The following is a 57,671-nucleotide window of genomic DNA, read 5'->3' on the forward strand; positions in this document are numbered from 1 at the left end:
AATAAAGCGCTTTTATGCGTTCATCTTGTGCTAAAATGAAACTATCTTGCGTATGAAAAGGGAGGTTTCATGATGTCCATCATCCTGGGAGAACAATTTAACTTGGCCTGTCGTCGTACATCCAACACTACGTTTCGCGAAGTGTTCCATGCTCATTCGCAGATGGAGATAACCTATATCCACGAAGGATATGGACAGTTGATAACCGAAGGGCAGGTTTTCTCCCTTGAACCTGGTATGCTCATGATTTTTAGACCCTTTCAATTGCACCACTTCCAGATTCAAGTATCCAGCCAGCGGCCGTTCATTCGAAACGTGCTTATGTTTGAGCTTGAACTATTGAAGGCACACTGGTCACATTTTACGGCGACTCACCGTTTCATACATGACCTGCTGGGAGAGCAATCTCCGATTCAGCCGATCCGACTTGCTGCCACTTCCCCACTCATTCAACGAATGGAACAATTCGATAAGACCTATTCAGAACTACTACCTCATGAAGCTGGGGAGGATACTTGTCTCTTTATACTTGATTCACTTACGCAACTTCGCTACTTATGGAAAGATGTCGTCATTCACGATTTAAAGGCCTCTGCCGCATCCAGTTCAGTCATCCTTCATCCTCATGCCCAAGCTGCCATGCAGTGGATAGAACAGCATTATTCAGAGCCTTTCCGTTTGGAGCATATCGCCGATACACTTCATCTATCTCCCTATCATCTGTCTCATGTCTTCAAAAAAGCGACCGGCACCACGATTGTTGCTTATGCTCAAGCTACCCGAGTTCGTCATGCCTGCGTATTGCTCACCCGTTCATCACTCAGCGTACCTGAGATTGGTCACCGTGTCGGCATGTCCAGCCCCTCCTACTTTTGCAAAGTATTTCGGAATGCCACTGGCACCACACCGCATCAGTATCGGCTGAAGGTGCAGGGGAGGAAGGAACAGGACACAACATAAAGAAGCGAAAGGAATTCGATTCCTCTCGCTCAATATTTTCTTACATATGTCCCAGCTTGTATTAACTTAGTTCGCCGTCAGCTTTATTTCAAGAGACATTGAACCAATGGAAGTAAGTTTATAATCGCCTGCCTGTAAATCTTTTGTATCGAATTCATAGGTTATGCCAGCCCCATCTTCAGGAACATTCAATTTATGTCCATGACCATCTGTTACTTCTTTATCATAATCAGTAGAAGTACCATAAGTATCTTTATAGACCATGTAGATGGTTTCGCCGCCATAATTCACTTTGAATTTAATAACCGTCCCCACCGGAACAGTAATCTGCCAATTCGTTGGATAATCTATAAACTCAGGACGTGTAAATGACTGGTATTTTCCAGATGCATACAGTTTATTTGTGTAGATACCATCAGTGGTCTCCACAGCATCTGCATGTAAGCGGATGTACGTAGCCTTACCATAGTTTTGTTTTGGCGTTATGCGTACACCGTTTTTTTCAATTACAACCTTATCCTCTACATCCAAGGGACGATAGTTCTTCTGGTCAGTACCTGTTGAGACCTCAACACTATCCCTCAACGTATTCATGTCCACTGCTTGAACAAGTCTGTTGAAGTAAACAAAATAAGATTCTTGATTAGTGGTCCATCCACCCGAAGATAAGATCATTCCCTTATTTTGAAGCTCCGTTCCCGGTCCATCCAGAATCATAATGTTTTTGATATACGAAGCGCGATTCTCCTTATCCACTACAAACACCTTGAAGTTACCAAAGCCAGTTGCTACCTCTCCCACCGGCAATTCAGTACGTGTATTTGCTTCAATGGCTACCCGGTATGCGATTTTTTGTTCAAGAGCTTCTGCAAGCATAACCGGATCTTTCTCATTGACTGTGTTTTTGGACACGTAAGCATATCCGCTACGCGGGCTATACATGTACACGACATCTGTAACCGGAACTGCATCCGATTCTACTCCTACAAAATAATAGGTCCCACCCTCGATACTTCCATACTCTCTACCAGGCAAAGGTGTTACAGGTGTCGTTCCTCCGCCATTCCCCGGATCGGGATTACTCGGAGAAGTGCTACCGCCGCCGCTCCCTGATGATGAACCTCCACTGGCGGACGGTGTAAATGTAATTGAAGGCGTAACAGAGGTTACTAGCATATTCGCTCCTCCAATCTCTACGGTTGTATCCGCAGGCACACCTTCACCCAATTTAACTTTGTTCGGTGCTTTATCCATTGTCACTCCAGTAGCATTAATTGTAGCCTGTTCTATTGTTCCAGTTCCCAACAACTTCACAGCTGCATTAAGAATAAACGATATAATTTTGGCTTCCTGAGTGGTCTCAATCGCAGTCCCTGCTGCAGAATCATTAACGTTCAGTTGATTAATCGTACCAGATGGAATTTGAATGTTAATGCTTTTGGCTACCACATTAACCGTTTCAAAATTACCTTTAAGGTATACTCTCGATTTTTCCGGCAGTGCCTCGGACAACGTCAGTTTGTCGATCTTTGCCCCCATGTCAGACTCGATGTTGGCCGAAGTTTGAACAGTGATTTCCTTAACCTGTGTTTTTCCAGTTGCAACCAAACGCACAGTCCCATCCTGTTTATTCACAATAACTGTCAACAAAACGGAATCTTCCAGATGGACGCTGTTTTCACCGCCACCATACACATATGTTTTCCCCTGTACAGTTACGTTATTAAGGAACACATCACCCTCACCGACAGCTTTGCTAATAATTAAGTCACCAGTAATATTCATATTCTGAAGTGTAATACCTGATGTACCAATTACTACGCTACCTGAAATCTCTTCCCTATTTTCTGTAGATCCATAGGTTCCTTCTTGTCCATACCAATTACCATATGTACTAAAAGCCCTGTCCAAAATCTGCACTGCCTCAGCTCTAGTAATTGCTTTTTTAGGCAAAAAATTTCCATCGCTATATCCAACAATTATCTTCTTTTCAGCCGCACCACTTATTGCTTCTTTACTCCAACTTTGAATGTCTTTATTATCGTTAAATGAGGGTTCTTCGCTTCCCTGCAGATTAAGTATACGCGAGATTGTAGTTGCTGCTTCTTGTCTTGTTAATGTACCTACAGGTTCAAAAGAACCATCTGTGTATCCTTGTAAATACCCTGCTTGTGTTGCTTTAGCGACATCTTTTGCGTACCAGTCTGATGGTTGCACATCTTTAAATATCGAATTCCCCTCTTCTTCATATTGGAAAATTCGATTAATCATAGTTACCCATTCGGCACGGGTAATTTCATCCTTTGGTAAAAACTTATCACTTTTATTCCCGTCTAATATTCCTCGACTTGTCCATTTTTCAATCACATCTTGAGCCCAATATCCTTTGATATCCTGAAAAGAACCTTTAGATACATTAGCTGATACATTCACAGCTGATGAACTATCGGCCGATACAGTATGTACTCCAGTAGCCATGCTGCTGAATAGCATTACCCCTGTTAAAAAAAGACTTCCCCACTTTCGCACGATTCAACTTCCTCTCTAGTAACATCTAATTCTATAGACCTACTACTTTAGTATTATAGATCTATGAAAAGAGTATCATATATGTTCAAAACTGACAATATTTCCACCTACTCAAATTCTCTCTCCAATGCTCCAATATTAATATGCCTAAGTCCTTCTGTTCTGCTGACAAACGTTCCTCATTAATGCTTTCATCCTTATCCACTACTATTGCTTCGTACTTCTTCATTTATGCATACACGGACTTGAACTCGGTAAACTCATAATAATTACTGTCCAAAAAGGGAAAGACAATGAAGAGGGAAACTGAAATCAGGGAAAAAAGAATGAGGAAACGCTTGAGGAAAAGAAAAAGACTGGGAAATGTGCGATTAGATACGCTGCATTTCTCCAGTCTTCGTGTGACTCTGGACAGTTATTTTTATTCAGGGACAATTATTTGGTGTGGGTTATATCATCGATTGAGACTAAAAACTCCGATTATAAACTATTTCTAAGGATTACATGAGGCTGGAAGCGAAGCTACAGACGGCGAAGGCCCATTTCAGCGAAGAAGAATTTGTTCAATATATGGACTTGCTGAAGCAAATGGGGCAAATGGCCGTGAAGTATGCCGATTCTCAAGGTAATATGCATCCAGAACAGTGGAGTACAGTGGAGCAAGAACGATATAGCATCATTGCAGCTGAACTGGAACCGTTTTTTGAGGAGCAAAAAATTAGTTAGAAAAGAGTCTACAGTAGCCACACAGACCATTATCACTTTAAAGAATAATGCTGTTAAAAAAAAGCTACGAAACCATCGCATATCTTTGTACTATTCGAATAGCTTTTGTTTCATTCAATTTTCTCCTCAAACAAGATAAAGATCTTTAAGTAAGACAACAACAAACACAAAAAGGCTACTACTAGTTGCAACCTTTTTGTGTATTAGGTATGAGTATTACGCAGTCCCATCAACTACCCTTCTGGGATTGGAGTCGTTTAATATCATCCAAGGATAATATATTTTCAAGATTAACGTTCACTTCTTTTGCAAATTCAAGAACATTGGTGATAAGTTTACTTCCTTCTTCCTTCCTAGACCAGAGAGGAGTACGTTGCTTACTTTGAATTTGTACAATCTCTTGAAGCACATTATCAGCGTCATAATTGTAGCGATATTCGCACTTCAATTTTTTATCCGAAAAATACTCCATATCATAAAATAAGACACTACACTCTATAAGACCAAATCTTTTTAACATCCGTACTTCGGTGTATCCTTCTTCATAAATGTTAGTAGTTAATTCAATAGGCGTAACTCCTGTATTCATATGACAGATTGTCAAACCAAGTGCGACAGTTCCTCTGTGAAAGATTCGTGAGCGGTTCGCCAACCCAAGCATTTTCGTGGTCTATGGTTAATTAAATTTAGTGAACCGGCGAGATCTTCATCCTCCACTTGAGCAAGATCGGTTCCTTTCGGGAAAAACTCTCGAAGTAAGCCATTCGCATTTTCATTGGAACCGCGTTGCCAAGACGAATATGGATCAGCAAAATAAACGTGCAGGTCATGGCTTGTTTCCAGATTGGCGTAACATGCAAACTCTTTTCCACGATCAGCCGTGGCTGTGAGAAAAGTACCTGTAGGATACTGTGAGATGGCTACACCAAGTGCAATTTCCATGGACAAAGCGGTGCGATCAGGCATGAGAATCGCGGTATATAGACGGGTTTTGCGTTCAATGAGCGTGGCTACGCATCCTTTACTTTTCCCACGACCCGAAACGACGGTATTCAGTTCCCAGTGCCCAAACGTTTCACGGGAACGAACCTCTTTGGGGCGATCCGAAATGGATCTGCCGATAGCGAATTTACCGCGAGTTTCTGTGGGCTTCTGACGCTTCCCTTTGTGCCGAAGGACCTGTAACGTGCCTCGAACCAGACGCCCAGCATAGAGCCAGCGATAGATGGTTTTAAAAGAGACCGACGGCAAGCCTTCGATGCGGAAACGTTCCGTGATTTGCTCCGGAGACCACGTTGCCTGTAGTTTATCCTCCAAGGAAATAGCGATGGCTTCGGACCATTTACCGGGTGAGATCGAAGCTTTACGACGCTCCTCATAAGCGCTCTGAGCCTGCTCTGCATGATAAGGTTGCGATGAAGTAGCACGATCCAATTCACGACAAATCGTCGAAGGATGCCTTCCTAATTCTTTTGCGATGGCTCTTGAACTTTGACCTTGCCGATGGAGGATTTCTAGCTTGCTACGCTCAATTATGCTAAGATGTGTGTAGCTCATGGTGGATTCTCCTTGTGTGAATGTGGTGTAGGAACCTTCATTCTACACGAATCCGGCCATGGGCCCTTTTTCATTTATTTCCAGTAGGTGTCGCACTTCATATTACAATCCGTCACTAATAAATAATATTAGCTCGGGCAATCTTTCCAAGATGATAAGCGCTAGGCTTAGGAGTGCGCTCCTGTGTCTGCCGGTCTACTTCAATTAACCCGAAACGCTTGGAGAATCCAAGCTGCCATTCAAAATTATCAAGTAGTGACCAATGCAAGTACCCCTTAACTGGAATCCCGTCAGCAATACATGCAGCTACACCCTTTAAAGCCCGATCAATAAAAGCAACACGGCGTGTATCATCATCTGTAGCAACACCATTCTCCGTTACGATAATCGGCTTGTTCTGATGTTTCGAAGCACAACGAATAACATTCTCTAGAGCTTCGGGATAGAATTCGTAACCCATCTGGGTACGCTCTCTATCAGCCGGTACAGGGATGAGACCATCCGGTCCGTAGATCTCACGTGAATAGTTCTGTAAGGCCAGGAAATCATCGCCCTCCATATAAGGAAGGAATTGTATAAATTCCTCATGTAATTCATGAGCAGCCTGTTCTTCTCCACCAGGGACGGACTGAAAATCAAAGAGCGACATGCTTAATCCGATTTTAGTGTTCGGACTAACCTGCCGGATAGCCGCCCTTGCCTCCACATGCGATTGGAAGATGATGTGCAGGCCTTTTTCGGAACGTGGTGACAGGAAGGTATGCACCTCCATGGGTGGTATACCAAATGCTTTGGACAATTCAGCATAGTAGTCCCGCATTTGTTCTTGAAAATCCATGTTCATGCCAAGTTGTCCTGCTGCAGATCCCCCCTGCTGATACTGCTTCATAACTTTTGCAATTCCAATAGAAATATTCGCCTCATTGATTGTACATACATAAGGAATTTGATCTCCTAATTGGCTCATGACATGAGCGCAATAACGTGCAAACCTTGCTGGTGTACCTTCAGCTTCCCAACCTCCGGCGCTAATAAGCCACTGCGGGGAGGTGAAATGATGAAGCGTTACGACTGGGGTTACATTCAAGTTGCTGCAAGTTCTTAATACATCCCGGTAATGTTCCATGGCTGCCTCATCGAATTGGCCTTCCTCCGGTTCAATCCGGGCCCACTCGATGGAAAAGCGATACGAATTGAGGCCAAGTGCGGCTAAACGTTCAATATCCTCTCTGTAGAGTCGATAATGATTTACTGCAATTCCTGATGGCTCCTTGTAGCTCGTGCCTTTCAGGTTTTCCATCACCCAGCTATCGCTATTTGTGTTATTACCTTCTACTTGGTGGGCGGCTGTTGAAGCCCCCCATAAAAATTTGTCTGGGAATTGATATTGCATGGTTAACTTTTTACTATTATCGCTCATAATATACCTCCTCGTGAATCTAATTGAGATAACTCTTCCCGCAACAGGCGGCTCCCGCCCATTGCTATGATCGTCCTTAGTGGGTAATGTCTCATATCAAACCCTCCCTATTTACAAACTTCAATTTTCGCAGTTTTTGTCGCACAGCCCTCAGCCTCAACCCTCATCTCAATACTTCCGGCCTCAGTAGGACGAATGACAGCCAAGACTCTTCCATCGTAGGTAAAGTGCGTAGAATTTACATAGCTTTCTTCATTTTTGGGATTCGCGCTCCCCAGACCCTGAAGGATTCCCGCACCATTTACGGTGACGGATACTTTCCGGTCGGCAAGGGGTTTCACCACTCCTTTATCATCCACGAGCGAAATCGTAACAAAAGCAAGGTCAGTATCATCTGCCTTAATTTGCGTGCGGTCAATCTCAAGCTGGACGTTCACTTCGCTCTCAGCCGAAACCAGGGTCATACGTCCGGTTTCCTTTCCATCCGAATAGGCGATTGCCACCACTTCGCCGTGTTGGTATACGGTATCAAACAATGCTTTAAAGTCATGCGCTTCACCAGCGTCTGCTTTACCAACTGATTTTCCATTGATCAACAATTCAACTTCCGTCGCGTCAGAGTATACCTCAACCTTAACAGGCTTACCCTCAAAGCCCTCCCAGCTCCAACTGGAAACGGCGTCACTCCAGCTCCAAGGCATCATTGTAGGCTGCTCACCGTAATGTGCAGGACGCTGAACGGCAATATAAGGCTCTTTGCGCAATCCGAAGACAATTTCACGATAATAAGAAACAGGAAGACGATGACCCGTAATGTCGATATCGCCACAATGTGCTGTCAGCCATGGAAATGCTCCGGACGCCCCAAGCCCTCGGCTGACCTCTCCATATTCAACCCTGCCAAGACCTGATTCCCCTAGATAATCCCATCCTGTCCAAGTGAAATCACCAATGACGTGTCCATTTTCTTGCACTAACTTCCAGTTATTGGCGATATCTTTAGGGAAGGTTTCACTTCCGCAGATCACCCGGTTCGGAAAAAATTCTTTATCAGGTACATAGCAATTGTCCGCATAGTTATATCCCGCGATATCCACCGCCGCAAAGGATTCAGCTGTTGCATTCTTAACAAATTCCAAACCTTGCACGTATTTAATCATATCGCCGGCAGAGGCCATGGCCGAATTGACATCACCTGAGGGTTGGCTGCTCATGACATCCTTCAATTTATCCATGACAGAAACAAAGCCGTTAATCGAGTTAATTACATATCTTGTGCTATCCATACGGCGAATCTTCTCTGCAAGCTTTCTGCCCCATGCCGCACCATTGGCACTCCCTGTCTCTTTGATCTCATTTCCAATGGAATACATGATCACACTCGGATGGTTAAAATCCTTATTCACCATAGCTTCGATATCCCGTTCCCACCATACAGGGAAATTCAAGGCATAATCGAAATCTGATTTCGTGTTCGTCCATATATCGAAGCTTTCATCCATGACCAGCATACCCAGACGGTCACATGCATCCAGCATGGCCTTACTCAAAGGCTGATGCGAGCTACGAATGGCATTGAATCCGGCTTCTTTCAAAATCTCAATGCGGCGTTCCTCAGCACGGCCGATCGTGGCTGCTCCAATCACACCATTGTCATGGTGGATACAAGCTCCGCGAAGCTTTACAATTTCTCCATTGATCGATAGACCTTGTTCAGCATTTAAAGAGAGAGAACGGATTCCAAATGTACTCATCTCCTCATCCAGAATGTTGTCCCCATCCATTACTCTGCTATTGCAGGTGTATAGATACGACGTCTCTACACTCCACAGCTTTGGCAGCTTTACCACCAGGCGCTGGCGCATTGTTGTAACTTCTCCCGCAAAAACAGTTAATGGGGAATGGTCAAAAGCTACTACGTTGCCCTCAGCATCCAGGATTTCCGTGGATATCCGGGTCGTTTGCGGATTCACACCCTCATTCTCTACAAACGTTGCCACGTTCACAATAGCATACCCGTTAGAAATTTCAGGTGTTGTAATTTGAAGGCCATCCACTTGGAAATGCACCAGATTCGCTACCATCATTTTTGTATCACGGTAGATCCCTGTTCCTGTATACCATCGTGAATCGTCACTGCTCTTGGTAACAACTTTAATCTCATTGTCTTCCCCATATTTCAGAAATCGATCTGCTTTGATATAGAAACTGGAATACCCGTAAGGATGCTGTCCTGCGAAGTCCCCGTTGATGTAAACCATGGCGTTCATATATACACCTTCGAATTCAATGGTGATTCTCTTCTCCTTATAGGTCTCGGGTACATGAAATTTCTTTACATAATCGTAAGTTCCATCAGGAAAATATCCCTTTTTGCCTCCACTCACGGCATTCTCACTTCTTAACTTAGAGATCATAGCATCATGGGGCAAAGTAACCTGCTCCGGCATTTGATCTGGAGCCATGTTAAAGAATCCACTATTCGGACCAACAGTCCAGCCCTCATTGAAAGAAACTCGAATCATATTTCACAACACCTTTCGTGATTATAAACTGCATAAATAGGTACTACTGTTATTTTAGAAAACAATAACAGAAAAATATTTCATTTGTGTACCTTATAATATATATTAGTACCACATTGAAAGCGGTTACAGATAAATCACAATATGCCATAACAATAGATAGCATTGCATATTTGTAACTTGGATTATAAGATTGTATTATCTTTTAAAAAGGGGTATCATCTATGATCGACATTAACGTATTCTGTGAAAATCTATATGCTTCTTCCTATATCCCTCTTTATTTGTATAATGATATGGAATTGACTGCGAGCTACCCGGAGCAGAATCTGAATACCTTACCACCCTCCTCTTACCTGTCCAAACTGTTGGAATCAGACAAGCCGGCAACCTATACTTTGACCCGGTTCTATTCCTATTACGGATGCCTCCGGTTGAAAGACAGTAACGCCTGTCTCGTCATCGGCCCTGTCAACGACTTCCCTTATTCTTCCGATTCACTGTTAGCCATGAGTAAGGAGTTTTCCATTGCAAAATCCGATATTGATGATTTTGCTGAGTTTTTCCGGAACATTCCTACACAGAATCTGGATAATTTCATTAAGACACTGATATTTCTCCATTACGCATTGAACCATACCCAGCTTACTAGACAAGAGGTTGAGCATGCGGCAGGTCACCAGACAGATAAGTCCATAGATCAGAAGTATACAGAGCGATCTTATGAGGCGAAAGAAGAAGGGCTCTTATATAACAACTATGCTATTGAACAAGAACTGGTCCGTTTCATTGAAACAGGAAATGTCGGAGGCTTAAAAAAAATTCCAAGCCGGGCCAGAAACTCAAAGTTTGGTACCATTGCTCATAACAATCTCAGACAATGGAAGAATACATTCATAGTAGCCGTCACACTATCCTCCCGTGCGGCCATAAAGGGCGGCCTCACACCCAGCCTTGCTTATCAGCTCTCCAATATATATATGCAGCAGGCGGAACGATTAACGGATGCGGAAGATGTGAAATCACTTTTAGCCCAAGTCCAGATGGATTATACGAACCGTGTTGCTAATTCTATCGTTCCCATCACGGCAGACAAAGTTCTCCATCAGGTCGTACAATATGTCCGTGAGAATACCAACAGGAATTTAACCGTTGCTGAAATAGCTGAGTATGTAGGCTTCAGCCGCCCTTCCCTTTCACGGAAAGTGAAAAAGGAGCTTGGCTTTGACCTGAGTACTTTTATTAAGAAATGCAAGTTAGAAGAGGCCAAGGACTTACTGGCATTTACGGATAAAAGTCTCAGTGAAATCAGTAATTATCTCAGCTTCTCAAGCCAAAGCCACTTCCAGAAATCGTTCAAAGATCAATATGGCATCCCGCCTCACGCTTACCGGAAGTCTGTGCATTAGAAAGTAGCAGCACAAAAAATAAGCCCATCAGGAGAAATGAGCTGCTATAGCACATTCTCCCTGCCGGGACGTTATAATATCAATCCTATTCGTTCTTTGCGTATTCCGAGAAGTTGTACCATTGCGTTATACATACGAATCACTTCTCCTTCTGAGCTGAGTATTTGATGTTCATTTGCTCTAATATTTCGTTGATAGGTTGGCCATCAAGCTCTGGAACAAAGGCCGTCATGATCGATATAGGCTGGATCATTAATGCAGAGTCGTTATTTCCAAGCTGTATCCCCGCTGCAGGCGCCTCTTCCTGGACTAAGCCGATTCGCACCATTCCTTCTACCATCTTGCCAAAGTTCGCTTCCCAAACGGTTTTACCAATCGGATGACGTATAAAGTCCTTTATAGGTGTGAACATTGTGTATTCCATTCCTTCGAGGTTCTCTTTCCCTTCGATATGCAATGTGGTTTCTTGTGCAATCGAATAAGAGGAATACCCAATTTGCACAGTGTATTCACCTGTTTCTACTGCCCAGTCTTGCGCAGCCGTGTTCCAATAAGCAAAATCCCGCTTACCCAGTGTAAAGGTCACCGTTTTCATTTCCCTTGGGTTCAGTTCAATTTTCTCAAAGCCCTTTAATTCACGTACCGGGCGGATGATCTCCCCTTTATGAGGTGCGATATATAACTGTACTACTTCTTTCCCTGTCATACTTCCAGTGTTCGTTACGTCAACCGAGACAGTTACCGTATCATCTTCCGTCATGTTTGTTGTACTAACCCTTAGGTTACTGTACGAAAAAGTCGTATAGGACAACCCATGACCGAATGGAAACAGCACGTCCATCTTTTTGCTCTCATAATAACGGTATCCAACAAACATCCGTTCACTGTAATCTACTACCCCATTTTCCCCCGGAAAAAATAGATAGGAAGGGTTGTCCTCCAGACGAACCGGGAACGATTCCGGTATCCGTCCAGAGGGATTCTCCTCACCAAACAACACCTGGACTGTTGCTTCGCCGACCGCCTGCCCCCGAGGTATACTTCGAGAATGGCTTTCGGTGCTTTAACCCATGGCATTTCCACAGGCGAGCCGTTGTGCAGCACAACAACAGTATTGGGCTGGGCAGCACTTACAGCAGCAATCAGTTCATTATGATTGTGTGGCATCCGCATGTCACCACGGTCGAAACCTTCCGATTCCATCGAATCCGGCAATCCGGCAAAGATTACAGCAACGTCTGCATCCTTGGCTGCAGCAACTGCTTCCTGGACTAGATTCGCATCCGGCTCCAAACTGTCCAAGTGATAACCTTGAGCATAGGTTAAGTTACCAGACATGAGTTGAGCAGCAGCATCGAAAGCATTTGTAACTTTATAACTGTTAATATGACTGGAACCACCGCCTTGATAGCGGGGCGCCTTGGCAAACGCACCTATAAATGCAATTTTTGCATTCTTCTTTAGCGGTAATACATTATTGTCGTTTTTCAAAAGCACCATTGATTCAGCTGAGATCTTACGCGCCAATGCATGGTCGCTGTCGTAATCAAAGGTAACATCTTCTTTACGGTTATCCATTGATTTAAAGACAAGCTCCAATAAATGAATGCAGGCTCTGTCCAGTTCACTTTCGGATAGCTCACCTTCCTGCACAGCCTTTACAATCTCCTGATCTGTTTTGGTAGCTGAAGGCATTGTAAGATCGGTTCCTGCGGCCACGGCTTTGACCCGGTTGTGCGTCGCTCCCCAATCACTGACAACAAGACCCTCAAATCCCCATTCCTCACGTAACAAATCGGTGAGGTATTGTTTGTTTTCTGTAGAGTACGTGCCGCCAATTTTATTATAAGAAGCCATAATGGTCCACGGCTGGGATTGCTTGACTACCCGTTCAAATGCCGGCAAATAGATCTCACGCATGGTACGCTCATCCATTTCAGAAGAAGCGTCCATGCGGCGGTACTCCTGATTGTTGGCGAAGAAATGCTTAAGGCTTGTGCCTACACCCTGGCTTTGAACACCATTTACAAATGCAGCACCAAGTTCTCCGGACAGCATAGGGTCTTCGCTGAAGTACTCAAAGTTACGGCCACAAAGCGGACTGCGTTTAATATTGATACCAGGTCCAAGCAGCACCTGCACATCCATCGCCTGAGCCTCTCTCCCTAAAGCCTCCCCATGCTACTCAGCAACGCTCGGTCAAAGCTGGCTGCAGTGGCACACCCTGCCGGGAAGCAGACTGCTGGCTTACTATTATTTGTACCAGGCTGATCATCAAACGTCCGTAGACCATGAGGTCCGTCACTTGTACGGATGGAAGGGATGTTTAACCGCTCTACCGCTTTTGTCAACCAATCGTCTTTTCCGGAACACAGTCCCGCTTTTTCTTCAAGCGTCAATGTACCGACCATTTTTTCGATATTCATTCTTTTACCTCCTGATTTATACTGTTTCCCGATACCTACACCAGTTCGAAAGCAACTTCCATTACATCAACTGAATTTGAGCCAATATATAGTTTGAACTCTCCGAGCTCTGCTTCGTATCTATGATTGCCTGTGTAGTAGATCAAATCTTGCTCCGAAATTTGGAATTCTACCCTTTGACTTTGACCCGGCTCCAGCCGGATAGAGCGGAAGTTTTTAAGTTCTTTGACCGGACGAACGGTGCTGCCGTATAGATCTTGAATATAAAGCTGTACAATTTCTTCACCGGCATAATGTCCCGTATTGGTTACTGTCACGCTCGCCTGAAGTACTTCTTTCCGGGTCATCTTTGGTAAGTCTATATGGAGATTCGAGTATTCAAATTTGGAATAACTAAGTCCGTATCCGAACGGGTATAACGGATCATTAGGACTATCAATATATTTTGAAATATATTTCTGATCCCGAGTTGCATTCGTCACTGGACGACCAGTTTTAAAATGATTGTAATACACCGGCACTTGTCCTACGTTCTGTGGAAAGCTCATTGTGAGTTTACCAGATGGATTGTAATCACCAAATAAAACGTCGGCTATGGCATGACCTGCCTGGGAACCCAAAAACCACGTTTCAACAATCGCATCCGTATGCTGTTCAAACCAATTAAGCGCAAGAGGCCTGCCGTTAGTTAATACCAGAACAACTGGCTTCCCTGTGGCTACAACCGCTTCAGCCAATTTCATCTGAACCGCCGGGAGTGTAATGTCCGTCCGCGAAGCTGCTTCTCCACTCATATCGCTGTGTTCCCCTAATGCGAGAACAATGACATCTGACTCCTTGGCCGCCATAATGGCTTCCTCGATACCGTTCTCAATATCTGCCTCTACATCGCATCCCTGCACGTACTTCAGCTGGCTCTTATCCAACCCTTTAGCCGATATCCCTTGTAATAAGGATATGGTCTCGTAAGCATATTGGGAGAATTGCCAAGGTCCAAGCAAATCTCTACTCGCACCAAAAGGTCCGATTACTGCAACCTTTTGTTCTCTTTTCAGAGGGAGCACTCCGTTATTTTTGAGCATGACAACCGATTTACGAGCTAATTCTCTACTCTTCTCCAAATGATCTGGATGAAAATGGAGTTGAGCTTCTTTCTCTGGCTGGATATAACGATAGGGATCATCCATAATTCCTATTTTATATTTGTAAGTTAGAATCCGACGAACAGCGTCATTAAGTTGTTCCTCTTTAATAGTACCAGCTTCTACCAGGCGAGGGAGCTCATCAGCATACGCTCTTGTGACCATCTCAATATCCATCGTAGCATTGATGGCCATAGCCGCCGCTTCTCTTTTATCCCGGGCTGCTCCATGAATCTGTATCTCTTCCACGGAACCATAATCCGAGATTAACATTCCCTCAAATCCAAGCTCTTCACGCAGCAACTCACGAAGCAAGAATGAATTCCCGGCCACAGGCACACCTTGATAAATATTGAAGGCATTCATCACTGAACCCGCCCCTGCCTCTATACCCGCTTGGAATGCTGGCAAATGGAAATTCCGGAGTGTTCCCTCGGATATGTCCACAGTATTGTAGTCACGTCCTCCTTCAGTCCCTCCGTAGCCAATAAAATGCTTCAGGCAAGCAATCAAGGTTTCGTCGCTAAACAAACTATCTCCTTGAAATCCCTCAACCTGAGCCTTAGCGATTTGAGCTCCAAGGTATGGATCTTCTCCCGCTCCTTCTACGACACGTCCCCAACGTGGATCCCTGGTCAAATCAACCATAGGTCCGTGATTATAGGTATTGCCAGAAGCAGTCGCTTCCTTTGCTGCAATGGAACAAGCATCTTTAATTAATTCCATGTCCCAACTGCATGACCATGCCAGCGGAACAGGAAAAATAGTCTGAAATCCATGGATAATATCCGCGTTGAAGAATAACGGAATTTTATGAGGAGACTGTTCTACCGCAATTTTCTGCAGCTCATATATACGCTTTAGATCAAATGCTCCAAGAATAGAGCCTGCTTTTCCTTCTGCAACTAATACTTCAGGTGGTGCAGATTCCACTTCGCCGCCAAAAGAGTGATTGGACGATAAACACTGGCTCATTTGCCCAATTTTATCTTCCAGAGACATCTTGCTTAGCAGCTTATCAACTTCTTCTTTTATCTCCGCATCTGTTCGGGGACTTAGATCCGTTTTACGGATCATTTCCGCTAGAGCTGCGAACTCTTCAGACAGAGCGGTTCCTCTACCTTTTTCACCAATCAGCTCAATTTCTTGACCCATCATATCTAATTTTCCGGTAAAAGAGTTTTCTTCAAAATATAAATCGAACGTAAGGATACCAGGCGCATATTTATTATGCCCCTTAGCAAAAAGATGATTTCCCTCTATAACCGTCTCATCTATCTCAACCATAGGGACGGGCTCAGACCAGACGCGGAGCTGCAATTCGTTCAGGTCCTCAATTTGAAAGATAAATTTCATATTAGCAAGTTCTGTTTCAATTTTACTGTTCCAAATTCCAATCATCACAATACCCCTCTCTGGGCTTATCTGATAATTCCAGACTTCTAGCCCTCATTTAAATATGCAAGAAATTGCTCCAGCTGTTCCTGCGGCATTGCTCTTTGGTTCTCAATAATTCTGAGCTTAATACTGTTCAGTAAAGATTCCATGTCCATTCCAAATGGCCCCTCAGACCCAGAGTCTCCGAAGCCCATCCCTGTCAATAACGATGAAATAAATGAAGCAGCAGCTGGTTCAGACTTAATATCGCCTAAGGTAGAATCTAAGGTATATTTCTTACGTAATCTAACGGATGAATTGACCTTGATTGTATCTTGCAGAACGATCACTTTAGAGGATTTACCAATAAGAAGTTCAAAGTCACCGCTTTCCACATGCCAATCCTTTAATTCAACGTTATAATAAGCAAACGCACGTTTACCCAGTTTGAAAATAACCCGCTTTTCCTCTCCTGGAGCCAACTCCATTTTTTCAAAGGCCTTCAATTCTTTAACAGGTCTGATCACACTAGACACAACATCCTGCACGTAGAGTTGTACAATTTCTTTCCCTGCTCTGCCTCCTGTATTCTTCACCTTTACCGAGACTATGACTTCTTCGGAATCTGTAATTTCTTTCTTATTCAATTGAAGCTCGGAATATTCAAACGTGGTATAGGAGAGACCATGCCCGAACGGGAATAAAGGTTCCATCTCAACTTTATCGTAATGACGATAACCTACGAATAGGCCTTCTCTATACTCTACCTTGTCACCTTCACCCGGGAAGTTAATGTAAGATGGGGTTTGGCTCAGTTGAACCGGGAAGGTTTCCGCGAGTTTTCCGGATGGGTTCTTATCACCAAACAGAATATCAGCTACAGCACCGCCCATCCCTTGTCCACCCAAATATGCTTCAAGCACCGCCTTTACCTTGTGAATCCATGGCATTTCAACAGCAGAACCATTGAATAGAACAATGACAGTATTGCTCTGAATCTCGGTAACTGCTTCTATTAAGGCATTCTGATTATCTGGAAGCTTTAAGTGCTCTCTGTCCACACCTTCAGCATCATATTTCTCTGGCAGTCCAACGAACAAAATCGCTACTTCCGATTCCCCGGCAACCTTTTTAGCTTCCTGAATCAATTGAGCATTAATCTCGCCTGAGTCCAATGAATAACCTTCAGCATATTGTACTCGTGCTTGCGACGCTGTTTTAGCTATTTCGTCCATTGGGACTTCTAACTGTGTAGGATTTACCCGTGAACTTCCTGCGCCTTGGTATCTTGGATGCTTTGCAAAGGCGCCGATTACTGCGAGTTTTCCTTGTTTTTGAAGCGGGAGAAGCTGATCGTCATTTTTCAATAACACCATGCTCTCTGCTGCTACGGATCTAGCGAATTGGTGATGAGCTTTTTGATTATAGGTTACGTGATCCTTTTGATTGTCTATCGCTTTATATATAGTTGAAAGAATTCTTTCAACAGCAGCATCCAAGATTTCTTCAGACATAGTACCGCTGCGCACGGCGTTAATAATCTTCTCGCTACCCACACCATTGCTGTCGGGCATTTCCAGATCCATACCTGCTGACAGTGCAACATCCCTCTCACTAACAGCCCCCCAGTCAGAGACAACTATTCCTTCGAACTGCCATTCCTCTCTTAAAATATCATTTAATAATTTCTCGTTTTGTGAGCAATATTCACCATTAATCTTGTTATATGCAGCCATTACACTCCACGGCTGTGCTTGTTTTATTACATTTTCGAAGCTCGCAAGATAAATCTCACGTAACGTTCGCTCATCAAGAATGACATTGATATTGAATCGTTTCGTTTCCTGGTTATTTACGGCAAAATGTTTAAGTGACGTTCCTACCCCTTGACTTTGAACGCCTTGAACATACCTGGTCGTTAATTCAGATGATAGGTAGGGGTCCTCAGAGAAGTACTCAAAGTTTCTTCCGCACAGCGGCGATCGTTTGATATTTGTCCCGGGTCCAAGGAGAATGTGCACATCTTCTGCCTGACATTCTTCGCCAAGTGCAGCTCCAACTTGTTCTATTAAAGTCTTATTCCACGAACTGGCAAGTCCTGCTGCTGTAGGAAAACAAGTTGCGGGCACACTGTCGTTGAGCCCCATGTGATCTTGCGCTCCCGATTGTTTTCTTAGACCATGCGGCCCGTCTGTGAGCATTAGCGATGGTATTTCGTGTTCAGGAAGAGCAGCTGTATTCCAAGCGCCTACTCCTGAGCATAATCTTACTTTCTCTTCCAGGGTCATCCGTGAGATGATTTCTTTAAGATCTCTATTCATTTCAAGCATCTCCTGTCGCGCTAGACGTATTAGATCGCCTTGTAAACTTCGCCTTCAGTTATCCCGATCTCATTAAAACTATCTAACCGGACATATAACGGCTGACCTTTGATTAATGCCTTAATTACCATCTGATTTTTTCCGAATATCATGTGACTATGGTACAGTTTATCTGGAGCAAATCCCCAGAGCACGTTGTAGCCGACCGTTTCAACACTCTTCCAGGAAACCGAGAGATCAAGGTCACCTACAAGTTCGAGTTGGATTTCGCTCGTTTTATCAGGGAGTGTTCCATCACCAATCCCGAACACGCGAAAACCCGAAATACATGCCTGCTGGTTAAAAGGAAGACCCTTTACAATGCACCGGAGATACCTTGCCTTGATTCCTTCTTCTTTCACTATGAGATCATGTGATAAATCGGTATTTGTATCCGACTTATCCTCAATTACAAAATATTCCTTTCCGTCCACTGACCCTTCGAGAATCCATCTGGTATAATGCTGACGTTCGTCGATGAATCGCCCCTCTATCATAGCCGCTCCCTCTGGAAGCGAAAGATCCAATTGATCGTCGGCAAAATTGATTTGGATGGCATGTACGTCGCATGAATGCTTCAAATCTACTTCAATCCATTCTCCAGAAGCATTAGAGCCTGCTTGCCACCAGGTTTGAACATTCTCATCCATCGCTTTCGAAGCTTCTTTTCCTTCTATAAAGGAAGATGCCTTAGCGGGTTTATTGTAAGACAACAGCATCCATTCCGGTTTGTCCCATGGATTCATCTGTGCCTGTTCGATCCTGAAGGGCCAGTCTCCGAATCGCTGATTACAGAATAATTCCCCGTCCTTATCGAAACCTGCAGGCCATAAGCCCAATCTTCTTTCAAGAATATAATTGGTGCTGATTCTCATAGTTGAAGTATGCCAAAGATTCCCGTATTTATCTTCCATTGTCGATCCGTGCCCAGCACCTGGAATGAACCCCCCGGCTTGTAGGAGAAAGGATTATTATTCGCCAGCGTAAACGGTCCTAATGGTTTATTGGATACGTAGACCCCATCCGAATAAACGTTATACTCCGTCCCAGGGCTAGAATATTGAAGATAGTATTTTCCGTTATGCTTATCCATCCATGCGCCTTCAATGTATGGATCATTCCCTACCGCCTGTCTAATCATATTCAAATACTCATCAGGAATACCCGGATTTCCCTTTACATAGCCTTGCACTATCTCCTCAATTTGCTCAAGTGTTTTTGGGATATGATTTTCGCCATTTCTCTCATAACCAATAACCGTAGTATTGCTATAGATCAATTCTAGCGGCTCCCCTTTGGGTTTCATATCCCTTGGATTCAGCTCAACCCCATAGATAGGCGTTTGACTGGAACATCCCCAGTAGAAATAAACCCTTCCATCATCATCTGCAAATAGATTTGGATCCCAGAAAGGAAATGTCCCTTCTATTTCCTCAAAGACACCGCTAATCGGATCTTTTGTTCTGTAGAAAGAGCAATTCTTCGTTCGACTGGATGCAGAAAAATACATATATTCCCCGATAACCCGCACATCCGGAGCATAATCATGAATTGGCAAACCTCTCAAAGGGTAGAATTTCCAGTCATGCAGATTATCGCTTACAAGAAATCCCGCTGTCATTGAGGGAAACATATAGTATTTTCCATGAAATAGAATCATAGACGGATCAGCGGCTTCCCTAAAAGTAAGCATCTTTCCTGGTCCTTCGACAAACTGATATTTGTATTCCATGTTAATCGGATTGCAAACGTACATATTATAACCACTCCCTTGAATTGTCATATTCTCGTTTTACACTACTACTTTGCTCCTGGTTATTGGCACAGAGTGTTTAAGCGATCTGTAAATCTTTCAATTTTACTCTTTGACTGCTCCGGCCGTAGCCCCTTTAACGAACCATTTTTGGAAGATCGGGAACAACGCGAGCATCGGTAAGATTCCCACAATTGCAATGGCCATTCGGATGGTAACTGAAGGCAAATCCGCCGTACTGACTGCAGTGCCTACATTATTCTGCTGTAGGAACTTGATATTCTCGTTTATGTTATTTAATATCGTTTGAACACTTTGGATTTTACTGTTCGTCGAGAGAAAATACATCCCGTTCGTCCAATCGTTCCAATATGTCAAAGCGGTTGTCATCCCAACCGTGACGAACATTGGCATGGACAAGGGAATCGCGATGCTGCGAAATACTCTAAATTCGGTAGCTCCATCGATTCTTGCGGATTCCACGAGCGCTGCCGGCAGGGTATACTCAAAGTAATTTTTAAACATGACGACAAAATAGGCATTCATTAATAAATTTGGAAGTAGCAAGCCGAATATGGTGTCTTTGATATGAAAAATTTGTGTATATACAATATAAGTAGCAGTCAATCCGCCATTAAACAACATTGTGAAGATTAACAGGAACATCAGTAAACTACGCCCCGGAAGATCAGGCTTGCTTAGGGTATACGCAAGCATTGCCGATATAAGCACGCCGACTATCGTACCGACTACGGTGACGAAAATTGAAACCAGATAAGCTTTGCCGATAACTTCCCATTGCCCGGCGATATATTTGTAAGCGTCCAATGAGAATTTTTCCGGAAAAAAACTATAACCATTTCTCAGCGCCGCAGTTTCATCAGTTATGGAGGACATTAATAACAAAATGAAAGGTGCTATTGCCAGTACGGATAAGATAATCATCAGAATATGTCCAGCAATGGACCATTTTCTTTCTTTGATATCTATCATTGTTGATCACTCCATTATTAGAATAGGGAATCTTCCTTGCTATATTTGCGAAGCACCATATTCGAGGCCACAACTAATATGAAACCTACAAACGACTGGTATACTCCCGTTGCTGTTGACATCGTAATATCTCCAAGCTTCATAAGCGCCCGGAATGAATAAGTATCAATTGTTGTTGTGCTGTCATACAGTGCACCCGAATTCATCGGAACCTGATAAAATAATCCGAAATCGGAATAGAATATTCTGCCTATGGCCAAGATTGTCATCAAGATAATAACCGGCTTAAGAAGTGGCAAGGTAATATTCATGATTTGCTGAAACTTCGTCGCTCCATCTATTTTGGCAGCCTCATAATAATCGGAGCTGATGGTAAGAATCCTCGCTGTATATAACAATAAGCTGTATCCAATACCCTTCCATGTATTCACAAACAAAAGAATGAATGGCCAGTATTTAGGTTCGGAATACCAGGAGACAGGATCGATTCCGAGCGGTTTTAAGATGGAATGATTGATGAACCCGGTTTCACTGCTGAGAAACGCGAAGCCTAAATAACTAACGATGACCATGGAGATAAAATAAGGAATCAGTATGGCAGACTGATAAGCCTTGGCAAGTTTTTTGCTAATGATCTCATTGAAGAGAATCGACACCACGATTGCGAAAATCGTGCCCACCACGATAAATAAAAGATTGTACAGAACCGTATTCCGTGTCATGATCCAAGCATCGTCAGTCGTGAACAGGAACTTAAAGTTATCGAACCATACGAACTTCCCATCGAAAATGCTGCCGGAGAAATCAAGTTCCCGAAATGCGATCTGCATGCCGTACAGAGGCATATAATTGTTAATGAATAAGTAGATTAACGCTGGTAAAGCCATAAGATACAAAGGAATATAAGACTTCCAATTTATCTTTTTTTTACGCGCTTTCGGCAAGTTCACATTTGTTGTTGCTTTCACTCACTCCGCCTCCCAATTCGTGCTTTCTCTGAAGTTTTGTTCTACTATTGGACTTCTCAATTGTATCTTACACAAAGAACGTAACCTGACGTTATACCTATGACGACGCAAAAGATATCCTTTTCCGACTTGCTGATTTTTCCGTTTGCGGGAACAAAAAAGAGCTGCCCCACCTGCATTAAACACTACAGGAAGACAGCTCCATGCCTCTTCATTTTAGGAAGGGATTATTCCCCTTTACTTACCGTTCTCAGCGAGCCAGGCGTCTAATTGACGCTGTTTTTCGTCAATAACCTTTTGCAGGCCTGCAGAATAAAGACTGTCGTTAAATTTCTTTATCAACTCATCGGGATCTACAGAACCATTGCCGATCACCTTCGAATATTGTTCAGAGACCGCATCCAATGCCGCGATTTCTGTTCTTACAGGTGTCGGATCGAATAGAAAGCCATACGCTGGAGATTTCAAGGTATTGTCATTCCATTCTTTCAGCTTAATCTTGAAATCTTCAGGGCTAAGTCCACTCGCTTCTACAAATGCTGCACTGAGTGGTTTTTTATCATAATCGCCGAACATCAGCCAGTTGTTCTGATTGTAATTCGCATTTTTGGTTTCGTCCACGGTCCCATCTGCGTTAAGCTCGTAATGTTCACCTTCTATGCCAAATTGTAACAACGTGGATAGCTCTGCGCTGGAATTCAGCAGGTTAAGAAGTTGAATCGCTTTATCAGGTCGTTTACTGGACGATGCTACTGTCCAAAGGAACAGCTGCGAGTCAGTGGTAGTTTGAACAGGCTGATGCAAAGCTACAGTTTTTTGCTCGATTGGTTTCGAAAGACCACCAGTAAATCCCACAGAACTAGCCGCCGTTGCAAAAACCTTTCCATTGAGCAGCAAAGCGCCGCCATCGTCTTGCGAGGTGCTTACGTCCTTGGAAATGTATCCTTTCTGGTACCATTCCCGAACTTTTTTCACCGCATTGATCCATTGCTCCGACTCGTACTCATTTATGATCTTCATACCACTGTCATCCATAAGCCCGCCATATTGATTGCCGAATCCATCGAAATAAACTAAGTTATTCGTAATATTGCCTGAGCTTACTTCTGGCGCAATCATGCTCATCTCGGGTTCGCCTTCATGAATTTTCGCAAAAATCGGGTCCATGTCAGCGATCGATTTGATCGAGTTAATATCGATGTTGTACTTATCCAGGATGCTTTTGTTCATATTGAAGCCAATTGTATTTTTTTGATCCATTTTTTGAGGAATAGCAAATTGTTTCCCGTTAAATTGGCCGGCACCAAGTAGGTCGCCAAGTGTTTCTTTCAGCGCTGGTCCCCAATTCCCAAGCTCCTCATCAATCGGACGAATCATTTTATTGTTAGCAAAAGGAGCAAGATATTGGTTTCCCGGCATAAGCATCAAAAGATCTACTTTCTCTCCGCTTGAAGCTTTGAGAGCGTAGGCATTCGCCATGTTGTATAAGCTAACGCCTTCGAGATCGACTTTCGCATTAATCTCTTTTAAGGTAATTTCATTTAACTTCTCTTCAATTTTCGGAAGGTCTGGTTGCTCTTGCCCCAGAACCGCATAGTTAACTTTGATCGTATACGGTTCTTCATTAAAATCAATTTTTCCGGATAATTCACTATTACTTCCGTTTGAAGCGCTTACATCATTTGGATCCGATGTGTTCCCGTTGTTGCTGTTACTGCACCCGACTAAAGACACCGTTAGTAATGCAGCCAATAACACTGGAGTGATTTTCTTTTTCATTTAAGTTCCCCCTTATAGTGGCATAATCTCTTTCAAATCTTGTCTTTATTATAGAAAACAGGTGGCAGCTAACGGTATACACGATCCGACTTAATGGATTCCGAATTCCGACTAATTACGGTGTGACGTTACTCATTTTGAACTTCTGGGGAGACATTCCCGTCTCTTTGGTAAAGATGCGATTGAAACTTGAATAATTATAATAACCGACCAGCATGGCAATTTCACCAATACTTTTGTCCGTATGAATGAGGAGTTCTTTGGCTACTTCCATTTTTTTATTAATCATATATTTACTGATGGATACGCCAACTTCTCTTTTGAATATTCTTGTTAAGTAATCTGCATTCAGATGAACATTGTTAGCAATATGCTCCATCGAGAGCTCCTCCGATAAATGAAGATGAATATAATCCTTCGTTCTATCGACTGGATTAACCCAGTTTGTGTTCATCTTATCAAAGTTCTGCATACGATCCATGGCGTAAGTCACCCAATGAAGAAGGGCTGCCAACGACTCTGAAGCTTCACCCAATATTTGGTTTGATAGCTCATCACCAAACAGTTCGTTCACAAAAATATTTCGGCCTCTGGCAAATTCAAAAATTAAAAAGTGAAATTCCATCGTAAACTTTTTAAGAAAACCACGTGTGATTCTCTGACCATGAGATAATAATTGTTCCCTTATTTCATTCGAAATCTGGACATATCTGCCTTGTAGCATCCAATCTCTCCATCGATTGATAAGTGTATCGGTGAGTATAAAGCCTTTTAGGTTGCGTACTTGATATAGAAAGAATATATCCGACTCATGAATCACATTGTTAAAATCCATCTCTTGCAGTGACTCAATAATAGCTGGCATTTCGTAAATATTGTTTTTTTCTCCTATATAACAACAGATGATTTCCTTAATATGCCCTTTTACCATATCCGTTAATTGGCGGCAAGATGCGTCAATCTTATTAAATAGATACTGTTCCTCTAGACCCGCTTCCATATTCAGCATAACCAGAATTGACGTATCCGTAAAAGGAATGACCTCTTTTTCAGTTTCCGGAATAACGAGAAATTCCTCCGTTATGTTTCTCAATGCATACTGCAGTAACTTCTGATCTTCCTTCGTAACTTGTTCAGTCCATTTCTTGGTAACAATTAAGATGGGAAGATAGAAATTCTCGAGATTAATATCAAGTCGTTTCTGGCGAAAGTAATTCGTCAAGCTGTCTTTATTGGGTGCAATATCACCGAGAAAAAAATCCTTCCAAAAATGTTTGATTACTGATTTCTTATTTTGGATCCAAGAGTTGCTATTCTCTTTTAAAATTCTCTCTATTCGGATTTTCTTTATTGTATTTTCAAGAACAACCTCCACTTTAAGGAAGTCCAACGGCTTCAGAATGTAATCTACACTGCCCAATTGCAGGGCACTTTGCAAAAACTGAAAATCAGCATGGCATGTCATAAAAACGCATTTTACATGCGGGTGGTGCTCATTAACCCATTTCAACAGTTCCAAGCCTGAACCCATTGGCATTTCAATATCGCTAAGTAAAATGTCAATTGCACATTCGCTGAATCTATGAATCGCTTCTTGTAAACTGGCAGCTACATAAATATTCTGGACCCCTATCTTGTCCCACTGAATTCCGTTTCTCACAGCTTCAATCGCACTTATTTCGTCATCTACGATTAACACATTCATGTCTGTATCCTCCTGCTGCCATTTTGACATCCATTCATCTAAGAGTATAATTATAATAGCCCGTTCGGGTTAAATTTTACAATATGGAGCTTGGTTATGAAACGACTTCGACACAAAGGATTTTACAACTCAATATTCATAAAGTTATTAGCTATATTCGCTATTTTAATTCCTGTGATTGCGATGTTTATCTACACCAACTATCAAGCCCGTTCTACGCTGGTTAAGCAGGTCGAGAACACCCACCAGAATATGCTGCAGTCCTATTGGATTCAAATAGACAACGAGCTCAATAATGCGGTAACCTTTGCTGTCAATACTGCCTGGTTCCAAAGTGATCTTCAACTCACGTTAAGCAACGACGAATCCGAATCCGAATTAGCCAAGCAAAGGATATCCTTGAATCTCTCTAAGCAAATTCTTTATGGCACTAACATAGTCGACACTCTTTTTGTCTATACCGATAATGCTTATATATCAGCCAGCGCCAGCCAGAATTCGGAAGAACGGAACGCCGTTAAATCCTACGTTATGCAAGTCGCAGAATCTTTGCAGACAAGTGACTTATCCTTAAAAACAGACTGGAAATTCATAAAGATCTATAATCACTCCAGTATGATTCACTTTAGCAAAGGTGACAATGGCGTGCTAACCGGAGTTTACGTTAATCTAGACAGATCTTTAAACTATTATTCGAAAAATAATCCGAATTTCATCTTATATCTTATACCGAATAAGGACTTACAACGTGCAATTTCTGATATCCCCAAGAACAACCTGATTATTACAGCCCCTTCTTCTTCGGCTCCAATCTCGTTCGTGGAAGTTATACCTGAAGACGCCATTTTGAAGGCCCTCCCTTTTATGCAAAAGTATACGCTAGCGATTTCGATAATTGTAGCAGCGCTGCTTCCGTTCCTGTTCTTCCTAGTAAGATTGACTGTGGTTCAACCGCTACAAAAGCTGAACAAAGCGATGCGACATATTCAACGCGGAGACCTGAAGTACCGGATCTCACCTTACCGGGTATCCAATGAAATTGCTATTGTAAATCAAACCTTTAATCAGATGATGGATGAAGTTCAGCACTTAAAAATAAGCGTATACGAAGAGGAAATCAAGCTTCAGAAGTCCCTCCTTCGAAGTCTCCAAATGCAAATACAGCCTCATTTTATTATTAATTCACTGAATATGGTTTACAATCTGCTTGAGAACAGAGATTCACAGACGGCCAAAAAGCTTATTGTTCATTCCGTTGATTTCTATCGGTACATGATCAAAGTAGATAACGATTTTGTCCCGCTTCATGAAGAAATCAAACACGTTGACACATATCTTCAGATTCAATCCATTCGTTACATGGATAAATTCACCTATTCTCTTGACATCAACAAAATGATAGCAGATATGCTTGTTCCCCCTATGCTTATTCAAAACTTTGTAGAAAATTCAATCAAGTATTCTGTGCAATCTAATAAGTGCATTCATATAGCAGTGAATGTGGACTCCTTCGAAATCGACTTCTATCCGTTTGCCAAAATCATCATTTCCGATACAGGAAACGGTTACCCTATAAACCAACTGGAGCTATTAAATCAGGGTAAAATTATTGCCGGCAGAGACGGCGAGCATATTGGTATCCGAAACACCGTGCAACGTCTTTCCTTATTATACGAAGGAAAGGCCCATTGGAGATTTTATAACGATAACGGTGCCGTTAGTGAGTTGATGCTCCCCGCTCTTTTCCCAGAGCTTGCGGAGCCCAGAGAGGGAGACGAAGAATAAGCCATTCCGAGGAATGACTTATTCTTTGAGGTAAAGCAATTAGAGCATTCTATTTCTTGGGATACGGCAAGGAGACCACCGGATTGTTCCGGTGAGCGCAGACAAGCCAAGCCCAATCCCTTCAACAGCAGCTGATAACTCAATATCGTCTGCAGGTATTGTAGCTCCATTCTCATCAACGAGTCGTATGGTTACAAAACTCAAATCCATACCATCCGCTTTAACGATATCCCGGTCAGGTGTTAATTCAATACGGGCAGGTGCACCGGCTGTCACCAGTGTATCTTTGGTCACAACGGTATTCCCCTTCCAAGTGACCGCTTCCAGTGTGCCAGGCCGATAAGGCAAACTGAATCTGGCTGTAAGACGTTCAACGGGTACCCTGCTTATACTTTCGCCGTTAAGGACCAACTCTTCCAAACATCATTCCATTGCCAGCCCAGGCCATGAGCTTTCTTACCGGCATAGGGTGTTTAGCAAATAAATGAATCCCCGTATCTTTCCCCCACATGATCTTGCGATAATAGCTTTGCGGACGTCTGTTGCCGTCCAAATCCAAATCACCCTGGTAGCAGCTTAGCCATGGCCAAGGACCCAGCATACCGTTCATCATGTCCTGCAAACCATACATTATACGGCGGATATAATTACTTATATAAACGTTACTCGTTGGACCGTGAAAAATATCCGGACCGTGTTATCATCGGCGCTGAAACCCATGCCACTACCACTTATGACTACTACAATGCCATGATGGATAATCCGAATGTTATCGGCGATTTCATTTGGACGGCATACGATAATTTAGGTGAAGCTGGTGCCGGTTGTTTTAACTCAAAATATTTCCCACTCTGAATGAAGATTTGGAGCTTGTCTAAATACATATTGTTCCTCCTTTACTCCTCAGTTCTTAGAATGCACTGAACAATCCATGAATTTTATTTTTATACAGGCAGATATTAATAAAGCCATCATAGAGAGCAAAAACAGGAATCAAGAGGAACAAGAACAGAATGTAAGACAACAAGTTTTATATTTGAAAAAGTAATCAGTTTACACACAAAAAAGCCAATTCTCAAGGTTATGAGACTTCGGCTTTCATCGGAGAATGGCTCGCCAAAAAAAAGTTCTCTCCTGCACAATTATGTACGCCATTCTACTTTCAATTTTTCTCAGGACTCTAGCTTTTTAATACTCTACTCTGAACATGATCCAACAGTTTACTAAGCCAGAGCATATCATTTTGAATTGAGTGGTAGGCATGATCTCTCATCAATAACAGTGCATCTTTTAAGTCCCCTTGCGCATCAATCTCATCAGGCCTATGAAGATCGATATATTCAAGCTTCTTATCCAACTTTTCAATGATATCCATAATTAAATAAGCGAGCTTCTGATTATCCACCTTATCCAGATGTACCAATGTAGCGTATAAGGACTCAACGTTCGTAAACTTCTGGAACACCTTGTATATACTCTCTTCCAGAAATATTCGTCCTTTCTCAGTAATTCCATATGTTGTTTTGTCTGGTCTATTTTCCGATTGTATTGTTTCTACCTTATCAATCAGACCCTTCTTCAGTAATACTTCAAAATTATAATATATGGTGCCTTCGGTAATCTTAGCATCCGTTTGATCCAGATGTTTGCCAATTCGTTTCTTAATATCATAGGGATAATAATTACCTTCACTAAGTGCACCAAGTATAAATATTTGAATCGACATTATGACTGCCCCCATTCTATGTATGGCTTCTATGTAGTGCTTACCCACATGAGTTCTATTTTATATCATAACGGGTTGTTGTACAGACTCTGTATCTTTGGGATTGTACTATCCCCACATAAAGACGGTCAACATTACAATTCAGTGAAAAACGATTATGGATATGTCTGCCTTGACTTCACTACCTTAAAATCAAACAATAATTACAATACTTGAATTAAAGTACTTTTATTGTTATATTTGTAAATAAGACCAACCAAGGAGGCGAAACGAGTGACGAAGAGTTCTATTATTTCTCTGTCCGAAATCACGAATTTCCAATCGAAAGAAGAAGAATTCAGTCCCTACCATTGGTATCGAAGCATGCTGGATCAGGAACCTGTCATCTACAATGAAGAGACCGATTCCTGGCATGTATTCAAGTATGATCTGGTAAAAACCGTGCTTAATGATCATGAGCACTTCTCCAGTGTGAGAAAAAGATCTATTACTAACGTGGGATATTCAAGTAGTAAAGAAGAAGGCACGGATAGCGAGCATCATATACCGGACAAGCTAGATATACACAATGTAGATCCCCCGGAACATCGCAAGCGGCGATCCTTACTTGCAAGTGCATTTACGCCAAAAAGTCTGAAGCTCTGGGAACCGAGAATTGAAGCCGTTGCCGAAGAGTTGATCAGAGAATTTGAACATCAATCGGAAGTGGATATTATCAAAGCATACACTAGTATGTTTCCTATCATTATCATGTCTGATCTACTTGGCATTCCATCAAATGATCATCATCTATTCAAGGGCTGGGTAGATACCATGTTTATGCCCTCTACCGATGCCACCTTTGATCAAATTAACCAATTAAAAAAAATTGCTGGTGAAGAATATTTTCAGTACTTATATCCTTTCGTCGTGTCCAAGCGATCCAATCTGGGAGAAGACATCATATCAGACTTAATCCAGGTTGAGCACGATGGCGAACACTTTACAGATGAAGAGATTGTACGTACCACCATGTTCATTTTGGGAGCTGGCATCGAAACGACTAGTAATTTGCTAGCCAACTCTTTCTATGCCCTTTTATATGATCAACCGGAATTGTATGTCGAACTCAGGGATAACCTTGAGCTTGTTCCTGCTGCGGTAGAAGAAATGCTGAGATATCGCTTTCACATCAGTAAAATGGACCGCATGGTCAAAGAGGATAACGATCTGCTTGGAGTTAAGATGAAAAAAGGAGACGCCATCGTAGCATGGATGAGTGCAGCCAATATGGATGAGAATATGTTCGAAGATCCGTTCAAACTTAATATTCATCGCTCAAACAATAACAAACAACTTGCATTTGGTTTTGGTACGCACTTCTGTCTGGGAGCACCCTTGGCACGCTTGGAGGGCAAAATTGTACTGACTACATTCATAAAAACTTTCAACAAAATTGAGCCAGTGGATGGATTCATACTAGAAGATAATCTTATTCCTTCTGCCGCAGGACAATCTTTAATAAGCCTACCTTTAAAGTTGTATAAGTAAATATAATTCACGTATGTGCTACTTATGGCAGATAAGGTTCATTACTCATTAATAAATTTCATAAATACATGTAAAGAACAAAGGGGCTGTCTCAAAAGCCCTTAAAAAGCGTAATGTCAAAAAGAAATAACACTCATACGTTCAAAAAAGGACAAAGCAGAGGTTTATCCTGCTTTGTCCTTTTTGCGTTTTTCCGTCATTGCGGCTTTTTTAAGCAGATTGTGGGCAAGGCAAAGCCACCCGACCTCCAGGCTTACTTTTTGCAAGCCGCGAAGCAGGAATCTTCGGAATCCCCGGTTGTTTTTGATTTGTCCAAACACACTCTCCGGCTCCGTCATGCGCCGAACGGAAAGGGTGTATCCTTCCTCACTGCGCAGTCGTTCCCGCATCTCGTTTTTTTGCCGCATATAGGTCAGACTGATCGCGATCTCCCGATTTCCTTTGGCTTTGGTGCATGTTGCTTTCAGAGGACATGCACTACAATCTTCACTTCGATAATGGCGGGTACGAATCGTGTAACCACTTTCCGTGACCGTCTCGCTTTCGTACCGAAAACGTAACGTCTTCCCGGCCGCACAGCTCCATGAATCTTCCGTTTCGTTGTAGCTCCAGTGATCCACTTTGCCAATCGCTTGCTGAAAGGCCCTCGTTTTCTCCTTATGGTACGTCCCGTATTTGACGATCGCTTGGATGTTGTTCTCTTCGAAATAGCTGTAATTTTCTTCGCTTCCATATCCTGCATCGGCAATGACAGTCTTCGGTTTTTTGCCGAGCGTTTCTTCTAAATGATCGAGATGGGGCTTCAGACATTTCGTGTCTGTCGGTCGCTGGTGCACCGTGTAACCCAAAATAAATTGGTTTTCCGTTCCAATCTGCACATTGTACCCTGGCTTCAATTGACCATTTCGCATATGATCTTCTTTCATTCGCATGAACGTTGCGTCCGGATCGGTTTTGCTATAGCTATTCCGCTCCCCTGCGGTTTGGATCTGGTGCTCATACTTTTGCAGCCGCGGTAGCAAGTCTTTGCGTAACTGGCGCACGGCTTTCTTTACGATTTTGTTTTTCGGTTTTTCTTGTAAAGATTCCTCCAGTTGCTGAACCGCTTTTTCCACCTTTTCTGCCGTGAGTGCGGAAGCTTCCCCGAGCTCAGGGAGGTCTGTACCCGCGTGGAGCGCATCTTCTTCACTTTCGGCCGCTTCGATGGCTTGGAACAGGGTATGTACTTTTTCTTGCAGCTTGGCCTGGTACTTGACGACAGCCTTTTTCCAGACGAAGGTGTACCGATTCGCATTCGCTTCAAGCTTGGTTCCGTCCAGAAAGTAGTGTTCCAAGGATACGTATTGCTCCTGAACAAGCAACTCCAGTATATGGGTAAACACGGTTTCCAGCACTTCTTTCATCCGCTCGGAACGGAAGCGATTAATGGTCCGAAAATCCGGCTGTTGTCGCCCGGCGAGCCACATAAACATGATGTTTTCCCGAACCGCCTTGGCGATTTGTCGGGAAGAATAGATTCGCTGGGTGTAGGCGTAGATGATGATTTTAGTGAGCATTTTGGGGTGGTAACTATGGCGGCCCCCGCCAGGATACGCCGCATTAAAAATGGAATCGCTCAGGCGGTTGACTGCGTCATTCACGACACGAACGATGTGATTTTCGGGGATATCTGTCTCCAAATCCATTGGCAAGAAAAGTTGATCCATGGTATATTGAATGTACAAAGAAACCGTCTCCTTTCAAATGGTGGGTCGTACTTCCATTTTACCAAGGAGCGGTTTCTTTTTGTTTTACAATTTAGAAAACAGGGCTGTCCCTAGCCATTTTTATGACTTATGGGACAGCCCCTTTGTTCTTTAACTTAACTTCTAATTCGTACTCTCCTACCAAGCTTCCATTCAAAAAAAACTAAAATAGCGACCTTTAAAAGGTGGTTTGATTGCTTTATCTATCTATTAAACACAAGCAAAATCAGATGATTCAGGCACATCTACTCAATCGAATTGGCCCAAAAGGTCTCATATAAAAAATCAGGAGGACGGATTGTAATATGAAGTGCGACACCTACTGGAAATAAATAAAAAATGGCCCATGGCCGGATTCGTGTAGAATGAAGTCACCACAACACCATTCACACAAGGAGAATCCAACCATGAGCTACAGACATCTTAGCATAATCGAACGTAGCAAGCTAGAAATCCTCCATCGGCAAGGTCAAAGTTCAAGAGCCATTGCAAAAGAATTAGGAAACATCCTTCGACGATTTGTCGTGAATTGGATCGTGCTACTTCATCGCAATCCTATCATGCAGAGCAGGCTCAGAGCGCTTATGAGGAGCGTCGTAAAGCTTCGATCTCACCCGGTAAATGGTCCGAAGCCATCGCTATTTCCTTGGAGGAAAAACTACAGGCAACGTGGTCTCTGGAACAAATCACCGAACGTTTCCGCACCGAAGGGCGGCGTGCAGTCTCTTTCAAAACCATCTATCGCTGGATCTATGCTGGACGTCTGGTTCGAGGCGTATTACAGGTTCTTCGGCATAAGGGGAAGCGTCAGAAACCCGCAGAAACGCGCGGTAAATTCGCCATTGGAAGGACTATTTCAGATCGCCCGAAAGAAGTCCGTTCCCGTGAAACGTTTGGGCACTGGGAACTGGATACCGTTGTATCGGGTCGTGGGAAAAGTAAAGGCTGCGTAGCGACGTTGATTGAACGCAAAACACGTCTATATACCGCTATTCTCATGCCTGATCGCACCGCTTTGTCGATGGAGATTGCGCTCGGTGTAGCGATCTCACAGTATCCTACGGGAACCTTCCTCACAGCCACGGCTGACCGAGGCAAGGAGTTTGCATGCTATGCCAATCTGGAAACCACCCATAACCTACACGTTTATTTTGCTGATCCGTATTCATCCTGGCAACGCGGTTCCAACGAGAATGCGAACGGGTTACTTCGAGAGTTTTTCCCTAAAGGTACCGATCTCGCGGGGGTGTATGATGATGATCTCGCCCATTCACTCGATCTAATAAATCACAGACCACGAAAATGCTTGGGTTGGAAGACCGCTCACGAATCTTTCGCAGAAGAACTGTCGCACTTGGTTTGACAATCCGTCATATGTTAAGAAAGTTAATATGCTACTAATTTTCTTAAGATTTTATTTTATCATGTGCACGACTAACTAAAATTACATCTGGAGTAGAACGCAACATTTTTGCTTCAATCCTCCTTAATACTACCTCCACTTCATTAGTTGTTTCCAACCCACCAACGCTCGAGTGGTGAGTTACACTAACCTTCTTCAACATGCTATAGCATGCATTTGCAATCGAATACTTAAATTGAATAGAACCCTCTAATCATTTTGTACATTTGAATATAGTTTCTCGAGTATTGATTTTAATTGATTTAATTCCTCAGGATTTATTCCTCTTGTTACATAATCATGAGCATCTTTAACTGTTAGCAATAACCGTTGCTTTATTGCCTCCCCTTTAGGAGATAAATACAAATGGTGTGAACGTTTATCTTGATCATTGAGAATACGTCTAACCATTCCTTTACGTTCTAAAGAATGTATCATTCTCACCACGGTTGTTTGATCACGGTCTATGGCTTCTGCCAATTCCTTTTGGGTCATAGCCTTGTCTATATCCAAATAACATATGATGCTCCACTGCTCAGGTGTAACCTCATACGGTTTTAATTGCTTAGTGAAATAATTGGTAAGCTTGACATCTGTACGGTGAATTAAAAACCCTGTAACGTTGTATAAGTCCATTAAAGTACCTCATTCATCATTTTCTTACACCAATTATAGGTGATCTGAACGAATGTTACAATTTACATTCAATGAGTATTAATTATGACCAAATTTATTATTCCAAGATAAGAGCTGAAAACAAAAGTTGATATATATACCGTTCGTGCCATGGAATGCCTGCCTGCTGATCTCCATTGAAATTGAAACCTTTGATCTTCTGATATAATTTACCCTTGTCTTGCTAAAGAGAACAAAATGCCCTTCTCCAGTTAAGGTTAACGCCGTCACTACTAAAGATCCTTTGGGATTCGAAAATCCTAATTCTGCCCTAATTTACACCCTCTCTTGTTTTGTTCAGTAGTATGTATATGATTCATATTTCCCATCTTCGTAGAGGATGCTGTTAGGAAAACAATATCTGTACCATTAGGATTGACTGCGACATGATATCCATAGTGATTTTCTAATCCATCACTAATATATGACCAATTGTGGCCAACATAACTTTCAGCACAGGCGTACCCACCTGTTTTTATAAAAAAGGAATCCCCATGAGCTGCATTCAAGTGATCAGGATCTGATCTAGGTGTCTTAAGCACATAGATGTCACGAGGGAGTTACTCATTTCAACCAGTTATTATCTCCTCATTTCTTTAACAGCCCGCCCACTTCAATCGTGCAATAATGGGAGGTAAAAGATCAATAGGTATATAATCTTGTCCTACTCACATGGATATTAAAAAGGCATACTAAACAAAAGAAATACAACACTTAATATACATGTAATCGTACGTAACAGATTAAGCTTGGTCCAACGGGATTCAAATTTTGTTCTAAGTGGTTCCCACCCTTTGTCTTCTTGAGGAATTTCAGCATCAATAATCTCTTTATTAAGAGGAAGATTACCCATGAATGTGATTAGAAGTGTCGCAATATATGCCCCTAAAGCTAGTGAGCACCAGATAATTTGGTGAGTATCCTGTGTATAAATAGTTAGAGAAATAAAAACAATCTGTGCAACCAAGGCACCATTTGATACAAGTAAAAAGATGGGATTATTGACAGATGAATTCAACTGTCTCACAGCAAGAACGAAAGTTTGGTCTTCCCCTTTACGCAAACCTGGCATAACTGAATTGGCATAGGCAAAAACAGTGCCGGCAATGATACTTGTAGTGAGGATTGACAGAAGAGCCGAAATTTGAATAAACATATGAACATTATCATGTTGAGACATACGTTTAGCTGCAAGAGCACTGGTACTGCCGGGCGTTATGAATCCGGATATTAAGAAGCAAACAAGAGTTATGCCGCTTAATTTCGTAAACATATTCAGATGAATCACCTTCCCTTTCGACATCGTATATTTTTAGTTCAAGAACTCGTGATTGTTTGTTAAACTGTATGTTTACTAGTACATAGCAAAATAAATCGACAAAGGCCGATTTATTTGGCTTCTATTAAATTAAGGCTTTATGAACGCCAGTTAACTTTTCATTCACCTTAAATATTTTCGTATTTGCTTCAAGAATCCCAAATCCACTTAGTCGTTCAAGATGCATCTCTAAATATTGTTGTGCGTCTTCTTCTGCTCCAAAAAAGTAGATCCCGCCAGCTTCTTTTCTTTCTTCACTTTCAGTCCATACTTTGGTGATTAGCCCTTTTTCAAGGTTGATACTCTCTGCTAAATCCTTAAATTGGTTATACATCTCTTCCCCGAATGGACCATTAAATTTAAAATCAATTTGTAAAAGGTACGACATGTATTTTCCCTCCCCTAATCATTTTTGGTTTAAATACATTTCATTCAAAACTTCATTAGTCTGATATGAATTTTCGGGCAGCTCTTTTTCTACATAGTCTTTAACCTTACTTGGTTCAATATCGTACATGACCTCAATCTCTTTAGAAAAAAGACAATGTCCCGTTCCTAACCATTTTGCTAGACTTGTTTTTTTGCCTGGTTTAGGATCCTCATTGAGAATCTGCTTCAGAGCAGCAACATATATGTCTAATGGCCTTGCACCTACAATTTTGACTCCCTTGTTCTCTTCGTTGACTATAATAACCGTAGGGAAGCCTCTTACTCCAAGTTTTGCAACCTTATCGAAATCTTCATCCAATAGATCTTGAGCTGATTGTTCTCCTGACATATCTACGATCTGCTTGCCATTTAAGCCCAAGTCATTAACAATATCGATTAATACATCATCCGCACCAATGTTTCTGTTGAAGGCAAAAACAGCCTCACGAGCCTTACGAAGAAAATCCATCTCTCTACCTGGATGATCTTTCTGAATAATTTTGAACACTCTAGAAGGTGGGTAAGACGAAAGAATGGGGTCTGAGTGCCATAGTGATCCATTGATTGGCATACGAGAATGCTCGCAGACTTCTTTCCAATGCTCCGCAACGTCGGAAGGTTGTTGAATACCGTTTCCACCATCCGAAAAACCATGCCAGCTTTGAAGTAATCCTCCCATGAGCGTTTCCATCTTAAAGTAGTGACCATATTCCTCAACAAACCGATTTAATACGGGTTCAAGAGCCTAGCAATGTGAACAAATAGGATCCGTAATATAAAATAAGGTTACTTTCTTCGCCAGCTGATTCAGATCAATTACCTCCATCTCATCATTCTCAGCAACACCACATACCCCAGTTTCAAGATCACATACCATACTGTTATTATTGTTGTTATTCATAATTTCCAACCGCCTTTCTTCTGTGTTACCTGATGAATAAGAAGAGATCTAGTCTCGTTCATTATTCACCAGATATGTTTTTTTACTTTATTATCTTAATGTTTTCAATGCGCCAGACCATGCAACGACTTGATCGAGCATTTGCTCAATTGTGTTTTGGTGATGAGGACCTGGTTTAAATATTCTCATTTCTTCGAAATCAGTAAACAAGTTCAATGCTGGCTGTGTAGAAACTGTGGCAACTTGGGGAACAGTAAGGATCAAACGCAGTTGCTGTGCAGCAGTTGTACCACCAGCAGAACCATAACTTACAATACCTGCTGCTTTATTAACGAATTCGTTATACAGGTAGTCGATTGCATTTTTCAGTGCAGAAGTAACGCCTCGATTATATTCTGGTGTTACGAAGATAAATCCATCCAGCTCGTTAATTTTTTTAGACCATGGTGTTGCTTCTGGAGTTTGATACTCCGTTGCAAAAAGGGCAGGTACAGGTTCATTATACAAAGGAAGATTATAATCCTGGATGTCTACAACTTCGAAAGTAGCATTACTTCTCACTGCTGCAATGGATTTAATCCATTCTGCAACTTGAAGATTTACTCTTCCGGGTCTTGTGCTACCTGTGATAATACCGATTTTAAGCATTTAAAAAACTCCTTTTATTTTTTATTTTATCAAGCCGGCTTTTGTTTTTTCCCTTTTGATAGTATAACAATAACACTTACTATCTTTATAACAAGTACTAATATTTTTAATACCTAGTATATAAAATATACTAAAGGAGGTTCGTATATGAAATATGACTTGAATTTTGATCAATTGTGTCCTGCTACGTATGCTTTTAATGTGATCGGAGGTAAATGGAATCTACCCATCTTGGCTATACTGAGCCAGAATGGCACCATGAGATACAATGAACTCAAGAGAAGGCTTCATGGTATTACTGGCACAACACTTACAAACTGTTTAAAAGAGCTCATTGATTATGGAATTGTTCACCGGGAGCAATTTAACGAAATTCCTCCTAGAGTAGAATATTCCTTAACTGAGCCGGGACTCAATCTTGTTCCTTTAATTGAATCCATTGTGGAATGGGGACAGGAAAACATGATTACCAGTTCCTAAACATCATTGAGAATCCATGTTAAATTCTTATTCAAGAACTAGAAACGCACTACCTGAACCTCTAGTTCTTGTTCATGAATTCATTTCAACGCCTCCAGAAATAGGAACGTATATTCCAGTACAGAAGTTAGTGTACTCACTTGCATATGTTAAGGCGACATTTGCAATGTCTATAGGATCGGCGATTTTCCCTAAGGGAATACCGGCAGCAATGTTCTCTTTTTCTTGCAATGAAAGATGCTCCGTCCCTTCTGTTGCTACCATTCCCGGAGACAACACATTGGCTGTAATATTATGTTTTGCGTATTCTTGAGCAATATATTGGACGAGTGAATTCAATGCCCCTTTAGCCGTTCCATGCGCCACAAATCCTGGTGCGGGATGTTTACTTAATCCACTTGAGATAAACAACAGTTTTCCATATTTTTGTTTGATCATGAATGGTGCAATAGCCTGAGTACCGATAAAAGCAGCTTGTATTTCTCCTACTAACTTATTTTGAAAATCTCCCCATTGCATTTCTGCAATATCAGATAAAGGAAACAATATTGAAGCATTATTAACAAACACATCAATTTTCCCAAAACGCTTCACCGTTTGTTCTGCCAGTCTATTCATTTGATTAACATCACGAACATCCGCTTGAATTGAAACTGCCTCACCCCCGAACTGCTGAATTTTTTGGACTATTTCATCTGCAGCAGATTGGTTGCTTAAATAGTTTATGACGACCTTTGCACCATATTTGGCAAAAAGCTCTGCTATCGCTGCCCCAATTCCTCGACTTGAACCTGTAATAACCGCAACCTTATTTTCTAGCATGAAGAAATCCTCCCTTAAATACATGCTATAGCATGTATTGTAAATTCAATTCAATTAATCCTCTTGCTCACACATATACATTTTCTCTAATATGGCTTTAAGCTGTTCTAGTTCCTCCGGTTCTAAACCTCATGTAACGTTATCATGAGCATCCTTGACCGTTAATAACAACCGTTGCTTTACCTCTTCTCCTTTAGGAGAGAGATATAAATAATGTGAACGCCTATCTTGATCATTTACAATACGTCGAACCATTCCTTTACGTTCTAACGAATGGATCATTCGAACAATCGTGGTTTGATCTCCCTCAATCGCCTCTGCCAGTTCTTTTTGAGTTGTAGCTTTATCTATATCCATTTAAGAAATAATGCTCAATTGTTCAGGCGTAACCTCGTAAGGTTTCAAACGTTTGATAATATAATTTGTAAGCATAAGATCAGTTCGGTGAATTAAAAAACCAGCCACATTGTATAATTCCATTGTTGTACCATCATTCATTTTTTCTTACACCAATCATGGGTGATCTGAATAAATGTTACAATCTACACTCATGAAGGAATGAGGAGGTTACACAGATACTTAGCTAATTGATCTCAAATTTATATCCTAATCCCCATACGGTCTTGATCAATGAGGATGAATCGGATGAAATATCATCCAATTTTTCTCTGATCCGTTTGATGTGTGTATCTACGGTTCGATAATCCACACTATAATCGTAGTTCCAAACATTTTGTAGGATATTCTCCCTCGAGAACAACTTATCTGGTGACGTAGCCAGATAAAGCAACAATTCGTATTCCTTCGGGGTCAGATGAACCTCTTTCCCTTCAGAAGACAATTTGTGATCCTCTTCAACAGTGAAATCACGCAATCTCAATCTTCGACCATAGTTAATGTATTCGTAGCTTACCTCCTGCTTTCTTCGCATTACACTTTTAATACGATAGATCACCTCTCGAGGACTAAAAGGTTTGGTTACATAATCATCCGCCCCTGCCTCAAAGCCTTGAATGACATCCATTTCACTATCTTTTGCAGTTAAAATAAGAATGGGTGTTGTTTTGTATTGACGTATTCGTGAGGTCACAAAAAAACCATCCATGCTTGGTAACATAACATCCAGGATCAATAGGTCGTAGTCAAAATGTAGCGCCTTTTCTAGAGCACTCTCCCCTGTAGTCGCTTCTTCTACTTGAAAACCTTCTTTCTCTAAATACAACCGCAGAAGATTTCGAATCCTCAGCTCATCTTCAACAATCAAAATTTTATGCGATTGTAGTCCCATCTACCCTTCCTCCTTATTCTTCATGCTCTCATCTTCGTCTTCCCGGAGGACTGATGTACAGCTCCATTCAATGAGGTTAGGTATAAACGAAGATAGCGACTCCCCTTTTTCTGTCAAAACATATATTGCATAAGCTTCTTTAGACGTAAATTGCTTTGCAATTAATTGATCTTTTAACAGATCCTCTAACCTTCTGGCTAACATCATTTCGGACATTTGGTTAATCTCTTGATGAATCTCTCTGAATCTTTTAGGACCATGCAACAGCACATAAAGGATATGAATACTCCACCGTCTAGTAATAATCTGGTAGGCTGAAAAGAGTTTTTCACTGATGAATTCGATTGAAAGTCTCCCCTTATACATGCTATAGCATGTATAATATTTAGTGATTTTTCCCTTTGTAGAAATACATTCCTGTGACATCATTTAGATGGTTAAATCTTCAGCCTTATGAATGGATAAGGCTACTCTAACAGAATTTATTATCACTCTAATTTGAATTATGATTTATTGAAATTTGCTTTCAGCTTTTTTAAACTTGTAGAAAGAGCCCTAATGTGCTCCTCATCCCAATTTTCAAAAATTCGGCTATAGAGTTCACCTTTATGCACATCGCATGCCGTGTTCGCTAAACGCCCCTGGTTGGTAATTTGAATTCGATTTTCACGTTGATCATGTGAGAAGCGGCAGCGCGTAATATCTCCGTTCTCTTCGAGAATTTTAAGATGTCGTGTTATTGCCGCACTATCAATGTTCATTTTTTTTCGTAATTCACTTTGTGAACTCTCTCGAACATCGATCAAAAAATTCAGAATTCTACATCGAGTAAGGTTATAGACAGATACGGGTTGCTTATCAAATTTCATATCCAGTTGATTATTGATGAGCTTTAATGTCTCAATAATGGTGTCATAATCATCGTTGGACTTTATCTTCTCCATACCAACTCGTCTCCTTATACATTTTTCAACTGTTAATTCATTGACGAAGTAATCCTTGTACAGTACGTTTCAAACTTTGATAAACAAACATCCATAGAGTATCATCTACCGCATATCTTGTTCTCAAAGAACCAATAGCTGTTGCACGAGCTTTTTCATAATCAGGGTCATTTTTATCTGGGAGTTTGGCGTGCAATTCATCGACTATCTGTTGAACTTCTGGAGCCCGTGGCCCCCATTTCCCAAGGATTTGTCCATCTTCACTTAAGATCACAACTATAGGAATGGCCCTCCCGCCGTTTGTAAGATAACGGTCTATCAAGCTCGTATCTTCATCCCTTAACACGACTCGTGTGTCAATATGCGCTGCCTCAGCTATGTTTCGAATAATGGGGGTGATCATCATTGCATCTCCACACCAATCTTCAGTAATCACCAAAAATTTTAGCCCAAAGTCTGCTATTTGTTCGATGAGGCCATCCAAAGGCATTTTGAAATTAAGATACACCGTTAAGCTCTCTTCTCGAAGGGTGCTCATCTGATTCATATACTTCTGAATTGAGATAGCTTCATCAAAGTACTGGCTTTCTGTTTTCAAATAAAAACCTCCAAGTAATGATTTATACATAATAGTTTTAATTTTAGTATGCATAAATACAATTTTATCAGCTGATTTTTCTAATTTGATGAGTATCTCTTCCTGTTTCACCGTAATACCTACTCCAAAATGTTCTTTGTTTAAATAGACATAGCTCGGAGCAATGTATGCGCGAAAAAAACCTGCAATAGGCTTAAACTAATTTCAATGACGAGATAATACTGATAGGTTCCAGCTGTAGCGACAAGTCCCATCACTTTATGTTGAAAACTTTTTACAGGTAACAAATCAATAATATTTTTCAACACACCTGTAATAGACGATTGGTAAATTGGTGAGCTTATCACATAACAATCAGAGCTAAATATTTTACTTATAAGCGTTTGGGTACCATTGTTATATTCACCCAAGGGTTTTCAATCACAAACTTCAATATTCTTGTATTCGCGCATGTCTAATAACTCTATTTCAATTTCGGAAAAATCACTTTTCGTTCGGAACAGTATCAATCACTGCAGGGGTTTTGCTTCCCAGAAGGGATCCAGATAATCCAAGTAATTTCATGATCTCACCCCCCAAAAATATATAGTAAATTAGCAGTTAAAGTAAATTTCCTCCTTCAATGATGTCACTAAGTTTGATTTTTTCTAGATGTTTCAACATTTGTTTTTCGCAACTAAAAAAGATGTACTCTAGACTTGCGTCTACGGTTGTTGGTAAACTCAATTCTTCATTCAAGGATCGCTTGGGTATTTGAAGCGGTTTGGATTCAACCATCGTATAAACATCTTTCAGATGAATATTTTCAGGCTTTTTACTTAAAATATATCCTCCGGCAATTCCTTCTTTTGTCTCAACAAATCCGTATCTCTTCATCACTCCTAACACTTTACGAATCCGTGCAGAGTGAATATGAATTCGATCTGAAATTTGAGAGCTAGTTAATCGTTCATTCTGATTAATTGCAAGTAAACTGAGTATATAAACAAAAACACTAAATTCACTATTCATGGACGCCACCCTTCTTTAAAGAAGGTTTATAAGAAATGAACCAGTGAAACGATTAAGCTAAGAATAAACAAAACGAGTGCAGGGATGGCCTTCTGTATCGGATCTTTGGCTAAAACAATTAAAGTGAAAGCTCCAGCAAGCATCGTACCACCTAAAAGCAAACCTGCCCAAAATGCTAAATAAGGTAACCATATGCCAGCAATCATACCAATGGCTCCAACAATTTCAAACGAACCGGTCAAGACATTAAAAAAAGAGGGCAAACCAAAACGTTTGAATTCGTCGGCCATTCCCCCCGAAATAATTTTGCTTCCTGTAAAGAGGAAAAAGACACCTAATAAAACCTGTAAAACAGTAATAAAAATGAACATAGCTATCCTTCTTTCATCAAGTTATGCACATAGAATGAATGCATGCTATACCAATTATCCGTGACGTAAGTCTGCAACTAATGATACGCCTCGTTTTCAAACAATCTATATGCTATAGCATCTATTTTGTTTGAAATTTTTAATATTGTCAACTCTAAACTAAATATTTACAGATTGAGTCCACTTAAAAAAGTAATTGAACTTTCACAAATTAAGTTACATACTAATGCATGTTGATTTTATGATGAAGAGTTTGATGTTAATATGATTATTGATTAGTCAGCAACTACTTCAATGTATAACACCTTGATGTCAGTTGCTACAGGCGTTGCGTTGTTAGTGATCCTTTAAATTCAGTGCAGACGTATTTCGATCTAAGGTTACTCATTTGGAGGGCGGGGCTGTCGGGTTTGGGATTACCGGAATTATTTTAACCCTCACGGGTGCACACATGACATTGACATGGCCGCTATCCAAGGTAGGATTCCCTTTTGATGATATTATTTTTGCGAACCTGTTTTAACATTTAGTGCATTATTATTAGGTTCAACGGTATTTATTTGACGGATTATCAAACCAAGTGCGACAGTTCTTCTGCGAAAGATTCATGAGCGGTCTTCCAGCCCAAGCATTTTCGTGTTCTGTGGTTTATTAGATCGAGTGAATGAGCGAGATCTTCATCTTGTACTTGAGCAAAATCCGTACCCTTGGGGTGGAATTCTCGCAGTAACCCATTCCTCTTTTCATTGGAACCGCGTTGCCAGGATGAATACGGATCAGCAAAATAAACGTCTAGGCCATGGGTTACTTCCAGATTCGCATAGCAAGCAAATTCCTTTCCCCTGTCAGTCGTAGCTGTAAGGAAGGTACCTTTAGGGTACTGTGAAATAGCTACACCGAGGGCAATTTCCATGGACAATGCAGTGCGATCTGGCATGAGAATGGCGGTGTATAGACGGGTCTTCCGTTCAATGAGCGTGGCGATACACCCTTTACTTCTCCCCCGACCGGACACGACGGTATCCAGTTCCCAGTGCCCAGATGTTGCACGAGAACGAACTTCTTTCGGCCGATCTGAAATCGTTCGGCCAATGGTGAATTTACCACGGGTTTCTGACGGTTTCTGACGTTTACCTTTGTGCCGAAGAACCTGTAACGCACCTCGAACGAGCCGTCACTCGTAGATCCAGCGGTAGATGGTTTTGAATGAGACTGTAGATAGGCCATCGGTGCGGAAACGTTCGCTGATTTGTTCAGGAGACCACGTCGCCTGAAGCTTTTCCTCCAGGGAAGCAGCCAAGTCGTTGCACCATTTACTCGTGGATACAGAAGCCTTACGACGATCCTGATAGGCGCTTTGGGCTTGCTCCGCTTGATAGGCTTCCACTGAAACTTCCCGCTTTAATTCACGGCAAATGGTCGAAGGATGTCTACCCAGCTCTTTTGCGATTGCTCGTGAGCTTTTGCCTTGTTGTTGGAGGATTTCTAGCTTGCTACGTTCGATTATGCTAAGATGTGTGTAACCCATGGTGGATTCTCCTTGTGTGAATGAGTGTGTGAGAACTTTCATTCTACACGAATCCGGCCATGGGCCCTTTTTTATTTATTTCCAGTAGGTGTCACACTTCATATTACATTCCGTCATAAAATAAACAGTTAGATACAATCTTTCATTGTATTACCTTAGTTTATTCAAGCAAATCGATTCAGATCTCACAACCGTATCTCTTTAGCTTCAAATTTAATATTCCTTCTAATTCCTGTTTATCCTTCAGAGTTAGCTTTCTTAAATCTGATATAAACTCTGATTCGAAATCATCCACTAGAACACTAAAAATCTCTGTGCTTTTGTTTAGAGAATCCTCAAATATAAACCAATACAAATCAATATCAAATTTCATTCTCAAGGCGATTACTGTTTCTAACGATGGTTTGTATTTATCTTTTTCTAAATCACTTAATGCTCCCTGAGACACACCAATTATCTGGGAAAACTCAGTTTGATTAAGCTTGTTCAACTTTCTAATATATTTCAGTTTTTCTCCTATGCTCTTCATTATTACAATCACCTTCTGTCCATAAAGTACAAACAGTCCCCGAAGAATTATTACTATTCATGGGGACTGTTCGAGTTAGTTATTAAGTTTGTTATTAGCAGGACGTTTATCTTACTACATCATATAAAAAATCAGGAGATTTTTTTTGTATTAAAACAAGAAAATTAAATTAGATAATTAACAAAACTTGAGAATATATTTATCCTTTATCCCCGCCCTGACTGGGTTTCCGCGTATTTACTTGTCTCATTTTATATTATAAGTTGTCTCATTCGATGATATAAACCACACTGGACAGCAATTATTTATCGGTTACACCATCCGCTGCCTCATCGCCTCAAACAACAAGATCGTTGCCGCCATTGCCGCATTAAGCGATTCTGCTTTTCCCTGCATCGGTATCGTAATCGCATCATCCACCAATGATGCCGTTGCATCCGAGATCCCCTTGCCTTCGTTTCCAATGACGAGCCACACAGGCTGCGTAAAGTCATAACTATAGCATGAATGCTCTGCCTGCAAAGAAGTACTGACCAGCTTCACGCCCGCTGCCTTTGCTTCAGGAAGCAAAGATTCCAACTGACCCTCCACAATGGGCAAATGAAATAGTGACCCCATCGTCGAGCGAATCGTTTTCGGATTATACACATCAGCACAGCCAGCGCCGAGTACGACCCCAGCAGCTCCGGCTGCATCCGAGCTACGAATGATTGTACCCACATTACCTGGGTCCTGCACCCCGTCCAGCACAACAACAAGCCCCTTCGCTTCGCTCATCAGGCTTTCCAGTGACTCACTGCCTTTACGCACAATCGCAAATACAGGCTGCGGTGTCATCGTATCCGTACATTTGGCGATAACCGCAGGTGACACACTAATCCATTCTACACGTTGAAGTGGGTTCTCAAGCCCCGTCAGTTCAATTGGTACTCCCTGCTCTCCGTCGAACACGATGCACTCCAGATCTGCCCCAGCGCGCAATGCTTCCTGTACCAGATGAATACCTTCAATGATGTATTTATGTTGACGGGTCCGATGCTTTTTCTCCAGCAACTGTGCCCATTCTTTTACACGTGTATTTTGCGGTGATACAATATCCATCTTTCCATCCTTCCTGTCTGCATCCATCACTTCGGATAGGCTAGCTCCATTTTCGTCAAATGATCCTTGTGACCCACAATAATCAGCACATCTCCAGCATTAATCCGGTCATCGGCATAAGGAGAGATATTCATTGAATTCCCGCTACGAATCGCCATCACGTTACACCCAAATCGTGCACGGATGTTTAATTCCATCAGGTTCTTACCGATCATTTGCTCGGAAGCTCTCATCTCCAGAATGCTGTAATCCTCAGACAACTCGATGTAATCCAGTATGTTGGGAGAAGTCAGATGATGCGCTACGCGCAGTCCCATGTCCCGCTCTGGATAGATTACCTTATCTGCGCCAATCTTTTGCAACACTTTACCATGAAGCTCATTTTGAGCTTTAACGATCAGAACCGGTACACCCATATCTTTCAATATCAGGGTTGTCAGAATACTTGCCTGAATATCTTCACCAATCGCCACCACGACGACGTCGAAATTTCGTATGCCAAGCGCTCGCAGCGCTTCTTCATCTGTTGAATCTGCCGATACCGCATGAGTCACCACATTGGACATTTCCTGAGTCCGCTGCTCGTCCGCGTCAATTGCCAGCACATCGAATCCCATACCGCTCAGTGCATTGGCAACACTTGATCCGAACCGTCCCATGCCTATTACGGCATACTGTTTCTTGGCCATTAGGGTCTTAACCTCCCGCTGCACTTCAGCATGACGCATCATTACAGATACCCATGCTAAACGTAAATAATCCTTCGTAGTATACCACAAAGCCTGATAAACTTGAATGCGCTCGCGCTTCCCAGGGAACAGTATTAGAGCAGCCGAATATACGAGGAGGGAATTTGCGATGCCCATTACATTAAGCCTGCGTGAAGCCATTGTTCATAAAGTTCATGACAAGAGTGATGACCAGCTCCGGGAGATGATTGAAGGTTCGGTAGACGGACCCGAAGCTGCATTACCTGGACTTGGCGCCATTTTCGAGATGATCTGGAAGAACACAGAACCTGCCAAGCAGGAGGAACTGATTCATATCGCGCAGGAGCATCTGCACACCATTCCCGTTCAACCGCTTCGTTAATTGAAGTATTGAAGGGTACGGTAACCATCAAACCGTTTGTTCTGTCTGCAAAAGAAAGCTTTCCCTTATTCGGCTGGATCATACCCGCCTAAGGTAAGGGTACGGCAATAAGATCCCTCCGCCAATCGGCGGAGGGATCTTATTTTTGATCAAACGTTATCTCAATGCTCTAACGTATCACTTTCAATTCACTTCAACGACTCATGAATGAATAGGCATCAATGAATCCGCAACATATCTGAGTTTTATTTTAAGGCGCAGTCTCAAGGAATTTAGCTGTCGGATTTTTATCAATAGCTGTTCTCATCGCATATTCATTTTCAAACAAAACCACATGATTACCCTTTTTATCCTTCACCAAGGTCGAGTTAATCCGGAATTTACTTGCGTCCAGATTCTCGTCCACGATCCAGCGAGCGAACTGATAAGGCATACGTTGCAATTGTACGTCTACCCCGTACTCGCCTTTCATCCGGTATTCAAATACCTCGAATTGCAGTTGACCAATTACGCCGAGAATCGTCTCGTCGAAACTTACGGTCTGGAACACCTGAATGGTTCCTTCCTCCGTTAACTGATCAATCCCTTTTTGATACTGTTTATGTTTCAACGCATTTTTCACGGTAACTTTAGCGAAAATCTCTGGCGAGAATGTTGGCAGTTCCTCAAATATAACTTCGCTGCCTTGGCTTAGTGAATCGCCAATCCGGAAGATACCCGGATCGAACAAACCGATAATATCGCCTGCATACGCCTCTTCTACAATATCCCGGTCTTGTGCCAAGAATTGCTGTGGCTGTGACAGCTTGATCTCTTTGCCTACACGGTTATGCTTCACACTCATCCCACGTTGGAACTTGCCTGACACAATACGCAGGAACGCAATACGATCCCGGTGTGCAGGATTCATATTCGCCTGAATCTTGAATACATAACCACTGAACTTTTCATTCGTTGGCTGGATTTCCCCTGCCGAACTGCGACGTGGTTCAGGCTTCGGTGCCAGTTCCAGGAAATTCTCCAAGAACGTCTGCACACCGAAATTGTTAATCGCACTACCGAAGAAAATCGGTGTCAGTTCGCCGCGCTGCACTTTCTCCATATCGAACGGGTCTCCCGCTACATCCAACAGTTCAAGGTCCTGACACAGCTGATCATGCAGGTACTCTCCTGCCATCTCACGGATAATCGGATCTTTGTACCCGTCTACCTTTTGTACTTTAATGATTGAGTGATCGTCCCCTTGGAACAATTCCACCTGATTTTTCATCCGGTCATACACACCGCACAGCTCGCGACCTGTACCAATGGGCCAGTTCATGGGAACCGAACGAATACCCAGTACATTTTCAAGTTCTTCCATCAGGTCAAATGGGCTTTTACCCTCACGGTCGAGTTTGTTGATAACCGTAAAGATTGGAATGCCACGCTTCGCACACACCTGGAACAATTTGATCGTTTGTGCCTCAACACCTTTTGCAACGTCAATCAACATGACCGCGCTATCGGCAGCCGTCAATGTACGATACGTATCTTCACTGAAATCCTGGTGACCCGGGGTATCCAGAATATTCACACGATGATCCAGATAATCAAATTGCATTACGGAAGAGGTAACCGAGATCCCACGTTGCTTCTCAATTTCCATCCAGTCACTTGTTGCGTGTTTGCTGGCTTTCCGAGCTTTTACCGTTCCCGCAAGGCGAATTGCGCCCCCGAAGAGCAACAATTTCTCGGTTAGTGTGGTTTTACCCGCATCCGGGTGAGAGATAATGGCAAACGTCCGGCGTTTGTCCACTTCCTGTTGAAGAATATCATTTGCAGCTTTGCTCATAGGTTTAATCCCTTTCATCCGTTCATTCACGTTAATCCGGCATGGCCGGTCCATCATTCAATCTTTATGCAATCCGGCCAGGCCGGTTGATTGTACACTTGCATTATACATACAGGATTGCTCACTAGATTAATTTTACACATTTACAATGGAGTTCATCCTCCTCAAATCTGTGATTCCATTTATACCGTGAACCTGTTTCTTAACTCAACTCTCCTATTGTACCATAATCTGTACCGAAAATAACCGATTACTACAGCAGATTCTTCTCTTTTCATTTGCAAAAAAAAGTACCCTTCAGCCATAATCATGGCATCCAGGCACTCCTTATTCCTTTTTCGTTATCCGGTTTAGAAAATCAATGCATCCAGCGCGTATTGTCCGCCACCCGTCAGGGCCAGCGCTACACCGATCACCAGAATCGCGAGATTATATTCGAATCCGTTCTGCGTGGACCAGTATCCGTTCGCTCCATGGACCTTCACAATCGCAATGACCATTGTCAACGCAATCAGAATGCCACCTACCGGTGTAAGCAGACCCAGAGCCAGCAGCAATCCACCGCCGAATTCCGCGAGTCCAGCCAGCAACGCCACCAATACACCAGGTTTCATACCCATCGATTCAAACCAGCCGCCTGTACCCTTGATCCCGTAACCTCCGAACCATCCAAACAGCTTTTGAGCCCCGTGCGCCATGAACGACAATCCAATCACCAAACGAATCAACAACAATCCTAAGTCCAACATCATTTTCTTTTCCTCCATTCAATATATACAAAATAGTATTCTCAGATTAAAGATATTATGCCAATTTTTTTCATGATTATATGTCGTAACCCCTTCAACTGGTTCACATTTCATCTCATGAATGGTGCACTTATCCGAGAAGTTCATCGGGTTAAGCTAGTCATTTGCGTAACTCTTTATCTCTTGTGTTGAGTATAAGTTATATACTTACTTTTTGTCAATAACTTATTTTAAATTTATTTATATTCTCCTCACCTCCATCTCTCCTTACACAGAAAAAGCCCGGAAAGTTCGCTTGATCCGCGACTTTCCAAGCCTTATACATTGTTTCACCTTATGAACTATATTTGTTAATTGCCGACTTGCCAGATCACACTGTCCTCATCCTGACCATTTACCGGCCACCAGTGGAATCCATCCTGTTCCAGCAGCTTGTCTGTCGCTTCTGGCCCCCATGTTCCCGCCGGGTATGTGTGAAGCTCTCCCTGATTCTGTCCCCAGGCCGCTGCGATCCGATCCACAAAAGACCAAGCGGTCGCCACTTCATCCCAACGGGTGAAGTAGGTGGAATCCCCCTCTGCCGCATCATGCAGCAAACGTTCATACGCTTCCGGCGAGTTGATTCCGATCATGCAGCTCTGGCAGAAATCCATTGCAAGCGGCTGAATCTCGGAATCAGAGCCGGGCTTCTTGGCATTGATTTTGATATAAATGCCTTCCATCGGATTCACCCGAATGACCAGCAGATTTGGTTCGAGCTTATATTTTTTCCCAAGATACACATTGTTCGGCATCGATTTGAACTCAACTACAATTTCGGTTGTTTTCACCGGAAGGCGTTTGCCTGTCCGAATGTAGAAGGGCACACCTGCCCAGCGAAAATTATCCACGAAGACACGTGCGGCAAAATATGTCTCTGTATTCGACTCTGGATCAACTTTGTCTTCCTGACGGTACCCGGGAAGTTGTTTGCCACGATACTCCCCTTCGGCATACTGTGCCCGCACAACGTTGTTGCTCACCTCTTCATCTGAAGCGAACGCACGCAGAGAGCGTAAGACCTTCACCTTTTCATCCCGAATATCCTCAGGAAACAGGCGACTCGGTGGTTCCATCGCGATCATCGTTAGCATCTGAAGTATATGATTTTGCCCCATGTCACGCAGCGCACCAGAGTGATCATAGTAACCACCCCGTTCCTCCACTCCCACCGTCTCACCCAGGGTAATCTGAATGTTGGCAATATGTTTGTTATTCCAGAGCGGTTCAAAAAAAGCATTCCCGAAGCGAATCACTTCGATATTCTGCACCATTTCCTTACCGAGATAGTGGTCAATTCGATAGATTTCTTCTTCACGGAACACCTCACGAATCTGTTCATTCAGATGCTCAGCCGATTGCAGATCATAACCAAATGGTTTTTCGATCACTAGTCTATTCCAGCCCTGACTTTCCAACATACCACCATCACGCAAACTGTACGAGACACTGCCGAACAGCTCAGGTGCAAGTGCCAGATAGAACAACCGATTCCCCGGCGTGTTATACTTCGCTTCCAGATTCTCCGTCTGCTCACGGAGTTCCTTGAACCCTTCCACATGTTTAATATCAAGTGCTTTATATTCAAAATGCTGGACAAATGCGTTCCACTCATCAGGCTCCCCCGCAGGGTAACGACTGAACTCTTTAATGGATTCATAGATGTCTTCCCGGAATTCTTCTGGGGACCTCAGGCGACGTGCTACACCAATAACCGCAAAATCTTCGGCAAGCTTGCCTTCGCGGTAAAGACTGTAGATGGCCGGAAATAGCTTCCGGCGGGCCAAATCCCCTGTTGCTCCAAAAATGAAAAATACTGCGCCTGGTGTCTGTACTTCATCTTGCATTTGATTTTCAACCATGGGCTCCTCTTTCTTCCGGGAAGACAACCTTCATGCTCTCCCCGAGCTATGTAATGGTGTTATATATGCACGACATACAACCGTCAATTACCAGCAAGTTCCTTCTTGGATGTGATGCCATTTTAGCATATCAACTGATCGGATGCACTAATTCGCATTCATTTTCCCTGATAAATATTCTTAATAACATGCCAGTATTCATGGATAATTCATCTGGAATTATTCATCATACGCTGCCGATTATCCATCAATCTTATGTTCATCAATCTTATATTCATTAATTTTAAGCTCACTAATCTGAATCTATCATTAGTATTCAATTGTGATTACCGGAAAACCCACCGTAATTCGATTGTTCCCGTGTTCACCAACCTGGTGAACTGCGAGCTGCATATTCAACATGTGTGAGCCACTTTTGATCGACAACGGCAGATCAGCAGCCTTATAAGAGGTACTTACTGTACCTGCATCTGTATAACGCTCCACTGCTACGATACCCACTTTTTCGGACAATTGTTCTTCGATATATTCCAACTGCTGACTCGCATCACGTTCATAAGTAGTAGATGCTGTACCCTGTACAGACATATTCCAGGTAGCCTTCATCCCTGAATCTACAAGCAATTGGTCGACCTGTTCATGTAACGTCATTAATGTCTTCCGATCTGTGTGCGCCGTTCCGGTAAGCTGCACGATGACATAGTAACCATTTTCTCCTGTATCGACTACATTGACCAAAATACCGGTATCGGCAGCAAGCGCATCAACAATCACCTCACTTCGGTACACCTCATGACCAGTCTGACGTGCCCGTACGGGTTCTTCCAATCCCAAGTGATTCGCCAGTAATACAGCTTGTGCTTCTGCGTTCCCCTTGCCTTCTCCTTGCCACTTAATGACCAGACGATCCACATGCTCAATCACACTGCTTGCAGTATGGATCACCTGTTCCAGCTGGGCTGCTTCAGGTTCGTTTTTCTCAGCGTATACCTGCGTCACACCTATTAGAATAATGATAGCCATTGCCAATATACCTGCTGTCATCCAACGATTTAACATGTGAATCCCCCGCTTCTTTCTTACATTCTATGAATCTATCAACAGCATACCCCTTTCCTACATTAGCTATACTTCTTCAGAACCCATCAAAAAAAGCCCCGTCCACCAGATTCATGGCAGATCAGAGCTTTTGTGTTTATTCACTAAAATTCTATCTTATCTTATCTTATCTTATCTTATCTATGAACGCCGAACGTTAAAGTCCAGTGTCTTTGGCTTAAATTCAACGATCTTATATCTTAGGACTTTCTTATTCTTACTCTGCAAGCCCATTTTTATAAGCATAGATTGCAGCCTGTGTACGGTCATCTACGCCTAATTTGGCCAGCAAATTCGTAACATGGAACTTAACTGTCTTGATGCCAATAATCAGATCATCTGCAATATCCTGATTCGACTTGCCTTTAGCCACCAACCGGAGCACATCCATTTCCCGGTCCGTCAATTCGTCATGTAAAGGCGCTGCTGCCTGCGGCTGCCGGAATCGATTCATCATTTTCGAAGCTACCTGTGACTCCAGCACGGATTGTCCGCGTGCTGCCGCACGAATCGCATCTGCTACTTCATTGGCTCTTGATGTTTTCAACAGATAACTGAAGGCTCCTGCTTCAATCACAGGGTACATTTTTTCATCATCCAGGTAACTGGTCAGAACGATGACTTTACACTCCGGGTACATTTTCAGTACCTGACGAGTAGCCTCGATACCATCCATACCTTCCATAACCAAGTCCATCAGAACAACATCAGGCTTATATTCCTGCGCAAGCCGAATGCCTTCCTCTCCACTACCTGCTTCACCAACGACTTCAATTCCATCTTCGGTATCCAGTACCGCAGCAAGGCCAATCCGTACCATCTCATGATCATCCACGAGCAATACTTTGATCGACGTTTCCGTCTCCAGTTCGACTTCCGGTTCCATTGACATGTTCTTCCTCGCTTTCGTCGCTCATCAAAGGGATTGTGATCTCAATCCGCGTTCCTTTACCAGGCGCTGTTACAAATTGTATGGCTCCCCCGATTTCGGTGACACGTTCACGCATGTTCGTTAGACCATAGGAAGCTTGTTTATGTTCATCCAGATCAAAGCCTTGCCCATCATCACGAATCAGTACCCGAATTGCATCCGTACGGCGCTGGAGCCGTATCTCCATTTTTTCTGCTTTGGCATGCCGTAATGTATTAGACATAGCCTCCTGAACAATCCGGAACAGATGATTTTCAATCCCTTTGATCAAATCAATGTCTTCGTCCATTTCAAGTACAATTTCCATGGGTACTTTTGTTTTCAGTTCCATCACCAAATCACGCAAACCTTGTTCAAGATGTTTGCCTTCCAGATAGACTGGCCGCAGATGCAACAGTAACGCACGCATCTCGGACTGAGCTACCGAAGCCATCTCCTCAATCAAGGCCACCTGCCGCTGGGCACGTTCAAAATCCTTCCCCATCTTCCGTCCAACGGCCGTTGCCGTCATCGAAATCGCAAAAAGCTGTTGAGATACCGCATCATGCAGCTCCCGCGCCAGCCGTTGCCGTTCTTCCACAATTGCCGTAATTCTGGCTTGTTCAGCCAGCTGTGCATTATGAGTAGACAGTCTCTGGAGGGACGATACCTGATCTTCCCACTTTTTGCCGATACGCCCAAGCTGCTCACTTAAACGGCCCACATCATCAACCCCCAGATCAGGCACGGTACGAGAGAGTGAACCCTTTTCCCACTGTAATAGTGTTTCCCGTAACAGTTCAATCCTGCGTTTGACCCGGTAACTCTGATAGAACCCAAAGACCGCACCGATTCCGATCAGAAGCAGCAATAAGGCCAGACCCGATTGAATCAGATGTCGCCAACCTGCAAAAGGCGCCAGATAACCATATGTATACAACACATACAAAATAACGGCAAGTACAATGAAAACGAGGAGGATCCCTTCACCCATACTTCGGGTTACCATGTCGGTATGTCGCTTGGTCTTCATCCGGGTCTCCTCCTTCTCTTCATCTATTTTACTACGGATTACTTATGCTTAGGTCGCCAACAATATAAGAAATCACAAATTTTGCTTTATGTTCACTGGATTCATATCCAGGAGTTCTCCATACCAATTTGTTCATCATGCCACTATCTTGTTCTCCAAGAAGATTAATTCGACCGAACAGGACCGATGCTTCAATCTCCACACCATAATCCTCAGGCAACGTAAGACGAACATTTCCCATAACGCCTTGCAGCAATACAATCGTTTGCTTCTCCTCAGGGATCGAGAGAGACAGATCTGCATTAACCTCACCTATGGCATGCCATAGGCTCATACTTCGTAATGTCCAGGACGATTGATCCCAGTAGTACCGAGCCATGAAATTCTGCTTTTTCATAACTCCTTCATCCAGATGAATCTTTTTGTTATTTGAATAAAAATAAGCTAAAGAAGCCAGTACAATCAAGAATACAATCATCAGATTATCCAAGAGCAGCAGAGCCGCACCGATCCCGAGATAACGATAGCCTTTATGCGTATCACCTTTACGAACTTGAAGCATTCCAATCGTTAACAGAATCAGTGCGGCAGCGGTCAGCAAGTTTATATTTTGGTTTAATAACATGAACATACCCAAGATAATAATGACAACTGCAAGCCATTTACTCTTTTTATTCATCTCTGCCGCACCTCCTCTGTAAGTTATTCTTTCTTTATTCAACGGAAAAGCCATACCAGGCAATGAAGTCCTGTATGGCTTAACTTTTGTTCTACCAACCGTACGTTATACACGATTTATAGAATATCATATTGTCCGTCGAGCGAACAGTTATTCTTTTGAAGTTACGTTTGTTTCATTTTTGGAGCCATTGCCCATTTTGTTTTTCAGGGCTTGCAATTGCTGATCCACCTTGAATTGCTTTTCCACATCTACAGGATTGGTATACGTAGATCCTGTGTTGCGATAAGGTGCACGAGCTACATCAGCTTCAGCTTCCAGTTGCATGATTTTCTCTTCCATACGGTGGAATCCAAGCGATGCGCCGCCACTTTCGATCGAATGCAAGCTGTTGATGGAAGACATTTGTTTTTTGGCTTTTGCCATTTGTGCACGGGATACAAGTTCATTGCGTTTGTTACGCATTTTGTAGAACTCATCTTTCATGTCATGCAATTGTTGCAACAGATCTTTCGCTTGTGCTTCGGACTGTGCATGCAATTCACTGTACTCCGTAATTTTTTGATCAAAGTAAATTTTCTCTTCCAGCAATTTGCGTGCCACTTCTTCCTGACCGTTCGCCAGAGCAGCTTCTGCCTGAGACTCACGTTGTACCGTAGTACGCTCAGCTTCATCCAGACGTTGCTTCATACGACGCTCATTCGCCATTTGTTTGGCAACCGTTACCTCAGCCTCATGAATCTCAGCCTCCATGTCACGCAAGTACTGGTTCAACATTACAATCGGGTCCTCTACCTTATCCAACATATCATTTACCGATGCTTTCGTCATATCCTTAATCCGTTTAAATACTCCCATTTTACTTTTCTCCCTTCTCGTAACGAGATAATTTTTGGCGAAGCTCTTCAACTTCTTTTTTCAGTGCTTTTTTCTCAATATCTTTCATCATGGAATCAAGTTCACTTTCCTGTGGTGCACCTGCTCCGTAAGCGTTGTTGTCATAAGAACGCGGACCAGATTGGGGTCTGCCGTTGAATCCTGGGCCGGGACCGAAGTGTCCGGGGCCTGGTTGGTTGTGGTTATTTTGAAAAGGACCTCTTGGCTGTTGTTGATCATAGTTGTTGTATCCTCTTCCAGAACCAGGGCCTGGGTCGTAGCCATATGGATCATAAGGTGGATACGGTTCTTTGGGTACCACCAGTGCTGCAATGAAGTATATTAACAACGACGTGCCGCCAGTTACGAAAATACTGATGACGAAGATGATACGCAGCAGTGTGGAATCCATTCCGATCGTTTCGGAAATTCCGCCGCACAAGCCGGTTAACATCCGGTCACGCGTTGAACGGTATAGTTTGCTCATGTGCTTTCTCCTTTCGTTTACTTATATCCTCTTACGTGATCGGGACCATAAGCATATGGATCAGCGTGATAGGATTCCTTTGGTACCACCAATGCAGCGATGAAGTAGATCAACAATGATGTACCCCCGTAGCGAAAATGCTGATGAAGAAGATGATACGCAGCAACGTGGTACTGAGTCCAAGATTTTCTGAGATGCCACCAATCAAACCTGTAAGCCTTCGATTACGCGCCGAGCGATACAATTTACTCATGTGACTACTCCTTTCTGTCATTGTTTAATTTTTGTTTTAAGCGTTCCAGTTCCTTATCCAGCGTAGAGGATGACATGCTACCAGTCGCTCCTGAACCATCCTGACTCATCCGCCGGATATCCCGAAGGCTTTGTGCTTCATATTCGAGATCAGAGACTTGGTCATCCAATCGGTTAAACATACGAGGTACGTTCTGACCATTGTGATGTCCTCTCTGGTTCATTCGTTGCTGCAATTGGATGGTCTGCATACGAGCATAGTAATATTGGCGTTTGCTGTATACATTCTGGTACTCCACC

General features: G+C 42.5%; 54 protein-coding genes and 5 pseudogenes (1 of these 59 only partly in view). 10 read left to right on the forward strand and 49 right to left on the reverse strand.

Features of this window, described 5'->3' with window-relative positions:
* Nucleotides 1–72 precede the first annotated feature (72 nt).
* Nucleotides 73–960: an AraC family transcriptional regulator gene (locus C0Q44_RS25055; protein WP_181151168.1), complete on the forward strand. Its 888-nt coding sequence runs from the start codon at nucleotides 73–75 to the stop codon at nucleotides 958–960.
* A gap of 66 nt (nucleotides 961–1,026) precedes the next feature.
* Here the strand turns inward: C0Q44_RS25055 and C0Q44_RS25060 are convergent, their stop codons facing one another.
* Nucleotides 1,027–3,489: an S-layer homology domain-containing protein gene (locus C0Q44_RS25060; protein WP_146113511.1), complete on the reverse strand. Its 2,463-nt coding sequence runs from the start codon at nucleotides 3,487–3,489 to the stop codon at nucleotides 1,027–1,029.
* Nucleotides 3,490–3,993: 504 nt separating this feature from the next.
* Between C0Q44_RS25060 and C0Q44_RS25065 the strand changes: the two genes are divergently transcribed.
* Entirely contained in the window at nucleotides 3,994–4,215 is a 222-nt protein-coding gene (locus C0Q44_RS25065) for a DUF3600 domain-containing protein (protein WP_258166544.1), read from the forward strand.
* A gap of 229 nt (nucleotides 4,216–4,444) precedes the next feature.
* On the opposite strand, the gene C0Q44_RS25070 is transcribed toward C0Q44_RS25065, so the two are convergent.
* The 4 genes from C0Q44_RS25070 to C0Q44_RS25085 form a co-directional block, all read right to left on the reverse strand.
* Nucleotides 4,445–4,804 carry a hypothetical protein gene (locus tag C0Q44_RS25070; RefSeq protein ID WP_105409922.1) on the reverse strand — a complete coding sequence of 120 codons (360 nt, stop codon included), beginning with the start codon at nucleotides 4,802–4,804 and terminating at the stop codon, nucleotides 4,445–4,447.
* 11 nt (nucleotides 4,805–4,815) lie between these two features.
* A complete protein-coding gene (locus C0Q44_RS25075; protein ID WP_105409923.1) occupies nucleotides 4,816–5,772 on the reverse strand; it encodes an IS30 family transposase in 957 nt (318 codons plus the stop codon).
* Nucleotides 5,773–5,887: 115 nt separating this feature from the next.
* On the reverse strand, nucleotides 5,888–7,192 hold the full coding sequence (locus C0Q44_RS25080; protein WP_258166545.1) for a glycoside hydrolase family 1 protein: 1,305 nt from the start codon (nucleotides 7,190–7,192) through the stop codon (nucleotides 5,888–5,890).
* 107 nt (nucleotides 7,193–7,299) lie between these two features.
* Nucleotides 7,300–9,717, reverse strand: coding sequence for a glycoside hydrolase family 2 TIM barrel-domain containing protein (locus C0Q44_RS25085; protein WP_105409924.1), 2,418 nt, complete (start codon nucleotides 9,715–9,717; stop codon nucleotides 7,300–7,302).
* Between the two features lie 224 nt (nucleotides 9,718–9,941).
* Between C0Q44_RS25085 and C0Q44_RS25090 the strand changes: the two genes are divergently transcribed.
* Entirely contained in the window at nucleotides 9,942–11,126 is a 1,185-nt protein-coding gene (locus C0Q44_RS25090; protein ID WP_105409925.1) for a helix-turn-helix domain-containing protein, read from the forward strand.
* Nucleotides 11,127–11,265: 139 nt separating this feature from the next.
* Here the strand turns inward: C0Q44_RS25090 and C0Q44_RS31270 are convergent, their stop codons facing one another.
* The 11 genes and pseudogenes from C0Q44_RS31270 to C0Q44_RS25130 form a co-directional block, all read right to left on the reverse strand.
* Entirely contained in the window at nucleotides 11,266–12,003 is a 738-nt protein-coding gene (locus C0Q44_RS31270; RefSeq protein WP_374955151.1) for a fibronectin type III-like domain-contianing protein, read from the reverse strand.
* Nucleotides 11,989–13,274, reverse strand: a pseudogene (locus C0Q44_RS31275) (glycoside hydrolase family 3 C-terminal domain-containing protein); the annotation flags it as partial. The gene C0Q44_RS31270 and the pseudogene C0Q44_RS31275, both read right to left, overlap by 15 nt.
* 17 nt (nucleotides 13,275–13,291) lie before the next feature.
* Entirely contained in the window at nucleotides 13,292–13,552 is a 261-nt protein-coding gene (locus tag C0Q44_RS31280) for a hypothetical protein (protein ID WP_258166548.1), read from the reverse strand.
* 35 nt (nucleotides 13,553–13,587) lie between these two features.
* The gene (gene bglX / locus C0Q44_RS25100) at nucleotides 13,588–16,095 is read right to left on the reverse strand and encodes a beta-glucosidase BglX (RefSeq protein ID WP_105409926.1); all 2,508 of its coding nucleotides are present in this window, start codon (nucleotides 16,093–16,095) and stop codon (nucleotides 13,588–13,590) included.
* 41 nt (nucleotides 16,096–16,136) lie between these two features.
* Entirely contained in the window at nucleotides 16,137–18,392 is a 2,256-nt protein-coding gene (locus tag C0Q44_RS25105; protein ID WP_105409927.1) for a glycoside hydrolase family 3 C-terminal domain-containing protein, read from the reverse strand.
* 29 nt (nucleotides 18,393–18,421) lie between these two features.
* Nucleotides 18,422–19,345 carry a galactose-binding domain-containing protein gene (locus C0Q44_RS30525; protein WP_219845199.1) on the reverse strand — a complete coding sequence of 308 codons (924 nt, stop codon included), beginning with the start codon at nucleotides 19,343–19,345 and terminating at the stop codon, nucleotides 18,422–18,424.
* Nucleotides 19,303–20,163 carry a family 43 glycosylhydrolase gene (locus C0Q44_RS30530; protein WP_219845200.1) on the reverse strand — a complete coding sequence of 287 codons (861 nt, stop codon included), beginning with the start codon at nucleotides 20,161–20,163 and terminating at the stop codon, nucleotides 19,303–19,305. Before C0Q44_RS30530 ends, C0Q44_RS30525 begins: the two co-directional genes overlap by 43 nt.
* Before the next feature lie 126 nt (nucleotides 20,164–20,289).
* A complete protein-coding gene (locus C0Q44_RS25115; RefSeq protein WP_074096417.1) occupies nucleotides 20,290–21,177 on the reverse strand; it encodes a carbohydrate ABC transporter permease in 888 nt (295 codons plus the stop codon).
* Nucleotides 21,178–21,194: 17 nt separating this feature from the next.
* A complete protein-coding gene (locus C0Q44_RS25120) occupies nucleotides 21,195–22,145 on the reverse strand; it encodes an ABC transporter permease (RefSeq protein WP_258166549.1) in 951 nt (316 codons plus the stop codon).
* Between the two features lie 237 nt (nucleotides 22,146–22,382).
* Nucleotides 22,383–23,924 (reverse strand): ABC transporter substrate-binding protein, encoded by a 1,542-nt coding sequence (locus C0Q44_RS25125; protein WP_105409928.1) that lies wholly within the window; start codon nucleotides 23,922–23,924, stop codon nucleotides 22,383–22,385.
* Between the two features lie 115 nt (nucleotides 23,925–24,039).
* Complete coding sequence (locus C0Q44_RS25130; protein ID WP_181151169.1) at nucleotides 24,040–25,629, reverse strand: response regulator transcription factor; 1,590 nt, start codon at nucleotides 25,627–25,629, stop codon at nucleotides 24,040–24,042.
* 96 nt (nucleotides 25,630–25,725) lie between these two features.
* Here C0Q44_RS25130 and C0Q44_RS25135 point away from each other — a divergent pair, with 96 nt between their 5' ends.
* Complete coding sequence (locus C0Q44_RS25135; protein ID WP_105409930.1) at nucleotides 25,726–27,414, forward strand: sensor histidine kinase; 1,689 nt, start codon at nucleotides 25,726–25,728, stop codon at nucleotides 27,412–27,414.
* Nucleotides 27,415–27,453: 39 nt separating this feature from the next.
* On the opposite strand, the gene C0Q44_RS25140 is transcribed toward C0Q44_RS25135, so the two are convergent.
* Entirely contained in the window at nucleotides 27,454–27,834 is a 381-nt protein-coding gene (locus tag C0Q44_RS25140; RefSeq protein WP_105409931.1) for a DUF4982 domain-containing protein, read from the reverse strand.
* 249 nt (nucleotides 27,835–28,083) lie between these two features.
* Here C0Q44_RS25140 and C0Q44_RS29915 point away from each other — a divergent pair, with 249 nt between their 5' ends.
* Nucleotides 28,084–28,269 carry a hypothetical protein gene (locus tag C0Q44_RS29915; RefSeq protein ID WP_181151170.1) on the forward strand — a complete coding sequence of 62 codons (186 nt, stop codon included), beginning with the start codon at nucleotides 28,084–28,086 and terminating at the stop codon, nucleotides 28,267–28,269.
* A 325-nt stretch (nucleotides 28,270–28,594) separates the two neighbouring features.
* On the opposite strand, the gene C0Q44_RS25150 is transcribed toward C0Q44_RS29915, so the two are convergent.
* Nucleotides 28,595–29,140, reverse strand: a complete 546-nt coding sequence (locus C0Q44_RS25150) for a PadR family transcriptional regulator (RefSeq protein WP_181151171.1) — start codon at nucleotides 29,138–29,140, stop codon at nucleotides 28,595–28,597.
* 273 nt (nucleotides 29,141–29,413) lie between these two features.
* Between C0Q44_RS25150 and C0Q44_RS25155 the strand changes: the two genes are divergently transcribed.
* Nucleotides 29,414–30,670, forward strand: coding sequence for a cytochrome P450 (locus C0Q44_RS25155; protein ID WP_258166550.1), 1,257 nt, complete (start codon nucleotides 29,414–29,416; stop codon nucleotides 30,668–30,670).
* A 164-nt stretch (nucleotides 30,671–30,834) separates the two neighbouring features.
* Here the strand turns inward: C0Q44_RS25155 and C0Q44_RS25160 are convergent, their stop codons facing one another.
* Nucleotides 30,835–32,394, reverse strand: coding sequence for an IS1182 family transposase (locus C0Q44_RS25160; RefSeq protein ID WP_105406768.1), 1,560 nt, complete (start codon nucleotides 32,392–32,394; stop codon nucleotides 30,835–30,837).
* A 428-nt stretch (nucleotides 32,395–32,822) separates the two neighbouring features.
* Between C0Q44_RS25160 and C0Q44_RS25165 the strand changes: the two are divergent.
* A pseudogene (locus C0Q44_RS25165) lies at nucleotides 32,823–33,778 on the forward strand (IS30 family transposase).
* Nucleotides 33,779–34,027: 249 nt separating this feature from the next.
* Here the strand turns inward: C0Q44_RS25165 and C0Q44_RS25170 are convergent.
* The 6 genes and pseudogenes from C0Q44_RS25170 to C0Q44_RS25190 all read right to left on the reverse strand — a co-directional run bounded on the left by C0Q44_RS25170 (nucleotide 34,028) and on the right by C0Q44_RS25190 (nucleotide 37,788).
* Nucleotides 34,028–34,453, reverse strand: a complete 426-nt coding sequence (locus tag C0Q44_RS25170; protein WP_105409934.1) for a MarR family winged helix-turn-helix transcriptional regulator — start codon at nucleotides 34,451–34,453, stop codon at nucleotides 34,028–34,030.
* 718 nt (nucleotides 34,454–35,171) lie between these two features.
* The gene (locus C0Q44_RS25175; protein WP_258166551.1) at nucleotides 35,172–35,765 is read right to left on the reverse strand and encodes an anthrone oxygenase family protein; all 594 of its coding nucleotides are present in this window, start codon (nucleotides 35,763–35,765) and stop codon (nucleotides 35,172–35,174) included.
* Nucleotides 35,766–35,895: 130 nt separating this feature from the next.
* Complete coding sequence (locus C0Q44_RS25180) at nucleotides 35,896–36,198, reverse strand: monooxygenase (RefSeq protein WP_105409935.1); 303 nt, start codon at nucleotides 36,196–36,198, stop codon at nucleotides 35,896–35,898.
* Nucleotides 36,199–36,216: 18 nt separating this feature from the next.
* Nucleotides 36,217–36,969: pseudogene (locus C0Q44_RS25185) on the reverse strand (DsbA family oxidoreductase); the annotation flags it as partial.
* Nucleotides 36,970–36,984: 15 nt separating this feature from the next.
* Nucleotides 36,985–37,140, reverse strand: coding sequence for a hypothetical protein (locus C0Q44_RS31625; RefSeq protein ID WP_308737473.1), 156 nt, complete (start codon nucleotides 37,138–37,140; stop codon nucleotides 36,985–36,987).
* Nucleotides 37,141–37,230: 90 nt separating this feature from the next.
* Nucleotides 37,231–37,788, reverse strand: a complete 558-nt coding sequence (locus C0Q44_RS25190; RefSeq protein WP_105409936.1) for an NADPH-dependent FMN reductase — start codon at nucleotides 37,786–37,788, stop codon at nucleotides 37,231–37,233.
* Between the two features lie 147 nt (nucleotides 37,789–37,935).
* Here C0Q44_RS25190 and C0Q44_RS25195 point away from each other — a divergent pair, with 147 nt between their 5' ends.
* Nucleotides 37,936–38,268: a winged helix-turn-helix transcriptional regulator gene (locus C0Q44_RS25195; RefSeq protein WP_105409937.1), complete on the forward strand. Its 333-nt coding sequence runs from the start codon at nucleotides 37,936–37,938 to the stop codon at nucleotides 38,266–38,268.
* 72 nt (nucleotides 38,269–38,340) lie between these two features.
* On the opposite strand, the gene C0Q44_RS25200 is transcribed toward C0Q44_RS25195, so the two are convergent.
* The 9 genes and pseudogenes from C0Q44_RS25200 to C0Q44_RS25240 all read right to left on the reverse strand — a co-directional run bounded on the left by C0Q44_RS25200 (nucleotide 38,341) and on the right by C0Q44_RS25240 (nucleotide 43,308).
* A complete protein-coding gene (locus tag C0Q44_RS25200; RefSeq protein ID WP_105409938.1) occupies nucleotides 38,341–39,090 on the reverse strand; it encodes an SDR family NAD(P)-dependent oxidoreductase in 750 nt (249 codons plus the stop codon).
* Nucleotides 39,091–39,222: 132 nt separating this feature from the next.
* Nucleotides 39,223–39,570: pseudogene (locus tag C0Q44_RS25205) on the reverse strand (MarR family winged helix-turn-helix transcriptional regulator); the annotation flags it as partial.
* A gap of 103 nt (nucleotides 39,571–39,673) precedes the next feature.
* On the reverse strand, nucleotides 39,674–40,378 hold the full coding sequence (locus C0Q44_RS25210) for a response regulator transcription factor (RefSeq protein ID WP_105409939.1): 705 nt from the start codon (nucleotides 40,376–40,378) through the stop codon (nucleotides 39,674–39,676).
* Nucleotides 40,379–40,807 (reverse strand): winged helix-turn-helix transcriptional regulator, encoded by a 429-nt coding sequence (locus C0Q44_RS25215; protein WP_105409940.1) that lies wholly within the window; start codon nucleotides 40,805–40,807, stop codon nucleotides 40,379–40,381.
* A 74-nt stretch (nucleotides 40,808–40,881) separates the two neighbouring features.
* Nucleotides 40,882–41,322, reverse strand: coding sequence for a MarR family winged helix-turn-helix transcriptional regulator (locus C0Q44_RS25220; protein WP_105409941.1), 441 nt, complete (start codon nucleotides 41,320–41,322; stop codon nucleotides 40,882–40,884).
* 37 nt (nucleotides 41,323–41,359) lie between these two features.
* Complete coding sequence (locus tag C0Q44_RS25225) at nucleotides 41,360–41,920, reverse strand: thioredoxin family protein (RefSeq protein ID WP_105409976.1); 561 nt, start codon at nucleotides 41,918–41,920, stop codon at nucleotides 41,360–41,362.
* 140 nt (nucleotides 41,921–42,060) lie between these two features.
* Nucleotides 42,061–42,330: an NADPH-dependent FMN reductase gene (locus C0Q44_RS31920; RefSeq protein WP_105409942.1), complete on the reverse strand. Its 270-nt coding sequence runs from the start codon at nucleotides 42,328–42,330 to the stop codon at nucleotides 42,061–42,063.
* Between the two features lie 190 nt (nucleotides 42,331–42,520).
* A complete protein-coding gene (locus tag C0Q44_RS25235) occupies nucleotides 42,521–42,931 on the reverse strand; it encodes an Rrf2 family transcriptional regulator (protein WP_105409943.1) in 411 nt (136 codons plus the stop codon).
* Between the two features lie 26 nt (nucleotides 42,932–42,957).
* Entirely contained in the window at nucleotides 42,958–43,308 is a 351-nt protein-coding gene (locus tag C0Q44_RS25240; RefSeq protein ID WP_181151173.1) for a DoxX family protein, read from the reverse strand.
* A gap of 382 nt (nucleotides 43,309–43,690) precedes the next feature.
* On the opposite strand from C0Q44_RS25240, the gene C0Q44_RS31285 reads away from it, so the two are divergent.
* On the forward strand, nucleotides 43,691–43,825 hold the full coding sequence (locus C0Q44_RS31285) for a DUF981 domain-containing protein (RefSeq protein WP_258166552.1): 135 nt from the start codon (nucleotides 43,691–43,693) through the stop codon (nucleotides 43,823–43,825).
* A gap of 48 nt (nucleotides 43,826–43,873) precedes the next feature.
* Here the strand turns inward: C0Q44_RS31285 and C0Q44_RS25245 are convergent.
* The 4 genes and pseudogenes from C0Q44_RS25245 to C0Q44_RS25260 form a co-directional block, all read right to left on the reverse strand.
* Nucleotides 43,874–44,830, reverse strand: a pseudogene (locus tag C0Q44_RS25245) (IS30 family transposase).
* Between the two features lie 178 nt (nucleotides 44,831–45,008).
* Entirely contained in the window at nucleotides 45,009–45,359 is a 351-nt protein-coding gene (locus tag C0Q44_RS25250; RefSeq protein WP_105409945.1) for a helix-turn-helix domain-containing protein, read from the reverse strand.
* Nucleotides 45,360–45,671: 312 nt separating this feature from the next.
* Nucleotides 45,672–46,460 (reverse strand): TrmH family RNA methyltransferase, encoded by a 789-nt coding sequence (locus tag C0Q44_RS25255; protein ID WP_105409977.1) that lies wholly within the window; start codon nucleotides 46,458–46,460, stop codon nucleotides 45,672–45,674.
* 26 nt (nucleotides 46,461–46,486) lie between these two features.
* Nucleotides 46,487–47,188, reverse strand: coding sequence for a potassium channel family protein (locus tag C0Q44_RS25260; protein ID WP_105409978.1), 702 nt, complete (start codon nucleotides 47,186–47,188; stop codon nucleotides 46,487–46,489).
* Nucleotides 47,189–47,318: 130 nt separating this feature from the next.
* On the opposite strand from C0Q44_RS25260, the gene sspI reads away from it, so the two are divergent.
* Nucleotides 47,319–47,552, forward strand: coding sequence for a small acid-soluble spore protein SspI (gene sspI / locus C0Q44_RS25265; RefSeq protein ID WP_105409946.1), 234 nt, complete (start codon nucleotides 47,319–47,321; stop codon nucleotides 47,550–47,552).
* Nucleotides 47,553–47,802: 250 nt separating this feature from the next.
* On the opposite strand, the gene C0Q44_RS25270 is transcribed toward sspI, so the two are convergent.
* The 11 genes from C0Q44_RS25270 to C0Q44_RS25325 all read right to left on the reverse strand — a co-directional run.
* The gene (locus C0Q44_RS25270) at nucleotides 47,803–49,386 is read right to left on the reverse strand and encodes a peptide chain release factor 3 (protein WP_105409947.1); all 1,584 of its coding nucleotides are present in this window, start codon (nucleotides 49,384–49,386) and stop codon (nucleotides 47,803–47,805) included.
* A gap of 350 nt (nucleotides 49,387–49,736) precedes the next feature.
* Nucleotides 49,737–50,135: a DoxX family protein gene (locus C0Q44_RS25275; RefSeq protein ID WP_105409979.1), complete on the reverse strand. Its 399-nt coding sequence runs from the start codon at nucleotides 50,133–50,135 to the stop codon at nucleotides 49,737–49,739.
* A gap of 350 nt (nucleotides 50,136–50,485) precedes the next feature.
* A complete protein-coding gene (gene zwf, locus C0Q44_RS25280) occupies nucleotides 50,486–52,036 on the reverse strand; it encodes a glucose-6-phosphate dehydrogenase (RefSeq protein WP_105409980.1) in 1,551 nt (516 codons plus the stop codon).
* A gap of 309 nt (nucleotides 52,037–52,345) precedes the next feature.
* Nucleotides 52,346–53,095, reverse strand: coding sequence for a YwmB family TATA-box binding protein (locus tag C0Q44_RS25290; protein ID WP_105409949.1), 750 nt, complete (start codon nucleotides 53,093–53,095; stop codon nucleotides 52,346–52,348).
* 256 nt (nucleotides 53,096–53,351) lie between these two features.
* On the reverse strand, nucleotides 53,352–54,020 hold the full coding sequence (locus C0Q44_RS25295; RefSeq protein WP_105409950.1) for a response regulator transcription factor: 669 nt from the start codon (nucleotides 54,018–54,020) through the stop codon (nucleotides 53,352–53,354).
* Nucleotides 53,962–55,077 carry a sensor histidine kinase gene (locus tag C0Q44_RS25300; protein WP_105409951.1) on the reverse strand — a complete coding sequence of 372 codons (1,116 nt, stop codon included), beginning with the start codon at nucleotides 55,075–55,077 and terminating at the stop codon, nucleotides 53,962–53,964. Before C0Q44_RS25300 ends, C0Q44_RS25295 begins: the two co-directional genes overlap by 59 nt.
* 31 nt (nucleotides 55,078–55,108) lie before the next feature.
* Nucleotides 55,109–55,756 carry a cell wall-active antibiotics response protein LiaF gene (liaF, locus tag C0Q44_RS25305; RefSeq protein WP_105409952.1) on the reverse strand — a complete coding sequence of 216 codons (648 nt, stop codon included), beginning with the start codon at nucleotides 55,754–55,756 and terminating at the stop codon, nucleotides 55,109–55,111.
* Between the two features lie 150 nt (nucleotides 55,757–55,906).
* Complete coding sequence (locus C0Q44_RS25310; RefSeq protein ID WP_105409953.1) at nucleotides 55,907–56,614, reverse strand: PspA/IM30 family protein; 708 nt, start codon at nucleotides 56,612–56,614, stop codon at nucleotides 55,907–55,909.
* A 1-nt stretch (nucleotide 56,615) separates the two neighbouring features.
* A complete protein-coding gene (locus tag C0Q44_RS25315) occupies nucleotides 56,616–57,119 on the reverse strand; it encodes a PspC domain-containing protein (protein ID WP_105409954.1) in 504 nt (167 codons plus the stop codon).
* 109 nt (nucleotides 57,120–57,228) lie between these two features.
* Nucleotides 57,229–57,372 carry a PspC domain-containing protein gene (locus tag C0Q44_RS31290; RefSeq protein WP_258166553.1) on the reverse strand — a complete coding sequence of 48 codons (144 nt, stop codon included), beginning with the start codon at nucleotides 57,370–57,372 and terminating at the stop codon, nucleotides 57,229–57,231.
* Between the two features lie 4 nt (nucleotides 57,373–57,376).
* On the reverse strand, nucleotides 57,377–57,671 hold the end of the coding sequence (locus C0Q44_RS25325; RefSeq protein ID WP_105409955.1) for a PspA/IM30 family protein. It continues 377 nt past the right edge of the window; the window shows 295 of its 672 coding nt (coding positions 378–672); its start codon lies beyond the right edge, outside the window; its stop codon occupies nucleotides 57,377–57,379.

The organism is Paenibacillus sp. PCH8 (genome assembly GCF_002968835.1).
GTDB lineage: Bacteria > Bacillota > Bacilli > Paenibacillales > Paenibacillaceae > Paenibacillus.

What these genes read in the sequence shown, in the direction of transcription:
- C0Q44_RS25055 (WP_181151168.1), top strand. Translation starts at nt 73, where the DNA reads ATGTCCATCATCCTGGGAGAACAATTTAACTTGGCCTGTCGTCGTACA.
- C0Q44_RS25065 (WP_258166544.1), top strand. Translation starts at nt 3,994, where the DNA reads ATGAGGCTGGAAGCGAAGCTACAGACGGCGAAGGCCCATTTCAGCGAA.
- C0Q44_RS25070 (WP_105409922.1), bottom strand. Translation starts at nt 4,804, where the DNA reads ATGAATACAGGAGTTACGCCTATTGAATTAACTACTAACATTTATGAA.
- C0Q44_RS25075 (WP_105409923.1), bottom strand. Translation starts at nt 5,772, where the DNA reads ATGAGCTACACACATCTTAGCATAATTGAGCGTAGCAAGCTAGAAATC.
- C0Q44_RS25080 (WP_258166545.1), bottom strand. Translation starts at nt 7,192, where the DNA reads ATGAGCGATAATAGTAAAAAGTTAACCATGCAATATCAATTCCCAGAC.
- C0Q44_RS25085 (WP_105409924.1), bottom strand. Translation starts at nt 9,717, where the DNA reads ATGATTCGAGTTTCTTTCAATGAGGGCTGGACTGTTGGTCCGAATAGT.
- C0Q44_RS25090 (WP_105409925.1), top strand. Translation starts at nt 9,942, where the DNA reads ATGATCGACATTAACGTATTCTGTGAAAATCTATATGCTTCTTCCTAT.
- C0Q44_RS31270 (WP_374955151.1), bottom strand. Translation starts at nt 12,003, where the DNA reads ATGTTTGTTGGATACCGTTATTATGAGAGCAAAAAGATGGACGTGCTG.
- C0Q44_RS31280 (WP_258166548.1), bottom strand. Translation starts at nt 13,552, where the DNA reads ATGAATATCGAAAAAATGGTCGGTACATTGACGCTTGAAGAAAAAGCG.
- bglX (WP_105409926.1), bottom strand. Translation starts at nt 16,095, where the DNA reads ATGATTGGAATTTGGAACAGTAAAATTGAAACAGAACTTGCTAATATG.
- C0Q44_RS25105 (WP_105409927.1), bottom strand. Translation starts at nt 18,392, where the DNA reads ATGAATAGAGATCTTAAAGAAATCATCTCACGGATGACCCTGGAAGAG.
- C0Q44_RS30525 (WP_219845199.1), bottom strand. Translation starts at nt 19,345, where the DNA reads ATGGAAGATAAATACGGGAATCTTTGGCATACTTCAACTATGAGAATC.
- C0Q44_RS30530 (WP_219845200.1), bottom strand. Translation starts at nt 20,163, where the DNA reads ATGGAATACAAATATCAGTTTGTCGAAGGACCAGGAAAGATGCTTACT.
- C0Q44_RS25115 (WP_074096417.1), bottom strand. Translation starts at nt 21,177, where the DNA reads ATGATAGATATCAAAGAAAGAAAATGGTCCATTGCTGGACATATTCTG.
- C0Q44_RS25125 (WP_105409928.1), bottom strand. Translation starts at nt 23,924, where the DNA reads ATGAAAAAGAAAATCACTCCAGTGTTATTGGCTGCATTACTAACGGTG.
- C0Q44_RS25130 (WP_181151169.1), bottom strand. Translation starts at nt 25,629, where the DNA reads ATGAATGTGTTAATCGTAGATGACGAAATAAGTGCGATTGAAGCTGTG.
- C0Q44_RS25135 (WP_105409930.1), top strand. Translation starts at nt 25,726, where the DNA reads ATGAAACGACTTCGACACAAAGGATTTTACAACTCAATATTCATAAAG.
- C0Q44_RS25150 (WP_181151171.1), bottom strand. Translation starts at nt 29,140, where the DNA reads ATGTCGATTCAAATATTTATACTTGGTGCACTTAGTGAAGGTAATTAT.
- C0Q44_RS25170 (WP_105409934.1), bottom strand. Translation starts at nt 34,453, where the DNA reads ATGGACTTATACAACGTTACAGGGTTTTTAATTCACCGTACAGATGTC.
- C0Q44_RS25175 (WP_258166551.1), bottom strand. Translation starts at nt 35,765, where the DNA reads ATGTTTACGAAATTAAGCGGCATAACTCTTGTTTGCTTCTTAATATCC.
- C0Q44_RS25180 (WP_105409935.1), bottom strand. Translation starts at nt 36,198, where the DNA reads ATGTCGTACCTTTTACAAATTGATTTTAAATTTAATGGTCCATTCGGG.
- C0Q44_RS31625 (WP_308737473.1), bottom strand. Translation starts at nt 37,140, where the DNA reads ATGAATAACAACAATAATAACAGTATGGTATGTGATCTTGAAACTGGG.
- C0Q44_RS25190 (WP_105409936.1), bottom strand. Translation starts at nt 37,788, where the DNA reads ATGCTTAAAATCGGTATTATCACAGGTAGCACAAGACCCGGAAGAGTA.
- C0Q44_RS25195 (WP_105409937.1), top strand. Translation starts at nt 37,936, where the DNA reads ATGAAATATGACTTGAATTTTGATCAATTGTGTCCTGCTACGTATGCT.
- C0Q44_RS25200 (WP_105409938.1), bottom strand. Translation starts at nt 39,090, where the DNA reads ATGCTAGAAAATAAGGTTGCGGTTATTACAGGTTCAAGTCGAGGAATT.
- C0Q44_RS25210 (WP_105409939.1), bottom strand. Translation starts at nt 40,378, where the DNA reads ATGGGACTACAATCGCATAAAATTTTGATTGTTGAAGATGAGCTGAGG.
- C0Q44_RS25215 (WP_105409940.1), bottom strand. Translation starts at nt 40,807, where the DNA reads ATGATGTCACAGGAATGTATTTCTACAAAGGGAAAAATCACTAAATAT.
- C0Q44_RS25220 (WP_105409941.1), bottom strand. Translation starts at nt 41,322, where the DNA reads ATGGAGAAGATAAAGTCCAACGATGATTATGACACCATTATTGAGACA.
- C0Q44_RS25235 (WP_105409943.1), bottom strand. Translation starts at nt 42,931, where the DNA reads ATGAATAGTGAATTTAGTGTTTTTGTTTATATACTCAGTTTACTTGCA.
- C0Q44_RS25250 (WP_105409945.1), bottom strand. Translation starts at nt 45,359, where the DNA reads ATGAAGAGCATAGGAGAAAAACTGAAATATATTAGAAAGTTGAACAAG.
- C0Q44_RS25255 (WP_105409977.1), bottom strand. Translation starts at nt 46,460, where the DNA reads ATGGATATTGTATCACCGCAAAATACACGTGTAAAAGAATGGGCACAG.
- C0Q44_RS25260 (WP_105409978.1), bottom strand. Translation starts at nt 47,188, where the DNA reads ATGCGTCATGCTGAAGTGCAGCGGGAGGTTAAGACCCTAATGGCCAAG.
- sspI (WP_105409946.1), top strand. Translation starts at nt 47,319, where the DNA reads ATGCCCATTACATTAAGCCTGCGTGAAGCCATTGTTCATAAAGTTCAT.
- C0Q44_RS25270 (WP_105409947.1), bottom strand. Translation starts at nt 49,386, where the DNA reads ATGAGCAAAGCTGCAAATGATATTCTTCAACAGGAAGTGGACAAACGC.
- C0Q44_RS25275 (WP_105409979.1), bottom strand. Translation starts at nt 50,135, where the DNA reads ATGTTGGACTTAGGATTGTTGTTGATTCGTTTGGTGATTGGATTGTCG.
- zwf (WP_105409980.1), bottom strand. Translation starts at nt 52,036, where the DNA reads ATGGTTGAAAATCAAATGCAAGATGAAGTACAGACACCAGGCGCAGTA.
- C0Q44_RS25290 (WP_105409949.1), bottom strand. Translation starts at nt 53,095, where the DNA reads ATGTTAAATCGTTGGATGACAGCAGGTATATTGGCAATGGCTATCATT.
- C0Q44_RS25295 (WP_105409950.1), bottom strand. Translation starts at nt 54,020, where the DNA reads ATGGAACCGGAAGTCGAACTGGAGACGGAAACGTCGATCAAAGTATTG.
- C0Q44_RS25300 (WP_105409951.1), bottom strand. Translation starts at nt 55,077, where the DNA reads ATGAAGACCAAGCGACATACCGACATGGTAACCCGAAGTATGGGTGAA.
- liaF (WP_105409952.1), bottom strand. Translation starts at nt 55,756, where the DNA reads ATGAATAAAAAGAGTAAATGGCTTGCAGTTGTCATTATTATCTTGGGT.
- C0Q44_RS25310 (WP_105409953.1), bottom strand. Translation starts at nt 56,614, where the DNA reads ATGGGAGTATTTAAACGGATTAAGGATATGACGAAAGCATCGGTAAAT.
- C0Q44_RS25315 (WP_105409954.1), bottom strand. Translation starts at nt 57,119, where the DNA reads ATGAGCAAACTATACCGTTCAACGCGTGACCGGATGTTAACCGGCTTG.
- C0Q44_RS31290 (WP_258166553.1), bottom strand. Translation starts at nt 57,372, where the DNA reads ATGAGTAAATTGTATCGCTCGGCGCGTAATCGAAGGCTTACAGGTTTG.